Genomic DNA, 53300 nt, shown 5'->3' with positions numbered 1-53300 from the left:
CTATCGCTAATCAATATCGCGCAAGTTCCTTGCGGCCGGTAAACCTCAGCCCGCGTCCCCCTCCAGCGGGAAAGCCATTTCCACCACGATGCCCTGATCGCCAAAGCTTCGGGTAATCGTGCCGTTCAACTGGCGCTCGGACGAACGGATCAGTGCCGAGCCAAAGCCTTCGCGCCCAACTTCTGGCTTTGCGCCGCCAGCGGCCGTGCCAATTTCTTCCCACAACACGCGCGCCCGGCCATCTGTGCATTCCCAACTCACGCGCAACAACCCGCCCGGTTGTGACCATGCGCCATATTTGACGGCGTTCGTCACCAGTTCGTGCAGAACAAGCCCCAGCGGCACCGCATGACGCCCAGGCAGCACCAATGCCCCGCCCGACAATTCACAGCGTTCGCTGCTGGACTGGTAGGGCGCGATAACTTTGGCGATCAAGTCCGCAAAATCGACCGTTTGGTCCTGTCCAGTGCCCTGCGTCACTTCATGCGCGGTCACCAAAGCGTGAATGCGTTTGGCGATCCGATCAACCGCAGGCGCCGCCGCCGCGTCCCCCCGGGCCGACATCTTGACGATGGCCAAAATCACCGCGAACAGGTTTTTAACGCGGTGATTCAATTCCTTGGCCAGCAAATCTGCGCGGTCCCTAGCTTCGGCAATCGCAGCGGCACCTTCCGCCATGGCTTCCGCCTCGGCCTTGCGCACCGCTTGCCACAAGCCCAGCGCCAACGCGCAGACTATGACCACGAACAGCGCCGCAAGCGATGGCACAATGCGCGCCTCTGCGGTAGCCGCAGCAAGCGCCGCGCGGTCCAACCTGACCTGTTCGATGCTTTCCAACTGCGCCACCGACCGGCGCAGGCCCTGCATTGCCAATTGGCCTTCATCAGACAGCATGCGCGCGTGGGCATCAGGAATGCGGCGCTCTTTGACCAATCCCACCACGTCCGACATTTCGACCCACTTGGCGTCGCCCAACCGTGAAATTCCGGCTAACAATTGCGCCTGGTCGGGCGGCAGATCATCGCCCATCTGTTCGCGCAACCGTGCCATTCCAGCAGCATATTGCGCCTGCCCCTCAAGATAGGGCGCAAGATAGCGCGTATCGCTGGTGATGAAATAGCCGCGCTGCCCGGTTTCCCCACTCATCGTTGCGCGCACGATGACATCAAGCGTCGCGATTATGCCGCTCGTCCGCACAGCCTGTTCGCGCTGAATGCGTTCGGCGTTCACCGTGGCGAGAATCAGCGCGAAAGTGCCAAGAAGTGCCAGCGCAACAACGCCAAACAGCGCCAATGTGGGGATGCGCGGCGCGCGCTGGTACCAGCGCAGTTGGGGGAGGGACTGCCCGGATTCGCTCCTGATGTTCATATCGCGGTCCGTAAACCTTCCAAGGCATTGCCGCAACGCGTTGAACTGATTGATCCTTCTGTCACAGGGTTGACGCCTTGCGGGGCTTCGCCTATCGGCCACAGCCTGATTCCGGCACGTCGCACTTGCGGCGATGTTCGCCTGTTCACCGATTTTAATGAGAAGAGCAAACAGATGAAGCGCACTTTCCAGCCAAGCAACCTCGTGCGTGCCCGCCGTCACGGCTTCCGCACCCGTTCGGCTACCCCGGGTGGCCGCAAGATTCTTGCAGCCCGCCGTTCGCGCGGCCGCAAGAAACTGTCGGCCTGATCGCAGCCGAAAACCTTCCGGACAGTGCGGTCCCGGGGATGACCCGAATCGCCACTATTCGGAAACGGGCGGACTTTGTTGCCGCCAATCGCGGAATCCGGGTCGCAAGGCCCGGATTCGTGCTGTTGGTAAACCGTGATACGGTGCCCGCTGCCGAAGCCGATCTGCGCTTTGGCGTAACCGTCACGAAAAAGATTGGCAACGCGGTTGTTCGCAACCGCATGAAACGCCGTTTTCGTGCGCTTTTGCGAGAAGCCTTGCCAGACGCTGGCATTCACGGCGCTGACCATGTGCTGATTGGCCGCGAAGGCGGGCTCGAGCGCGATTTTGCCGCTTTGCGCAGCGAGTTGGCCATTGCGCTTTCGCGTGCAGCAGATGGCAAAGGTGATGCTCCGCGCAAACGCCCACATTCTGGCAAGCCGCGCAAGTGAAGCGCCTGCTCATCCTGATTGCGCGGGGCTGGCAACTTGGCCCATCACGGATTCTACCGCCATCGTGTCGCTACAGCCCATCATGTTCGCAATATGCGATTGAGGCGGTTGAAAAGCATGGCGCGATTAAGGGTGGCTGGCTGGCGACGAAGCGGCTATTGCGCTGCCATCCGTGGGGTGGGCACGGCTACGATCCGGTTCCGTAAGGCCCGAGCCGTAAGCCTGTCCTGCGAACATAATTACGGGCTGCGCTTGCGCGGCATTTGACTGACAGGACGCGAACACGGTGCAGAATCAGCGCAATATCATTCTGGCTGTGGTGCTTACCGGCCTGCTGTTGCTGGGGTGGGAATCGGCAATGAGCTGGTTCTATCCGCAAGCAGCCAAGCGCCCCGTGGCCGCAGCTTCGGCACCGGCCGCAGCCGCCAAGCCCGGGCGCGAAGGTGGCTTGCTGAACGCTGCCGACGTTGCGCTTGAAAAGAAAGACTTGCGCGCCGAACTCGCCGCTGGTCACCGCGTCATTATTGATGCGCCGGGCCTCAAAGGTTCGATCAACCTGATGGGCGCGCTTGTCGATGACGTTTCGATGGCCCGTCATCGTGAAACGGTCGATAAATCCAGCGCGCCGGTGCGCCTGTTTTCGCCCGCCGGAACCCCCGCGCAACACTTTGCCCAGATCGGCTGGGTGGGTGAAGGCGTCGCTGCCCCTGACGCCAAAACGATGTGGACCGCCGAAGGCACAAAGCTGACACCGCAAACGCCGGTCACGCTTCGCTGGAGCAATACGACCGGTCAGACCTACACGATTCGCTATGCCATCGATGCGGATTACATGATCACTGCAACCCAAAGTGTTGCTAACACCGGCCCTGCGGCCGTGGTCGTGCGCCCCTTCGCGCTGGTCAATCGCACGGAAAAAACGTCGAGCATTGACACCTGGCAGCTCCATTCAGGCCCTATCGGCGCGTTTGATGGCTCGGTGAATTTTGACAATAACTATTCGACCGTGGCCGAAGCGCCGGGTGGTGCCATCGCGCTTAAGGGCGTGTCCAACTGGATCGGCTTTACCGACATCTATTGGCTTTCGGCGCTCATCCCCGATGCCGGTGCCAAGGCAGAGGCCGCTTTCCGCGCGCTCGGCAAAGGCATCTATCGCGCTGATCTGATCTATCCCACGGTGTCGGTCGCTCCGGGCAAGGTGCAGTCACAGACTGTCCGCTTGTTCGCCGGTGCAAAGGAAAACTCGGTTCTCGAAAAGTATGAAGCGGCTGGCGTTTCCAACTTCAGTTTCTCGATCGATTGGGGCTGGTTCTCATGGTTTGAAAAGCCGATTTTCTGGCTGCTCGATTCGATCTTCAACAAAGTCGGCAACTTCGGCCTAGCCATCATCCTGCTCACGCTGGTGGTGCGCGGCGTGATGTTCCCGATCGCACAGCGCCAGTTCGCCTCCATGGCCGCCATGCGCGCATTGCAGCCCAAAATGAAGGCACTGCAAGAACGCTACAAGGATGACAAGCAGACGCAGCAGCAGAAGATCATGGAACTGTACAAGGAAGAAAAGGTCAATCCGCTTGCGGGTTGCCTGCCAATCTTCCTGCAAATTCCGGTGTTCTTCGCGCTTTATAAAGTGCTGACGCTGACCATAGAAATGCGCCATCAGCCGTTCGTTTTGTGGATCAAGGATTTGTCCGCGCCCGATCCTGCGCACATCCTCAATCTGTTCGGCCTGCTGCCGTTTGATCCCCCCAGCTTCCTCGCCATCGGCGTTCTGGCAATCCTGCTTGGCATCACCATGTGGCTGCAATTCAAGCTTCAGCCCGCGGCGATGGACCCCGCACAGCAGCAGATCTTTTCGATCATGCCGTGGATCATGATGTTCGTCATGGCACCATTTGCCGCAGGGCTTTTGCTTTACTGGATCACCTCGAACCTGTTGACCATCGCCCAGCAAAAGTACCTTTACAGCAAGCACCCGCAGTTAAAGGCGCAAGCTGACAAGGACCAGACGGACGTCAATCGCGCCGTCACCCGCGAACAGAAGGCTGCTTCCACACGGAAGCCGAAAACACCTTGAACCCAGAAGATATCCAACCCGACGCCCGCGAACTGGCAGCCAACGCTGCGGTCAAGGCAGAGTTGATCGAACGGGCGCGCCTGTTGTTTGCAGGCCGCATCGAATTCCTTAAATCTGCGCCCGCGTTGCACTTCCTGCCCGATCCCGATGTGCCCGAAATTGCCTTTGCGGGCCGGTCGAACGTCGGGAAATCGTCGCTGCTCAATGCTCTGACGGGTCGCAAATCCATTGCGCGTACCTCGGTTACGCCGGGCCGCACGCAGGAGCTCAACTTCTTCGAAGTGGGCGATCCTACACTCCTGCGTCTGGTCGATATGCCTGGTTACGGCTTTGCCAAGGCTCCGCCTAAGGTAGTGGAGCAATGGCGCAAACTGGTGCGCGATTTTCTGCGTGGCCGCGTTGTTCTCAAACGTGCGCTGCTGTTGATCGATGCCCGCCACGGCATCAAAGACGTCGATACCGAAATGATGAAAATGCTGGACGAGGCCGCAGTCGGCTATCGCGTCGTCCTGACCAAGGCTGACAAGATCAAGGCCAGCGAACTTGATCAGGTCTATACCGAAACGCTTGCCGCCGCGCGCAAACGCACCGCCGCCTATCCCGAAGTGCTGGTCACTTCATCGGAAAAGAAAATGGGCATCGAAGAATTGCGCGCCGCCGTTCTGGCCGACAGCGAGATTTAAGCTTTCGCCCGCAATTGCCGCTCTGGGCAGTGCAAATCTGTTCAGCCTCGACACTGCGAACCTGAACGGCTACGCGGCGTCGAAACGGTACAGGGCAAATGCGATGAAGCTCATCATCGGCAACAAAAACTACTCAAGCTGGTCCTTGCGCGGTTGGCTGGCTGCAAAGCAGTCCGGCCTCGCCTTTGATGAAGCTGTCATCCCGCTCTATGGCAAGGCTTGGGGTGACGCGCGCCGTGATGAAAGCCTCGCCCCGTCATCAGGCAAAGTGCCGATCTTGTGGGACGGCGATGTGGTTGTTTGGGACAGCCTTGCGATCATCGATTACCTTGCCGACAAGGTAGGGCGTGACCGTTTCTGGCCCAAGGACGACGCGGCGCGGGCAATGGCGCGTTCCATGGCCGCCGAAATGCACTCTGGCTATCTGCCGTTGCGCCGCCACCTGCCGATGAACATCCGCAAACGTGTTGAAGGCTTTCCCATTTCGCCTGAAGTGCGCGCCGATATCGTACGCATCCTTGGTCTTTGGGCCGAAGCGCGCGCGCGTTTCGGCGATGGCGGCCCTTTCCTGTTTGGCGCGTTTGGTGCAGCTGACATCATCTACGCGCCGGTCGTTTCACGCTTCATGACCTATGGTGTCAGAGTTCCCGGCTTTGCGCTGGCCTATATGGACGCAGTCTGGACGCACGACTGGATGCAGACGTGGGTCAACGCAGCCGAGGCTGAAGACTGGGTGATCGAACACTTTGAAGAGGCTACCGTTTGATGTTTGATCCTGTCCTTCTTGCCGAACAGTTGATCGATTGCGAGAGCGTTACGCCAGCGACCGGCGCGGTGTTTGATTGCCTTGCCGCCATGCTGGAACCACTTGGCTTTACCATTCACCGGTTCGTTGCCGGTGAGGCGCCGGACGGACCGGTGGAGAACATGTTCGCAATCCGCCAAGGCCCTGAAGGGTCGCGGCACTTCGCTTTTGCAGGACACCTTGATGTCGTGCCTGCGGGCGAGGGCTGGACGTCTGGCCCTTTCAAAGCCGAACGCCGGGGCGAACTGCTTTACGGACGCGGGGCGGTGGACATGAAAGGTTCCATCGCGGCGATGGTAGCGGCGGTGGCTGATGTTCCGGCAGAGGCGGGTACGCTCAGCTTCATAATCACTGGCGATGAAGAAGGCCCCGCGCGCTTTGGCACCGTGCCCTTGATCGAATTGATCCGGGAACTCAAAGCCGAGCCGGACTTTTGTCTAGTGGGTGAGCCTACGTCCGTTCACCGGTTGGGCGATATGGTGAAGATTGGGCGGCGCGGCTCGGTCAATATGTGGATCACGTGCAAGGGCGCGCAAGGCCACGTTGCCTATCCGCACCTTGCCGATAACCCCATCCCGCGCCTGATCGCGCTGCTGGCAGAACTCGACGCGCTGGTGCTTGATGGCGGGACCAAGTGGTTCCAGCCATCGAACCTTGAAGTGACCGATCTTGAAGTGGGCAACATGGCCACGAACGTGATCCCGGCCGAAGCCCGCGCGCGGATTTCTGTCCGCTTCAACGATCAGCATTCGGGGACAACGCTGGTCGCCATGGTTGAAGAAATCGCGCGCCGCCACAAAGGTGAGGTGCGCGCGGTCATTTCGGGCGAAAGCTTCATCACGCTTCCCGGTGCGTTTTCCACGATCATTGCCGATGCCGTAAAAGCCGAAACGGGCCTCAATCCTGAATTGTCGACCAGCGGCGGCACATCAGATGCGCGGTTCTTGCGCGCGGTTTGCCCTGTGGTCGAATTCGGTCTGTGTAACGCAACCATGCACAAAACCGACGAGGCGGTGGCGATGGCGGATTTGCATGTTCTCCAGCGAATCTACACGCGAATCGCTATTAGCGCGCTTTCCTGAGCACGATGTAGACCGCGCCCGCGCCGCCGTGGCGCGGTTGAGCAGGGCGGACAGCGGCAATATTGCGCGCGTGTGGGCTATGCGCCAGCCAGTCGAGCAGCTTTGCGCGGATTACCCCGCGTCGCGATCCGCGCGCGTCATGCTCATCATGCGGGCGGGGCTTGCCCGCGATCAGCAGGATCACGCGTGATCCCATGGCCAGGGCCTGTGCGATGCCTCCGTTCAGCCGGCCGTGCGCTGCATCAAGGTTCATGCCGTGAAGATCAATGGTGACATCGGGCACGATGGATCCGCGCGCCAACTTGCGATCCCACGTTGAATCGAGGCCGTGGTTTTGCAACGGACGGGCAATTGGCGAAGGCGGGGGCGGAGCAGGCAACGGCTGCGGCACGCGGCCTTTGATCGCCTTGGGTTGGGCTGGCGTGTGGATCGCTGCCGGTTCAGCCAGCACGGGCTTTGCCTTGCGCACCGGGTTCAGCGGGACAATGGTTGCCGCAACCCGCTCCCACAGCGCAGCCTCATCGGGCGAGAGGCCGCGTGGCGCGCGCATCAGCGCTGGCCCAGACGCGCCAGCGTGCCCTTTGGCAGGAGGATCAGCGCACGTCCTCGCGCACTCATCCCGCCGGCAATTTCGCGCGCTTGTGCTCCTGCGCCCCAGAAACTGTCAAAACGGTTGGCGCCGCGAATGGCCCCGCCAGTGTCTTGCGCTACCCACAGTCCGCTGGCGTCCTTACGGTCAAGCTGCAGCCAGACCGGTGCACCCAAAGGCACGAAAGCCGGATCAACCGCGACGGTCGAACGTCCCGCAATCGGAACGTTCAGCGCGCCCACCGGTCCAGCGCCGGTCAATTCGCGGAAGAACACATAGCTGCGGTTCATTCGCATCAGTGCGCGGCCCTCGGCAGGAAAGTCGCGCAAATATTGCTGGATGCCCTGCATCGATCCCGAATATTGGCCAGGCGCACTGCCGATCAAGCCGCGTTCGCGCATCACTGAGCCGATGCCAACGTAAGCGTGGCCATTTTGCCCTGCAAAACCAAGGCGGAGTACGCTGCCATCGGGTGCACGCAGGCGTCCAGAGCCCTGGATTTGCAAAAAGAACACTTCGACAGGATCAGCTGCCCAGCCCAATTCAAGGCCATTGCCCGCCAGTTCGCCGCTGTCGATTTGCGCGCGGTCATAGTAGGCTGTGAACACGCCCGCATCGTCATAGCGGCCCAGTGGCATCCGGCCATCGGGAAGCGGTTGGGCATCCCCGGGTTTGGCGCGGACAAGGTCTGGCGGCAGCTTGTATATGGGTACGTCAAAGCCGGGCTGGCGCTGGCGGACGCCTGAAATTTCAGGTTCGAAGTATCCGGTGACGAACGCGTTGCCATCACCCACTTCAGCGGTTTCGAAATAGGTCGAGAAAAAGCGCGAAGCATCGCCTGCGGGCCATGCCGTTGCGGCGGCGCAGGCCGGTGCCCAATCTTCAGGACGGGTCAGGCCCGATGTGTCAGCGCGTTTCGTAAGCCTGCTGCATGATTGCACAAACGTGCCGAGCGCTGCGGCGGTATTGTCTGTTTTGAAGCCAAGGCCCGAGGTAAGCGGCCCTGTTGTCACTCCAGCCAGCGCGGCCGTAGCGCCTGTCACAGCAGGCTTCGGCAGGACGGGCGCTGGCCCTGCGCCCTCAGGTACGAGCCGAACACAACTGCCCAGAAGCGTAAACGCGATCAGGAAGGATAGACGCAGCATCCTACGGTTATGCCGAGAATTCCCGGCTACGTCTTCCCCCCGCATCGCCTTGGTTCAGGCTTCGTCAGTTTCGTCCAGCAACCAGTCGGGATCGCTTGAGGTAAGATCGCGGCGGAATGTCCACACGTCACGCGTTTCAACCGCATCGTCGAGCGTTCCGGCAATAACCTGGCCTTCCGAATCACGCGTGATCGAAGCGATGTCTGCCAGAAAGCGAACAGTGATTCGCGCAACCATACCTTCAAGTGAGGCGGCGATGATGCGGGCTTCTTCGATGCGGATCAGACGGGCTTCGACCGTTTCACCAGCAGCAATGCGCGCATCGATGGCCGAGGCAAAACCTTCATACACATCGGCGTCACAAAGTTGGTTTAGCTCTTCCTTATCAGCGCGCCAAAACGCATCGAGAATCATGCCGTAAGCGCCCTTTGAACCGGCAAGGAACTGGGCAAGATCGAAGCGGCGGTCTGCTGCGATGATCGCACGAACGCCGATTTCGGCGCGATTATCAAGCGTGCTGGGTTCCGGAGCCACGTTTTCCCGCGCACGGTTGCCATTCGCGCCACCTTCGACAAGGCGCGGCGTCACGGGCTGTTGGGCAACAGTGCGGTTCTGCGATGAAGGGTCGGGCTGTTCGATTCGGCGGCGCACAGGCTCTTCATCACGCTCGGGCCGACGGCCGAGTACGGAGTAGAGACGCAGGCCCAGAAAGGCTGCAATCATCGCCAGGATAACAATCTGAACAATCACGCGCATTAATCCCGAACTGGCCAAATTTGCCCAAAGCACGTTTGGCATCGTTTCAACTTGCCTTAAATAGGTACGGATTACAAATGAACAACGCGTGCATGACCCATAGGGCGAACCGAAACGGGCAAGATTTCGGACCGCCCGTTGCAACTGCCCTTTAAACAAGGCGCATTGCCGCGTGATTGCTGTGGTGCTAGGCGCGCGGCCAAGGATAAATCACCAGGAAAGCTGTCCTCATGGCCGACGAAGGCAACATCATTTCGAATCTCAACCTTGACGAGCAGGGCCACGGCGGACCCGTTCCCAATGGCGAAGACACATCACCGGCCATCGGGCTGATCTCACAATATGTGAAAGATCTTTCGGTTGAAAATCCGAATGCGCCAGAAAGCTATCAGTGGACTGAAGTCCCTGAAATGGCCGTGGACTTCAACATTTCGGCGCGCGTCATCCAGCCTGAAATTCACGAGATCGAATTGAAGATCAACGTGACGTCAAAGGGATCGCAAGGCACCGCGTTCATCGTTGAACTGGCCTATTGCGGCCTGATCGGCATGCGCAATGTTCCTGAAGATCAGGCGCATCCATTCCTGTTTGCCGAAGGTCCGCGCATCCTGTTCCCTTTCGCCCGCCGCATCATTGCTGATGCCGTGCGCGATGCAGGCTACCCGCCGATGATGCTGGAGCCGATTGATTTCAACGGCTTGTACATGCAGCAACTGGCGCAGGCCCAAGCAACTGCCGAAGCTGTTCCGGCCGGTAATGCCTGATTCCCGGATCGCTCGAAAACCCGCTCTACCAAGGTATGAGCGGGCTTTGAGTGAAGGGGGCAAGCCATGAACCTTCTCAAGGCAACCGGCACGATTGGCGGGCTGACATTGCTCAGCCGCGTGCTGGGCCTTGTGCGCGACAGCCTGTTTGCGCGCTACGTGGGCGCAGGTTTTGCCTCGGACGCATTTCTTGTCGCGTTTCGCCTGCCCAATATGTTCCGCGCGCTCTTTGCCGAGGGCGCGTTTTCATCGGCCTTCATTCCGATGTTTAACCAGAAAGTCGCCGACCCTGAAGGCAAAGGGTTGCGCGATGGTCTGGACTTTGCCGAAGCGGCGCTGGCGGTGTTACTGCCGGTGCTGATTGTGATGACGGTGCTGCTGGAAGTGTTCGCCTGGCCGGTCACTTTCGTACTATCGGGCAAATTCAACGGGGTAAGTGCCGATCAGTTTGCCTATGCGGTGCAGCTTTCGCGGCTGACGATCCCCTATCTGATGCTGATCAGCGTGGTGTCGCTGTTTGGCGGCATCCTCAATTCGATGAACAAATTCTGGGTCAACGCTGCGGCACCGATCCTGTTGAACGTGACGCTGATCGTGGCCCTGTTGGGCTTTCATTCCGACGATCCGCTGATTACCGCGCGCAATCAGGCGATTGGTGTTTCTGTTTCGGGTGCGTTGCAACTGGCGTGGCTGGCGTGGGCCTGCCGCAAAAACGGTGTCCGGCTGCGGTTGCGCCGCCCGTGCTTGTCGCCAGAGATCAAGCGGCTGATGAAGCTGATCCTGCCTGCTGCTGCGGGCGCAGGCGCGGTGCAGATCAATCTGGTGGTTTCGACCGCGTTGGCAGCGTCGTTGCTGGCCAATGGTTCGGTGACGTATATCTATATGGCAGACCGGTTGAACCAGTTGCCTTTGGGGCTGATTGGCATCGGTCTTGGCACGGTTTTGCTTCCGACGATTTCGCGGCAACTGGGCGGGGGCGAGGAAGCTGCTGCGATGGACACGCAAAACCGGGGCATGGAATTGGCGCTGCTGCTGACCCTGCCTGCTACCATGGCGTTGATGCTGTGTGGCGAGCCGATTACGGCGGCGCTGTTCGGCTATGGCAAGTTCGATGCGCAAGACACGCATTATACGGCGCAAGCACTGGCAGCCTTTTCCATCGGATTACCAAGCTACATTCTGGTCAAAGTGCTGACGCCGGGTTTCTATGCGCGGCAGGATACCAGAACGCCGGTACGCTTTGCCACCATCTCGATGGGGGTGAACCTTGTCGGCAACCTGATCCTGATCTTGCCGCTGCAGCACATGGGACCACCGCTGGCCACTGCGATTGCTTCAACCGTCAATGTGTGGATGCTGTATCGCACGTTGGTAAAGCGCGGGCACTTTGTGGCCGATGCGCGACTGAAGCGGCGGGTTTGGCGTTTGGCGCTGGCTGCGCTGGCCATGGGCGGCGTGTTATGGCTGGGTCAGGGGCTGGTCATGCCCTATGTCGCCGGCACCTGGATGATCCGCCTTGCCGCAATGGCTGCACTGGTCACGTCCGGAGTGGTGGTCTATGGGCTCGCCACGGTCATTCTGGGGGCGTTCTCCAAGGATGATCTCAAACTTCTCCTGCGGCGTCGCCGTACCAATTGAAGGCCAATTTGATGCGCATCGTTTCCGGTATCCAGCCCACGGGCAATCTCCACCTCGGCAATTACCTGGGTGCGATCCGGAACTGGGTGCGCATGCAGGATGAATATTCGGCCAAGGGTGCTGAATGCCTCTACTTCCTCGCTGATTTGCATGCGATTTCGATGCCGCACAGCCCTGCTGAGCTTGCGTCGAACACGCGCGAAATGGTGGCCGCACTGGTTTCATGCGGGATTGATCCGGACAAGTCGATCCTGTTCAATCAGGCGCAAGTGCCCGCTCATGCCGAACTGCAATGGCTGCTGAATGGTACGGCACGAATGGGCTGGTTGAACCGGATGACGCAGTGGAAGGACAAAGCAGGAAAGAACCGTGAGGGTGCCAGCGTTGCGCTGTTCACATATCCCGTACTGCAGGCTGCAGACATCCTGCTGTATCAGGGAACACACGTTCCCGTGGGCGATGACCAGAAGCAGCATCTGGAACTAGCCCGCGACTTGGCGCAAAAGTTCAACAACGATTTTTGCCCTGAAGATGCGCCGTTGTTCACCTTGCCGGAACCGATCATTCCGCCAGAAGCGGCGCGCATCATGTCTTTGCGTGATGGCACCGCCAAGATGAGCAAGTCTGATCCTTCGGACATGAGCCGCATCAACCTGACCGATGATGCCGATGCGATCATGCAGAAGGTCAAGAAAGCTAAGACCGATCCGGAGCCATTGCCAGCCACGGTTGAAGGATTGGCGGGGCGGCCCGAGGCGAACAATCTGGTTGGCATTTATGCCGCGATGGTAGGCCTTGCGCCTGCTGCGGTACTGGCTGAATTTGAAGGCAAGGGCTTTGGCCAGTTCAAGCCTGCGCTGGGCGAACTGCTGGTCGAAAAGCTCTCGCCAATGGCGGCGCGCTATCGCGAATTGCGCGAGGATCGCGAGGCGCTGGATGCGATTTTGTGCAAGGGTGCGCTGAATGCACGCGATCTTGCCGCACCTACATTGACCCGCGCCTATGAAGCACTGGGCCTCGTAAGGGGTTAGTGGACAACCTGAATTGTTGCGGAACATGGCCCGCCTGCAACATATGTTGCAGGGGCCATTCAACGTGCATTCAGCACCTCCCGTCCAAAAAGACGGCATGCTAAGTGGTCTTGCGTCCGATAAGGATGTGGTAGGCTGCACGTAAGGAGTCGCAACGATGAAAACCCTATTGCAAAGCAGGCTCTTGGCGACGGGCAGGCGGCGGCTTGCCGGCGCGATTGCCGTGCCTCTGCTGCTGGCCGCTCTGGGCGGCTGTGCCACACCATTCAAGGCGGATGTTCAGCGCTTTCAAGGCCAACTTCCAGCTCCGCAAGGCCAGACTTTTGCGATTGTTGCCGATGATCCCAAGGACGCAGGCGGCCTGGAATTCTCGCAGTACGCGTCGCTGGTTGGCGCTCAGATGCAAAAGCTTGGCTATATGCCAGCCAGTGCTGAAACAGCCGACATGATTGTAAGGTTCGACTATGGCGTTGATCAGGGCCGTGATCGCATTCGCCAGACCGGTTTCAACGATCCCTACTGGGGTGGTTGGGGCGGCTGGGGTGGCTGGGGCCCGGGTTGGGGTCCGGGCTATCGCAGAGGCTTTGGTCGCGGCGGCTTTGGTGGCTATGGTGGCGGCTGGGGCTGGGGTTGGAACGATCCGTTCTTCTTCGGTGGTGGCTTCGGCGGCGGCGGTGTTGATGTAGTCACGGTTTACACCAGCGGTATCGACCTGAAGATTGACCGCCGGACCGACGGGCAGCGCCTGTTTGAAGGCAAGGCTGAAGCAGCTTCGCAATCGAACCGCTTGTCCTATGTCGTGCCGAATCTGGTGGAAGCCATGTTCACCGGCTTCCCGGGCAACAACGGCGAAACACTACGCATTTCCATCGCGCCTGAGAAAAAGACGGTGAAGAAGGTCAAGTAACCTTTCGTTGCCGGATTAAAAAAGGCCTCGCAGTTATGCGGGGCCTTTTTGGTTGGTGGCGCACGACAAGGACAGATTTCGTAAAATCACCCCTTCAACGCGGCCAATCCACCGGTTGAACCAAAGCCGCCTTCGCCGCGCGCGGTTTCGTCCAGTTCGCCAACTTCAAGCCATGTGCCGCGCGTAACCGGAGCAACAACGAGTTGGGCCACGCGGTCACCCCGGCGGATGGCGAAAGTTTCAGCGCCAAGGTTAATCATGATGACTTTGAGTTCACCGCGATAATCGCTGTCAATCGTGCCTGGCGTATTGGGCACGGTGACCCCATGTTTCAGCGCAAGGCCGGAGCGGGGGCGGACCTGGATTTCATAGCCATGCGGGATGGCGAGAGCGAGGCCCGTAGCCACCGCGTGGCGCGCGCGAGGGGCAAGGTCAACATCCTCGGCGGCAACCACATCCATGCCTGCGGCACCCGCTGTGGCATAGGCCGGAAGGGGCAGGCCCTCACCGTGGGGCAGGCGCTTTACTAGGACCGGGACTTCAGGCGAGGACATCGGCAATCCTTTGGACGAGGGCGACAGCGGCGGCATCCTTGGACATTTCGCCAAGGCTTTCGATGCCCGTAGCGCTGACGATATGCAGGGCGTTTATTTCGCCGCCCATCTTGTGCGTGGCGACGTCATTGGCGACGATCCAGTCGGCACCTTTGCGCGCCAGCTTGGCCTTAGCGTGAGCCAGAACGTCGTTGGTTTCGGCGGCAAAACCGATGACTAGCGGCGGGCGCCGGGCAGATTTGCACAAACTGGCAAGGATGTCAGGGTTTTCGACCAATTCCAGCGGCGGCACGTGCCCCGAACCATCTTTCTTGATCTTCTGGTTGGCCTCTCCGGCCGAGCGCCAGTCAGCCACGGCGGCCACCATGATCGCGATATCTGCGGGCAGCGCTGCATCGACAGCCGCAGACATCTGGCGCGCGGTTTCAACGTCGATACGCGTGACGCCTGGTGGCGTTGGCAGGTTGACGGGGCCAGCAACAAGCGTGACCTTCGCGCCTGCCTGCGCGGCGGCGGCGGCGATGGCAAAGCCCTGCTTGCCGCTGGACCGGTTGGCAATGTAGCGCACCGGATCAATCGGCTCGTGCGTGGGGCCCGCGGTAATCAGGATGTGTTTGCCGGTGAGCGGCCCTTTTGCACGCTGGCTGTCGAGGTGGCTTGCGATAGCGGCCAGCACTGCATCGGGTTCAGGCAAGCGTCCGGGACCATATTCCCCGCAAGCCATCATGCCATCATCAGGATCAAGCACGGTAACGCCTGAGCTGCGAAGTGTGGCGACATTGCGCATAGTCGCGGCGTGCTGCCACATCCGCACGTTCATGGCAGGCACGGCCATCACGGGCTTGTCTGTGGCCAACAGCAGCGTCGTGGCCAGATCATCGGCAATCCCCGCCGCCATGCGCGCCATGAGGTCTGCCGTGGCAGGGCAAACGACGATAAGATCGGCCTGTCGCGATAATTGGATATGGCCCATTTCAACCTCGTTCTTGAGGTCCCACAAGGTCGTATGGACGGGGTTTTCACTCAGCGCGGCCAAGGTCATCGCGGTGACGAAGTGCGCGCCGCCATCGGTCAGCACACATGTCACCTCTGCGCCTTGTTTACGGATAAGCCGGACCAGTTCGCAGGCTTTGTAAGCCGCGATGCCGCCGCCGATGATGAGGAGAATGCGTTTGCCATTCATTGCATCGCGCTTGTGCAATGGCAAAGACTTGTGCGCAATCCTTTTGCGTGTGCGCCCCAGATCAGGCACACTTGGGACCAATCAACTAAGGATGCGGGAATGCGCTTAATTCTAACGGCCTTGGTATTTCTGGCGGGCCTGTTTGATCTGTTTCTGGCCATCGGGTTTTTGACCGGGCCTGAGCAGGCGGCTACCGGGTTTGGCATTGCAGCCACCGGCATTGGCGGAATCTCGACGATCCGGGCCGATTTCACATCATTCTTCGGCGTTGCAGCGTTTTGCATGATGTGGGGCGCTTGGCGGCGCAATGCCGACTTGTTGCTGGTGCCTGCGCTGCTTTTTGGGGTGTCGTTCGTGGGACGCGCGATCAATCTGGGTGTGTCGGGTGCTTATCCCGGCTGGCCTATGCCGATGATTATCGAAGCGGGCCATGTGTTGCTGATGCTGGCGGCATGGCGGATGCTGCCACACCACAAGCTGGCCGACATTGCGGCTTAGGCATTCTTCGTTTTCCACCGTGCGGCCAAAGCGAACACCGCTTTTTGTGCAGGGCGTTCGAACCTGGCGTGGCTGATGAAGCCTGCGGTGATCGCGGCGGCGACGAACGAAAGCATGAACCACGGTTGACGGGCGATGTCGCGGGGCACGCCGATGGCGTCGATGATCAGCACAACCGTCAACTGGATCGGGATATGCCAAAGATAGATGCCGTAGGAGGCATCGCCCAGCTTTTGGCCGAAGCCGAGACGGCCCTTGGCGTCTGACATGTCCGCAGCGAGGGTAAGGAAAACCACGCCGAATGTGCCCGCTATCGTGGCGGCATCACCGCTGCGGTAAGTCGATTTAAGCCAGAATGCCGCTACGATAAGCGCCGCGCCAAAGGGCAGAAGATTGGCCGGACGCAGCCAGCCCTTCAGCGTGGCAGCATAGACTGCGCAGCCAAGGAAAAAGTAGCCGACGCACGATAGCACGTCTTTGTTCGGCCCGCCTTCGAGCATGTACCAAAGCAAACCGGCGCCCAGCACAAATGCGAGAGCAAGCGGCAAACGGCGAAGGGCCGGCAACGAAAGCCAAAAGACAAGATACGCCAGAATCTCTGTCGAAAGCGACCACGACGGGCCGTTGAACGACTGGTTATCCTGCCAGCCCCAATATTGCATCAGCGGAAGCGAGAGTAGGAAGTGTTTGATATCGTTGGTGTGATAGATGAATTCCGTGCCGGTGCGCGCGAAGTATATGCCCTGAAGCAGCGCCATCAGGCCCAGCGTCAGCAGATGCAGCGGCCACAGCCGTGCGAACCGGGCGAGCCAGAACCGGCCTTGCGCGCGCGGGTCTGAAAGATAGACGTGGGCGAAGACGAAACCCGATACCGCCCAGAAATACTGCACAGCCGTATGGCCGTGATTATACAGCCAGCTTAGCGTGTCGTACCAGGGCTGGATCGCCCGGTCGACGTGGACGTGATAGGGCACAGGTGGCACGAAGATGTGCTGATAATGCCAGAACAGTACCATGATTGCCGCCAGCAGCCGTGACAAATCCAGCGCGTGGAAGTGGCGCTGCGGCAGGCGCAAGTGCGAAAGGGCGTGGTTAAGCAAAGGCGGTCTTCTTCAGCCCCAGACGCCAAGCGCGTGGGCAATGGTCATAACCGCACCGCCCGCAACAAACGGCACGATCTGGCCCGGCCAGTTGCGGCGGCGGCGGTTGGGGCCAACGATGAGATCGATTTCCGGCAGCGGCGGAGCTTCGGGCGCGCCGCCTTTGGGCGGGTACTTTTCTTCGATCCGGCGGACCAGATCGGGCAGGCCGAACAGGGTCTTCACGCCTTCGCGCACACGGTCAGCGATAGCCGCTTCGGGGCCGAGTTCATCGCGGATCCAGTTGCGCACGAAAGGCGCTGCAGTGTCCCACATGTTGATTTCAGGATCAAGCTGGGTGGCGATACCTTCGACCATGACCATCGTTTTTTGCAGCAACAACAAGTGCGGCTGGGTCTGCATGTCGAAATCGCGGGTGATCGCAAACAGGCCGTCCAGCATCTGCCCGACCGACAATTCGCTGACCGGACGCCCGCGCATGGGTTCACCCACCGCGCGCAGGGCCGTGGCGAATTCATCGACCGAATGGTAGCTTGGCACATATTGCGCTTCGAAGTGGATTTCGGCAACGCGGCGGTAATTGCCCGTGGTCAGGCCGTAAAGAATTTCTGCCAGCCATTGACGGGCGCGGCGATCAATCCTGCCCATGATGCCAAAATCAATCGCGGTGATCGTGCTGTCGGCTTCAACGAACAGGTTGCCCTGATGCATGTCGGCGTGGAAATACCCGCCGCTGATCGCCTGGGTAAGGAACGCGATGACGAGGCGCGCGGACAAATCCTTGCGATCAATGCCCGCTGCATCAAGCGCACGAGTATCGCTGATCTTGATGCCGTCGATCCAGTCGAGCGTCATCACTTTGCCGTTTGTGCGGTCCCAATCGATGCTTGGCACGCGATAGCCCGCATGCGCGCGCATCAGATCGGCCAGTTCCGATGCTGAAGCCGCTTCACGCCGCAAATCAAGTTCGCGCACCGTCCAGCGTTTGAAATTGGCGATGACCATGCGCGGGCGCAACCGGCTCGCCTCGCCGCCCAAAGCTTCAAGGTGGGCGGCGGCCCATTCATAGGTATCAATGTCGCGCGCCATCTTTTCACGCACACCGGGGCGCAGGATCTTGACCGCAACCTTGCGGCCTTCGGTGGTGACGGCGCGGTGAACCTGCGCGACGGATGCAGCGCCAACGGGTTCGGGATCGAATTGCGAATACAGCGACTCAAGCGGCTTTTCGAACGTGCGCTCGATCTCTGCCCGGATGACCGCGAAATCAACCGGCGGCAATTTGTCTTGCAGCGCCAGCAAGTTGTGTGCGGCTTCCTCGCCTACCAGATCGGGGCGGGTGGCAAGCGTCTGGCCCAGTTTGATGGCCGCAGGGCCGATGGCGCGGAAAGCGCCTGCATAATCGGGCGTCTTGGGCTGGCGCGTGCCAAACCGCGCGACCCGGCATAACGTACGAACGGGCGCTGGCGTATTGGGATCAGCCTCGATCCCGCGCAAAGCGCCGTGGCGCGCAAGCGTCCGGCCCCAGCCAAGCAACCGGCGCAAATGTGTGGCGGGGTGAGTCAAAAGCTCAGACCTTCCAGCCTGAATGGATCGCCACCAGGCCGCCAAGGATCGGCTCAACCTTGGTATGGCGGAAGCCTGCTGCGCGGATCATGCCTTCAAATTCGGGCATGGTCGGAAAGCGGCGGATCGATTCGATCAGGTAGCGGTAGGATTCCTCGTCGCCCGCGATCATCTGGCCCAGCTTCGGCACCAATTTGTGCGAATAGGCGTCGTAAATTTCCGAGAAGCCCGGCCATTGCGTGGTCGAAAATTCAAGGCAGAAGAACCGCCCGCCGAATTTCAACACGCGGTGCGCTTCGGCCAGTGCCTTGTCGATGTGAGTTACGTTGCGGATGCCGAACGCGATGGTGTAGGCATCGAAGAAGCGGTCGCCAAAGCTAAGTTCTTCGGCATTCTGGCAGGACCAGACAAGGCCATCGATGCCGCGCTTCATCGCGCGTTCGATGCCGACATCCAGCATGTCCTGATTGATATCTGACACCGTGATCTGCGCGCCCGAAGGAGCCATGCGGAATGCGATGTCGCCGGTGCCGCCAGCCATATCAAGGATCGTCTCGCCATCCTTCGGGCGGACGCGGCGCACGAACTTGTCTTTCCACAAACGGTGCATGCCAACCGACATGGCATCGTTCATCACGTCATATTTGGCGGCAACGTTTGAAAAGATCGCGCCAACGCGGCCTTCCTTTTCATCAGCGGGGATATCTTCATAGCCAAACGAGGCGGTTTCTTGTGCGGTCATACCTTGCGCCTTTAGTGGGGAATTGCCCGGACGGCAAAGGGTGTTAGGTGGGGGTGTTAGGGGTGATGGCGTTATGCCCGAATTACCAGAAGTAGAAACCACTGTCCGTGGACTTGCAACCGTGCTTGACGGGCAGGTTATCACCCGCGTTGCGGTTAATCGCGCCGATTTGCGGCGTCCGTTCCCTGTGGACTTGGCCCAAGCGTTGACAGGAGCGCGGGTAACCGGCCTTTCGCGGCGCGCAAAATATGGCCTGATCCACACCGACCGCGACCGCACAATGGTGTTCCACCTCGGCATGTCGGGCCGCTGGCGAATCGATCCAGATGATATCGGCAAACATGACCATCTGGTGCTGGAAACCGGGGATGGCCGGGTTCTGGCGTTGAATGATGCCCGCCGCTTCGGGTCGGTTGATCTGGTCGATACTCCCACGCTCGAAGTCTGGCCGCAATTTGCTGCGCTGGGTCCGGAACCTTTGGGCGACGGGCTGTCTGTGGCGCACCTTAAAGCCGCGTTCAAGGACCGGATTTCGGCAGTGAAGCTCCTGCTGCTCGATCAGCGGATCGTCGCCGGTTTGGGCAATATCTATGTCTGCGAGGCGCTGGGCCGTGCGGGCATTCACCCCGAGCGCGCGGGCGGCAAAGTTTCCGCCAAGGCGCTCACCCAGTTGGTCCCCGCCATCCGCGATGTCCTTAACGAATCCATCGCAGCAGGCGGATCAACCTTGCGTGATTACGCCCGCCCCAGCGGCGAGTTGGGCTATTTTGCGAGGGATTGGCGCGTTTACGGGCGCGAGGGTGAAGCCTGTACCTGCGGCGGCACGGTAGAACGCGTGGTGCAAGGCGGGCGTTCGACGTTCTTTTGCGCAAAGTGCCAGAAATGATGAATGAGCGGTGGGGTGTTTAGCGCCGCTTCAACGTTGGCGCTTTTCCGCTTCGGCAATTGCAGCCTTTGCGATGGGTTCCATCACGGCATAGCCTTTGGCGTTGGGGTGGATGCCGTCGGGGGCAAGGTCGGGGTTGATACCGCCTTCGGCGTTGACCAGCGCTTTGTGGTAATCGGCGAAAACAGCGCCGCGGGTCTTTGCGAAATCTTTGAGCCAGGCGTTTAGGGTGACGACCTGCGATGCAGGCGCAATGTTTGGCCGCCACGGGAACTTCGCGGCGGGCAGGATGCTGCCGATCACTACCGCAATGCCGTTGGCGCGGGCCAGATCGACCATGGCGGCGATGTGATTGGTGTACATCTCGGGGCTGGACGGGCCGGTATTGCCCGCCACATCGTTCGTGCCGATCATGATGTGCACGACTTTAGGCCGGAGCCGCACTACGTCCTGATAGAATCGCACAAGCACCTGCGGGCTGGTTTGTCCGCTGATCCCGCGCCCGATTGCGCCGCTGACGAAAAGCGATGGCGCAAGGCCAACCCAGCCTTCGGTGATCGAATCGCCAATGAATACGACGCGTGGTGCTTGGGCGAGTTGCTTGTCAGCTTCGGCATAGCGGCACAGCCACGCCCAATCGTTCTGGCGCACATAAGGGTGGCCCGCGTGGAAACCCTGCGTCTGCACGGAGCAGGGCTTATCGCTCATCCCTTCGGCAACGGCGGCTGGCGCTGCCGGACGGTTTTGTGCCCAGACTGGCGTTGCAACCAGCGCCAGCGCCAGCCATGCTTTGCGCATCAGATGATCCCGACAGCCTTGCCGGCGCGTTCGAACATGCCGATGATGGTCTGCACCTGATCGGCGGTATGTTCGGCGCATAGTGAGCAGCGCAGCAGGGTCATGCCCGCAGGCGTTGCCGGCGGGCGGGCAAGGTTGACGTACAGTCCTTCATGCAGGAGCGCCTCCCACATGGCGGCGCCGCGTTCCAGATCGGGCATGATGACCGCGATGATCGCGCTCTGCGCTTCGGGCGTGCCAAGCTGGAAGCCCAGATCGCGCAGGCCCTTGTGCAGGACACGCGAGCTTTCCCACAACTTGTCGCGCTTGGCCTTGCCATGCATCAGTTTGCGGATGGACGTGGCGGCGGTGTGGACAACGCTGGGTGGCAATGAGGCGGTGAACACATAAGGGCGGCAGACAAGGCGCAGGATTTCAAACTTGGGGTGGTTCGAAACGCAGAAGCCGCCAACCGTGCCGACCGACTTCGAGAATGTGCCGATCACGAAATCGACGTCTTCAAGGCAGCCCTGGTCTTCGGCCACGCCGCGCCCGTTGGGGCCGATGAAGCCCATCGAGTGTGCTTCATCAACCAGCACCATCGCGCCGTTTTCCTTGGCGACGCGGATCATTTCCTTGAGCGGGGCAATATCGCCCAGCATCGAATAGACGCCTTCAAGAATGACCAGCTTGCCCGCGCCTTCGGGAATGCGCTTGAGGCGCTTTTCCATGGCCACGATGTCGTTGTGCTTGAACGGCACGACTTCGGCATCGCCCATCTTGCAGCCGTCCCAGATGGAGGCGTGGCTGTCGATGTCGAGCACGATGTAATCGCCTTTGCCCGCAATCGTGCTGATGATGCCAAGGTTGGCCTGATAGCCGGTGGAGAAGACCATGGCATGATCCATGCCGTAGAATTCCTTGAGCGCTTCTTCACAGGCGCGGTGCCCGGCATATGTGCCGTTCAGCACGCGGCTGCCGGTGGTGCCAGCGCCGAAATCATCAAGCGCCTGCTTGCCTGCCGCAATTACATCGGGGTCAAAGGTCATGCCCATGTAATTGTAAGTGCCGAGCAGGATCGTCTCGCGCCCGTTGCACACTGCGACAGTGGGCGAGATCACGCGTTCCATCACCAGATTGAACGGATCTTCAACCCCGCCTGCCAGCAGCGCGCGGCGCTGTTCGATCAGGGGATCAAACTTCGAAAAAAGGTCGGTCATGCGCTTGTGTTATCCTCTGCCACCGGCAACCGGGGGGTTAACCCTGAAGTTTTGTCACCGCGTCGATCAGTTGGCCATATGTCTCAATTTCAGCTTGCTGGTTCATGCTGATGATGATGTCAAAATCGTCTTCGATGGCGGCAACGAAGTCCATCACGGTCAGGCTGTCCCATTCCAGATCGCCGGCAAACGTGGTCGCTTCGGTAACTGCGACGCCCTTTTTGTTAAAAGGTTCAATCAGTTCGGCGATCTTTTCGGCAGTTGCGGCGCGATCCATGTGTTTCTTCTCCAACGGGCAGCCTTTGGGCGATTAGCCCCTGCCAGACGATTAAGGCGGAAAAGCGGCGATTGCCCCTGCTTGTCAAGCGCAGCCGGTGTATGCCATCCCCGATTAACTGAAGATTATGGGCAAAACCCGAAGGGAAGACCATGCCAGAAATGAGGGGGCAGCCCGCCAGCTTTTCCAACCAGGCCATCCATCTTGTCCGCACCACCCAGCAAATCAACGTCACGCTAAGCCAGATGGCCGATACCAAGGCATCGATTTTGATGGGCGCGACGTTTGTGGTGTTCACGATTGCGGTGGGGCAGGCCCGAAACGGCGCGATGCCTTGGTCGCTGGGCGTTTTGGCCAGCTTTGCCTTCATATCGGCGTTGTGCGCGGTGTTCGCCGTTTTGCCTTCGGTCAGCGGGCCTAATACGGCCAAGGTTGGTGAAGGCGCGCCGAACAAGCTGTTCTTCGGCTATTTCACGCACATGGACGAGGCCGCGTGGACAGACGAGGTGCTGGCCGAACTGCATTCGGACGAGACCGTCTTCCGCATGATGCTCCACGATGTCTATCAGAACGGGCAAGTTCTGCAGCGCAAGAAGTATCGCTACCTTGCTTATGCCTACAAAAGCTTCATGGCCGGGCTGTGCCTGACGGTAATCACCTTCATGATCGAACACGCCACAGCTTTGACGCAGTGATGTGTCAGACCAGCTTGTTCACCGCCACCATGAACGGGCCAATCGACACGGGTTTGGCCAAATAACCTTCGGCGCCTGCATCGCGGATCGATTCTTCATCGCCTTTGCCGGCATAAGCGGTGACCGCCAGAATCGGGATGGCTTTCAATTCGTCGTCGGCCTTGATTGCGGTGATCAGATCCATGCCGGAAACTTCGGGCAACTGGATATCCATGATCACCAGATCGGGCATGAACATGCGCGTTTTCGCAATTGCCTCGCGCCCATCGGCCACAGGCTCAACCTCGAACCCGTTGGCGCGCAACAGGTCGCAGAACAGTTTGCGGTTGAGGTCGTTGTCCTCGACAACCAGAATTCTTTTTGCCACTGACAATCGTGTTCCTGAACGGCATCCAGTTGCCGCCTTCGGTCGCACCCATATTGCCCGAGAAAGGCCCTGACAATCATTCGCGAGCCCGCTTCCACGCCTGATTCATCCGCATTGGCCCTTCAGGCCCTCGGCTGGGTGCTGTCCGATGGCCCACGGGCCGAGCGTTTCCTCGGCCTGACCGGACTGACGCCCGAGGAACTGCGCGCCGGTCTGGCAGAGCCTGCGATTTTGGGCGCAGTTCTTGATTTTCTGGCGAATCACGAGGCAGACCTTGTCAATGCGGCAGCGGCACTCGACATTTCGCCTGCGGCCATCATCGCCGCCCGAAAGGATTTAGCATGAGCCGCCCCTTGATCATCAGCGACTGTGACGAGGTGCTGCTGCACATGGTCGCCCCGTTCCGCGATTGGTTGGCTGAAAAGGAAGGCGTGACCTTCCTGATGGAAAACGCCGACTTCGCCAAGGCGCTGCGCTACGCCAAAGATGGAACAGCGGTGCCGACAGAGGAAATCTGGACCCTGCTGAACCGCTTTTTCGATACCGAAATGTACCGCCAGCAAGCGATTGCGGGTGCAGTGGCGGGCATCAACACGATTGCCGAAAACGCAGATGTCGTAATTTTGACGAACCTGAATGACCATCGCCGGGAAACACGCGCACAGCAATTGGCCGATGTTGGCATCAATGCCCGCGTGTTCACCAATCAGGGGCCAAAGGGACCAGCGCTCAAGGCCATTCTGGATGAATATAACCCGACACGGGCGCTGTTCATTGATGACCTGCCGCAGCACCATGATTCCGTCTCGCAATTGACGCCGGACGTGATCCGGCTGCACTTGTGCGGTGAACCGCTGATTGCGCCGCACATCGATTGCGCGCATCAGGCAGGCCATGCCCATGCGCGGATTGACCAGTGGGATGCGGCGCTGCCGTGGATACTCGAACAAATGCATGGAGAAGACGCGTGACCGATACTGTTGAAGCCCGGCTGACGGAATTGGGCTTGGCGTTGCCCCAGGCAGCGGCGCCTGTGGCGGCCTATGTGCCCACGGTTGAAGCGGGTGGTCTGCTGCACGTTTCGGGTCAATTGCCGTTCATCGATGGCAAGCTGGTGACCGGGCGCTTGGGCAAAGACGTCAGCACGGAAAAGGGTAACGCCGCTGCACAGGCTTGCGGGCTGATGATCCTGGCACAAGTCAAAGCGGCGCTTGGGTCGCTCGATCGGGTAGAGCGCGTGGTAAAGCTGGGCGCTTTCATCAGTTCGGCCAAGGATTTCACCGACCAGCCCAAAGTCGCTAATGGCGCTTCGGAATTGATGGTGGCGGCGTTTGGCGATGCGGGCAAACACGCGCGCAGCGCAGTAGGTGTTCCGGTTTTGCCTTTGGGGGCGGCTGTAGAAGTCGACGCGATCTTTGCTATTCGCTCTGCTTGACAGTTTCTTTGTCACGCCGCCCGATCAGGCGCGCGTAGGCTGGCTGCGCGGCGTGACTTATGCCCATCGCGGGCTTCACGGTGCTGGCTCCAGCGGCGGCGTGCCAGAAAATTCGCCTACCGGCTTTGCACTTGCGATTGAACGGGGGCTGGGCATCGAATGCGATGTGCAGCGCACTGCCGATGGGCAGGCCGTCGTGTTCCATGACTGGGAACTTGAGCGATTGACCGGACAGACCGGCGCCGTCCTTGATCTCCGCATGGACCAGTTGACCAAGATTGGTTTGAGCGGCAGCGATGATTGCATCCCCACGCTGCGCGAATTCCTGACGCAAGTTGCGGGGCGGGTGTCTGTGTTGATCGAGCTTAAGTCCAAGCGCGAATTGCGTGCGGCACCGCTGTGCCTGGCTGTGCGGCGGGCGCTTGAGGGGTATCGCGGGCCGGTGGCGGTGATGAGCTTTGATCCGCGTGTCTCACGCTGGTTCGCCCGCTATTCGCCGCATATCGTGCACGGGTTGGTGGTGACCGAGAACGGCAGCCGAACGCTGCCCGCGCGGATCAAGCGGCGTCTGGCGTTCTGGCAGGCCAAGCCGCAATTTCTGGCCTGGGACATCCGCGATTTGCCCAGCAAGTTTGCGGCCACGCAGCGCAAGCGTGGTTTCCCGTTGCTGACGTGGACCGTGCGGTCGGCGGAACTGGCTGCGCGGGCGACCGACTGTGCCGATGGACCTATTGCCGAGGGTGCAGGGCTGGGGGCATAAGCGCGCCTGTGACTTACACCGCGCGCATCTACAAATCCGTTTCGGAAATTGCCCCCGAGGATTGGGACCGGCTGGCAGGCAGTGGCAATCCGTTTGTTTCGCACACGTTCCTGAAGCTGCTGGAAGATTCGCGGTCAGTCGGCGCGCGCAGTGGCTGGTCGCCTCTGCCGATTGTGATCGAAGGCGAAGATGGCAGGCCAGCGGCGGCTTTGCCCGCCTATCTGAAAAGCCACAGCCAGGGTGAATATGTGTTCGACCATTCATGGGCGGATGCGTGGCAACGTGCGGGCGGGGACTATTATCCCAAGTTGCAGATAGCGGCGCCTTTTACGCCAGCCACCGGGCCACGGTTGCTGGTGGGGGATCAACCGGAACTGGCTCTGCCGCTGCTGCGCGCCGCCGAACAATTGTGTGAAAACAACGGGCTGTCTTCAGCGCATGCAACGTTCATCATGCCCGAGCAATTGCCGCTGTTTGAAGAAGCCGGATGGATGCTGCGAAGCGACATCCAGTTCCACTGGGACAATCGCGGCTATGCCAGTTTTGACGATTTTCTGGCGGTCCTATCATCTGACAAGCGCAAGAACCTGCGCAAGGAACGCGCCAAGGCTCAAGATGGCGTCGAGATCCGCGCGCTGACGGGCGACGGGATCAAGCCCGAGCATTGGGACGCGTTCTGGATTTTTTATCAGGATACCGGCGCGCGCAAATGGGGGCGGCCCTATCTGACGCGTGAGGCGTTTGATCTGATTGGCGAGCGCATGGCCGACAAGGTGCTGCTGGTGCTGGCTTTTCTGGATGGTCAGGCAGTGGCGGGCGCGATCAATTTCATCGGGGCAGATGCGCTTTACGGACGCTATTGGGGGGCGCTGATCGACAAGCCGTTCCTGCATTTCGAACTGTGTTATTATCAGGCGATTGATGCGGCGATTGCCTTGGGCTTGAACCGCGTTGAAGCAGGCGCGCAGGGTGGCCACAAGCTGGCGCGGGGGTATGCTCCGGTGCAAACATGGTCAGCGCACTATATCGTTGATCCCGGTTTCCGCCGCGCGGTCGCCGATTTCCTTAAACAGGAACGCGCAGGTATTGCGCAGGACCAGTTGCTGTTGGGTGAGCGGACGCCGTTCAAGAAGGGGTGATACGGCAGAGATTGTCGGCTAGGCCATCGTTCAAGTTTTTACAGAGATTGGGAATTTCATCTTGGATACGATGATCGAATTGCCGGAAGACGCTGCTGAACCGGCTATGGCCGGGCTGATAAGCCGCACGGCGGCATCCTTGCGGGACATGGCGGATCAACTTGATCAAGGGACTCTGCTGGCGCAGTTTGAATGGGTCATTCCAATGTCGGACATCGGCAGCGCACGAATGGATGAGCATTGCAATGCCATCGCCGAGCGTCTGGGCAAAAAACAAATGGCAGTTTATGCGATCTGCTTCGATGATGCCGTTCCGCTCGACCGTGTTTACGATGTTGTTGATGGCAACAAGGCGCGGAATAAAGCGTTGCCGGCGGCGGAACGCCGCGCATTTGCACGGGTCAACAAGCGCAAGCGCAATATCGGCAGTCGCTGCCTCTATATCGGAAAATCTGAAAAGGCGGCTGAACGTATCCGCCAGCATTTGACCGAGGCGCACCCGGCCACTTTCGCAATCCATCTCAATTACTGGCCGAACGACATCCCGGGAAATCTGAATGTCCAGGTGATTGGCGTGTCGGACGTGCAAAGCGCGCTGGTGCCGTTTATCGAAGATCAATTGGCCAGCGAGATGTCACCCATACTGGGTCGGCGCGGGTCTGTTTGATTGAGCGGCAGAAATCCGGCTTAAGCAGCGGCCCGTCCTGCGCGTAGCCATTCGCGGGCGCGGCGTTGGGCTTCGGCGATTTCACGGGCAGTCATTTCATCGGCAATGTCTGAACGGCACAAGGCGGCTTCTTCGTGGCCACCCACTGCGGCAAGGTTGAACCACTTGTGCGCTTCGATCAGGTCACAGGTCACGCCATGGCTGCCTGTGGAAAAGGCAACGCCAAGATCGAACAAGGCATTGCCATCGCCGTTGGTGGCAGCAGCAAGGCACGATGCGATCAGCAAGTCGGCAGTCTTGGCCGAATCGGCAATGGCTATCGGGTTGCTTTCATCGGCAACCAACTTGATCCAGGACTGTGTCATTTCCCATTACCCCCGTGATGGAGCACAATCCACCTGCTGCTCCGATGGGGCCAAAGTCTCGAAACTTGGTCAATAAATGGTTAACGCTGCCAATGATCTGTTTTCAGGTGCCGCATATTCGACATTTTCCGGTGCCATAGGGTGCGCTTCAGGCATCCTTAATGCGGGGAATGCGCCAAATAGCTTGTGCCCTTTTCGGGCGGTGCCTATAGGCCCGCAAGTAAGAAGCCTGCTCACCCGTAAGGGGAAAGAAGCGGGCCGGGAGGGGTGAGCAGCTTGTTATGCGGAGGGCCGAATGGCTGGGGTTTTGAGTGACGAAATCGATGTCCTGGCAAAGGCGCGCCGCGCCATGCCGGGTGATTATGTGCCCACTGACGACGAACCCTATATGAACGAAGCGCAGCAGGATTATTTCCGCAAGCTGCTGCTCGAATGGAAGAAGTCTATCCTGTCAGCTTCGGCTGGAACGCTTTCTGCGTTGCAGGACGGACCAATCCGTGAACCTGACCTCAACGATCGCGCGTCCAGCGAAACCGATTGGGGCATCGAGTTGCGCACACGTGACCGGCAGCGCAAGCTGATCGCCAAAATTGACTCGGCCATGCGCCGGATTGATGAGGGCGAATATGGTTACTGCGAGGTAACCGGTGAGCCAATTGGTCTGGGCCGCCTTGTTGCGCGTCCAATCGCAACGATGACGGTCGAAGCGCAAGAAGCGCATGAGCGTCGCGAGAAAATTTCCAGAGATATGTAACGGGTCGACCGTCTTCGGACGGCTGTCCAGTTTGCCATGTTTGGTTAAATTTGCGCGGAAACTAACGCGACTTTAACTTTAATCCTTAGGTGTTCGCGAACGAATTTCTGGGAATAGTACAGACGAAGGCGCATGCGGCGCTTCACTGCTGTAACGGAAACTCTGATAGTGGCGGGACTTCTGGTGGCTGACATCGACCATAGGCAATTGGCGCGTGACAGCTTGTTCCTGATGGCAGAAGTTCGTCTGGTCGGATCAGAAGCCCAATACCGCGTGAAAGTGCGCAATCTGTCTGCCGGTGGCATGATGGCCGAAGGGCCGATGACCGTGCAGCGCGGGAGCCAGATTGAAGTCAACTTGCGCAACATCGGCTGGGTCCAGGGTGTAGTTGCGTGGATTCAGGACAATCGTTTCGGCATTGCCTTGATAAACGAAATTGACCCCAAACTGGCGCGTGCGCCGTTGGTCGCGGGTGAGGGTACGCCCCGGTTTGTAAAGCCGCCGATTTCGTTTCACGGAACCGGGCCGTTGCGCAAAGTCTGAATGTGCGGCTGCGCAATTGCGCAGCCAGTCACACAAGACCTGACCTTGGCGCGGCGTTCTGCTAAGTCTGCATCCATGCTCGGTCGTTTTTCTGCAATCCTCATAGTGGCGCTGGCGCTTGGCGCTTGTGGCAAAAGCCAGGACGGTGCGCTTGGGGTGGCCGTGATGGGTGATTCGTCCGCTTTGAAAGAGCGCGGTGTGCGGCTTTCTCCGCAGGCCCAACTGGTCCGCGCCGCAACGACCGAAGGATTGGTCGGCTTTGATGAACAAGGCCGCGTGGTTGCTGCGCTGGCTGACCGCTGGATCGTAACGGACAACGGGCAAAGCTACATCTTCCGCTTGCGCGATGGCACATGGCCGGACGGTAAACGAATCAGTGCCGATGCGGCCGCCACAGCGCTGCGCAAGGCCATTGCCGCATTAAAGGGCACGGCGCTCGGGCTTGATCTGGCCGCGATTGATGAAGTGCGCGTGATGGCAGACCGGGTGATCGAGATTGATCTGGTGGCTCCGGTTCCCGAATTGCTGACTTTGCTGGCGCAGCCTGAACTTGGCCTGCACTATGGTGGACGGGGCGTCGGGCCGATGGCGTTCATGGCAGGAGAGGAAGGCGCGCAGGACTTTGCGCTGATTCCCCCTGAAAAGCGCGGGTTGCCCAAACAAGCCAATTTTGCCGCGCGCGCACGGGTGCTTGCCGTAACTTTTGCACCCCCGGCCAAGGCAGTCGCGTTGTTCAATGATGGCTATGTTGATGTGCTGCTGGGCGGCAAAGTGGACACTGTGCCCTTGGCCGGGCGCATCGGCTTGACGCGCGGCAACGTCCGGCTTGATCCGGTCACCGGCATGTTCGGCCTTATGGTGGACCGCAGCGACGGCTTCCTTGCCGATGCGGCCAACCGCGAGGCGCTGGCCATGGCGATTGACCGTGATGCGCTGCTGGGGAGCTTTAATATCGGTGGCTGGCAGCCGACCACGCGGATCGTCTCGCCCGACGTCGAGGATGATTTGGGCACGATTGGCGAACGCTGGCAGGGCATGAGCCTTGACGAGCGTCATGCCCAGGGCGCAGCGCGGGTTGCGGCGTGGAAAGATGCCGGGCGGGCCTTGCCGACGCTTAATATCGCCATGTCGGACGGTGCAGGGTCCAGCCTTGTGTTCGGGGCGGTGCGTGACGGTTTTGCCAAGATCGGCATTACGGTGCGCCGTGTGCCGGAAAGGGACCGTGCCGATTTGCGCCTGATTGACGTTACCGCGCGTTATGGCCGTGCCACGTGGTTCCTCAACCAGCTCTCGTGCACCGTCCAAAAGGCGGTCTGCAGCCCTATTGGCGATGAACGTGTTGCCGAAGCCCGCCGCGCTACCGATCCGCAAGCGCGATCGGCGCTTCTGGCTGAAGCCGAAGCCGAAATAACGGCGGCAAACGGCTTTATCCCCATCGCGCGGCCTTTGCGCTGGTCGATGGTGCGCAGTGGCACAAACGGCTTTGCGCAGAACCCGTGGGGCTGGCATCCCTTGCCACCTTTGGCATGGCTTCCCAAATAAGGGCAATGGACAAGCCTTTCATCCCGCATTCGCCCACCACCGCTCGCCGTCTTGAGCGGTTGCGGCCAGAACTGCCCGGTCTGGGCAATGATCCGGCATCGGTGCGCCAGCGCGTTGAAATGCTGGAGCGTTTGCTGGAGCGAAGCTTCAAAATTCCCGTGATCCGCCGCGATGTGGGGCTGGATGCCATTGCGGGCATGGTTCCTGTGCTGGGCGACGTCGTGACCGCAGCGATGGGCGCTTATGTCGTGTGGGAAGCCCGCAATCTGGGCCTGTCCAAATGGCAGTTGTGGCGCATGAGCGCAAATGTGGCGTTTGATACCGCGATTGGCGCGGTGCCGCTGGTGGGCGATGCGTTCGACTTTTTCTTCCGGTCAAACACCAAGAACCTGAAGATCCTGCGCAAACACCTTGATAAGCATCACCCCGCGTCTGGTGTGATTGAGGGATAACCCCTTAGAAATCAATCGCGATTCCGTTCTTTTCCCAATCGCCGAACCGCGTGGGATCAATGCCGTCCGGATCGTTGCGCTGTTCTGCCGCTTTGGGTTCCGGCGCAGGATCAGTGGTCCAGTGTTCGGGACGGGCAAAGTTTGCCGGGCGGGTGGTGGCGCGAGGAGTCTGGTTGCTCATAGGTGCTAAATGGGCGTTTGGCGTTCGAAGCGCAATTGCCATTTGGGGCAGCAGGGGCGATAGGCCGGTCGTATGGCCCGAAACAACAACCCTGATGAAGTCCCCGGCGTCCCCGCCCGCCTTGCCGCGCTGCGCTTGCTCGATGCCGTTTTGCGGCGTGGCGAACCGCTGGACCAGGCCGCGCCGCCTATCCTTCGCGCGATTGAGCGCGGCGATGACCGTGCCCTGGCCACTGCGATTGCGCAAGAAGCGCTGCGCTGGATGGCGGACCTTGATGCGCTGATCGATCAGGCAACACGGACTGTGCTGCCCGAGGATGCCAAGGCGCGCAATGTGTTGCGGATCATGCTGGCGCAGGCGCTGCGGTTGGGCCTTCCGGGACATGCCGTAGTTGCCACCGGCCTGCCGCTGTTGATGGGCGGGCCGCGCCGGCTGGCGCATGGTGTGTTTTCGGCTGTCACCAAGGCCAATCCGAAATTGCCCGAAGCCCCCAGTCTGCCCGATGCGGTGGCAAACCGGTGGGACGTGGCCTGGCCGGGGCGGGTAGAGGTCATTGCGCGCGGGCTGGCCGAACCGCCGCCGCTTGACCTTTCCTTGCGCGACGCAAGCCAGACGGCGCAGTGGGCCGAGGCGCTGGGCGGGCAATCGCTGGCACCGGGCCATGTGCGCCTTGCGCGCGGCGGATCGGTGGAAGCGCTGCCGGGCTTTGCCGAAGGTGCGTGGTGGGTGCAGGATCTGGCCGCCAGTGTGCCGGTGCGGTTGCTGGGTGAAGGCGCGGGCCGCCGTGCGCTGGATCTATGCGCGGCTCCCGGGGGCAAGACGTTGCAACTGGCGGCGGCGGGCTGGAAAGTCACCGCGCTCGACAAGTCCGCGCGCCGGGTAGAGCGGCTGCAGGACAATCTGAAGCGCAGCGGGCTTGAGGCCGAGGTCGTGGTGGCCGATGCGCTGACGTGGACGCCTGAAGAACTGTTCGACGCCATCTTGCTGGATGCGCCATGCAGCGCCACCGGCACCTGCCGTCGCCATCCCGATGTGCTGCACCGCATGGCCAACATGGCTGAACTTGGCGATTTGCAACGCGCCATGCTGGAACGCGCGGCGGGTTGGCTCAAGCCCGGCGGACAGCTTGTTTACGCGGTGTGCTCGCTTGAGCCGGAAGAGGGTGAGGCGCAGGCCGATGCCTTTGGCCTGTTAACGCCAAAGCCGGTGACGGATGAAGAACTGCCCGCCGGTATTGCCGCCAGCAACGGCTATTTCCGCGCCGACCCCGGAATGCTGGCCGAAGTGGGCGGGATTGACGGGTTCTTTGCCGCGCGTTGGGTAAAGGGTTAGGGCTTCAGGCCCACCCCCGGCCCCTCCCGTAAACGGGAGGGGGGAAGAAGGCCATTTTTATGCCTTGACCCTGTCAGCAAAACTTTTGCGTAGTTTCATCAGTTTGGGCGGGATGACGGCGAGGCAATAGGGATTGCGCTTGCCTTCGCCTTCCCAATATTCCTGATGGTAATCTTCTGCCGGATACCATTTGGCCGGATCTTCGATGGTCGTCACAACCGGCGCGGCTCTGCCTGCCTGATCACGGGCAATGGCTTCCTTCGCCTCTATCAGTTGCACATCGTCCAGCGGGAACAGCGCCGAACGGTACTGTGTGCCCACGTCATTGCCCTGCCGGTTCAACTGCGTAGGGTCATGCGTGGCAAAGTGAATGTCCAGGATATCGCCATAGCTGACCATGGTTGGATCAAACGTCACGCGAATCGCCTCGGCATGGCCGGTGTTGCCCGAACAGACCTGCTTGTACGTCGGGTTATCAACATGGCCGCCGATGTAGCCGCTTTCCACGTTGCTGACCCCGATCACGTCGCGGAACACCGCTTCGGTGCACCAGAAGCATCCACCGGCGATAATGGCCGTTGCTTGTTCGCTCATGCGTCTTATTCTCCTTATATGGAACCAAGATAGGCAGGCGCACCCCGCTTGTCATCGGCCCGAAGGAGAATCCCCCCATGCGCAAAGCCAGCCTTGCCACTTTTGCCCTGATTGCATCACTAGGCTTGTCGGTGCCCGCCGTTGCCCAGCATGAAGGCCATGCGATGGCCAAAGCCGCGGTTGATCCCGCGTTGGCAGCAGCGGTTGCCGATAAATCGCGTGCAGCCGATAGCCAGCGCGACAAGTATCGCCGTCCTGACGAAACGCTTTCGTTCTTCCAGGTGGCCCCCACGATGAAAGTGGGCGAATACGCGCCGGGTGGTGGCTGGTATTCGCGCCTGCTCGGCCTCTACCTCGGCCCCAAGGGCAAGCTGGTGGGCCTGTTTGCCGATGCCACCAAAGGCACAGAGCAAATGCAAACCAACGTGGCCAAAAACGTTGCAAAGTTTCCCGAAGAGGTTGCCGGATGGGCGAGCATGCCCGCCGACAAGTTCAGCGCGTTGACGCTTGGCGCCATTCCCGATGCGGAAAAGGGCACGTTCGACCGCATTCTGGTGATGCGCGCGCTGCACAACATGATGCGCTCCAACGTGGCTGACAGCGAAATTCGCAAAATGCGCGAATTGCTGAAAACAGATGGCATGATCGGCATCGAGCAGCACCGTGCCAAGGCTGATGCGCCATTCGCCTTCACCGATGGTTCGAAAGGTTACATGCTGGAGTCCGACATCATCAAGCTGATGGAAATCCACGGCTTTACCTTTGTCGGCAAAAGCGAGGCGAACGCCAACCCGAAGGACCCTGCCAATTGGCCGGGCGGCGTGTGGACGCTGCCGCCTTCGCTTGATGGCGCAAAGGACGAGGCCGAAAAGGCACGGCTGACCGCGATTGGCGAAAGCGACCGCATGACGCTGCTGTTCCGCAAGCGTCCATGACAACGCGCCACGAAGGTTGAATTGATGCGGGCGGCGGCTTAGGTCAGGCCCATGAGCCAGATCACCGTCGCCGCCCTGCAACTTGCCCTCAACGCGGGCGAGACTGAAAATATAGCCGCCGTTTCTGCCTTGGTGGAGGGCGCTGCCAAAGCGGGCGCGCAAATTGTGCTGCCGCCCGAATTGTTTGCGGGCCCGTATTTTTGCAAGGTCGAAGATGAGGCGTTGTTCGCGCTAGCCTATCCGCTGGAACAGGACCCGTCTGTTCGGGAAATGCGCAAGCTGGCCAAGGCGCTGGGCATTGCCATCCCGACCAGCTTCTTTGAGCGGGACGGCCACCATTATTACAATACGCTGGCTATGATCGGCCCTGACGGCGAAGTTATGGGCATTTATCGCAAAAGCCACATTCCCGATGGTCCGGGTTATGAAGAAAAATACTATTTCCGCCCCGGCAACACCGGTTTCAAAGTGTGGGACGTGTTCGGCACGCGTATTGGCGTCGGGGTGTGTTGGGACCAGTGGTATCCCGAATGCGCGCGCGCCATGGCGTTGATGGGGGCAGAATTGTTGTTCTATCCCACCGCCATCGGCACTGAACCTTACGACGCCGATCTTGACACCAGCCGCATGTGGCGGCGCGCGATGCTGGGCCATGCGGTTTCAAACTGCATGCCGGTAATCGCGGCCAACAGGATTGGCAGTGAAGACGGCCAGCGGTTCTATGGCCACAGCTTCATCAGCGACGAATGGGGCGATTTTCTGGCCGAATTCGGCGCAGGTGAAACAGGCGTGTTGAGCGCCACCATCGATCTGCCGCGCGCTGCCACGCATCGCGCAGGCATGGGCTTTTTCCGTGACCGCCGCCCGCAGCTTTACACGCGCCTGTCAGAGGACGTGTGAATCGCTATCTGATCGCGCTGGGATCAAACCAGCGCCATGTGCGCTTTGGCAGTCCGGTAGCGATTCTGCGCGCGGCTTTGGCTGAATTGGGCGCGCAAGGCCTGCTGTTAGGGGCTGCCAGTCCGGTTATGCGCAGCCGTCCGGTGGGGCCATCTCAGCGCGAATATGCCAATGGCGCGGCAGTGGTGCAAACCGATCTTGAGCCGCCCGAACTGCTCGACCTGCTGCAAGACATCGAGAATGCGTTTGGCAGACGCCGTCAGGGCCAGCGCTGGCGGTCACGCACGCTGGACCTTGATATTGTGATGTGGACCGGCGGCGGTTGGGCCGATGACCGGTTGACCATACCCCATGCAGAGTTCCGCAAACGCGACTTTGTTTTGCGCCCTGCGGCGCAAATTGCGCCGGGCTGGCGCGACCCTTTGACCGTGTTGACGGTGAAACATCTGTTCAGCCGCTTGACCCGCCGCGCATCGGCCCCTAGGTGACGCGCCTTGCTTCGGTTCATACGTGAATCGGGGCGGTGTGGACCCGTAGCTCAGTTGGTAGAGCAACGGACTTTTAATCTGTAGGTCTCGGGTTCGAGTCCCGACGGGTCCACCACCTTTCTCCTCGCACCCTGTCGCAATACGCTCGGCGTTCCTCGCCTTGGGCCTCCTTTTGCGCATGTCTGCTCCCGATCTCCAGAAAACAACTGACTGAAGACATCGGAACGCGCTCCGATTCAATAATCCACCTGACATTCGTTTTCAAAAGTGGTATCAAGTGAAACGAAATAGAGGAGCGCTGCCGATGGATATCTCGCCGGTTACCGGCCTGCCCAACCCGCTGGGCCTTGATGGTTTTGAATTCATCGAATTTACCGCGCCCGAAAAGGGCCTGCTCGAGCCGGTGTTTGCGGCGATGGGCTTTACGCATGTCGCTGATCATCGGACCAAGGCCGTGCATCTGTGGCGACAAGGCGGGATCAATCTGATCGCCAATTATGAACCGCGCAGTCCGGCGGCCTATTTCGCGGCGGAACATGGCGCGTCTGCGTGCGGCATGGGGTGGCGGGTGAAAGACGCCGCCAAGGCTTATGCTGTGGCGATAGAGCGCGGGGCCGAGCCGGTCCATGTGGAAACAGGGCCAATGCAATTGCGCTTGCCTGCGATCCGCGGGATTGGCGGTGCAATCATTTATCTGGTGGACCGTTACGACGAAGACATCTCGATCTACGACATCGATTTCCGGTATTTGCCCGGGGTTGACCGCAATCCGGCAGGGGCCGGTTTCCACACGATCGATCACCTGACGCACAATGTCTATGGCGGGCGGATGGCGCACTGGGCGGCGTTTTATGAACGCATTTTCGGCTTCAAGGAAATCCGCTTTTTTGACATCAAGGGCGAATATACCGGCCTTACCAGCCGCGCGATGACCGCCCCCGATGGCCTGATCCGCATTCCGTTGAACGAAGAAGGCGCAAGTTCCGGCAAAGGGGCAGGTGGTGGCCAGATCGATGAATTTCTGCGCGCTTACAATGGCGAGGGCATCCAGCATATCGCCTTTGCGTGTGACGATCTTCCGGCCTGCTTGGACCGGTTGAAGGCGCTGGGGACACCGTTCATGTCACCGCCGCCTGACACCTATTACGAAATGCTGGAGGAGCGGTTGCCGGGGCATGGCGAACCGGTGGCAGAGTTGCAGCGGCGCGGGATTTTGCTGGATGGATCGACCGAGGATGGCGATCCGCGCTTGCTGTTGCAGATCTTCTCCGAAGCGATGGTCGGGCCGGTGTTTTTCGAATTCATCCAGAGGAAGCGCGATGAAGGCTTTGGCAACGGAAACTTCACCGCCCTGTTCAAATCAATGGAGCGCGACCAGATGCGGCGCGGCGTCTTGCAGGTTGAGGACGCGCAATGACCACAGCCCCCAAACTGTCGCGCATTCATCATGTGGCCTATCGCTGCCGGGATGCTGCGCAGACGGTCGAATGGTACGCGCGCGTGCTCGGCATGGAATATGTCACCGCCTTTGCCGAGGACAAGGTGCCGTCGACCGGTGAAGACGATCCTTACATGCACGTGTTTCTGGATGCGGGCGGCGGTAACGTACTGGCGTTCTTCGAATTGCCGAACCAGCCCGAAATGGGCCGCGACCCCGCAACGCCCGCGTGGGTGCAACATCTGGCGTTTGAAGTGGCGGATGAAGCGGCGCTGCTGGCAGCCAAGGCACATATCGAGGCACAAGGCATCGACGTGCTGGGGCCGACGTACCACGGCATTTTCCGCTCGATCTATTTCTTCGATCCGAACGGACACCGGCTGGAACTGGCGTGCAACATCGGCACGCCTGCACAATATGCCGAGCTAAAGGCGCTGGCCCCGCAGATGCTGGAGGAATGGAGCAGAACCCGCCGCGCTCCGCGTCAGGCCGCATGGCTGCATAGCGAGCCAAAGCTCTAAAATGCCAAAGCCTTAGAACGGAAGCGTAGACCCGTCCCATGACTTCAGCGTGCCGGTATCGGCAGGAGATAGGCCATCAATCACGCCTAGCAAATAGGTGGCGGATTGTTCGGGGGTGAACAGCTTTTCTGTGGGGACATTGCGCTGGAACGGGCGTGATAGCGGGGTATCGACCGTACCGGGGTGCAGGGTAACGGCGATGGCCGCAGGGTTTGACCGGCCCAGTTCGATTGCGAAATTGCGCACCATCATGTTCAGCGCCGCTTTGGATGCGCGATAGGAATGCCAGCCGCCCAGACGATTGTCGGCAATCGAGCCGACCTTGGCCGAGATTGCGGCAAACACCGATTTTCCGCCCTTCCGCAACAGCGGAGCGCAGTGTTTTCCAATGAGTGCAGGGCCAATTGCATTGATCGCAAACATTTCGGCCATCGCATCGGCGTTGAGCGCGCGCCACGATTTTTCCGGGCCTTCGCCATTGTCGCGGATCAGACGCCCTGTGGCCACGATCACCAGATCAAGCGGGCCGCCAATGGTGGCACATGCGGTAGCAATTGTGGATTCATCTGCCAGATCGAAGGTATGTGTGCGGACTTTTGCGCCAGTTTGCAGCGGCTTTCGGGCAAGAGCGTGAACTTCTGCCACGTCGCTATGGGCCGCAAGCTGGCTGACCAATGCAGCGCCGATGCCGCCACTTGCCCCGAATACTGCGCATCGCAATCCGTTTTCCATGACGCAGCCTGTGGAACGGGGTAAGCTGTCTGTCGATATGGCCGTTCGCGCATTGCTGTATTGCAGCTATAATACAGCTTGCACGGCGGGCGTTGAAATCCCATGTTGATGACTGACTATTTTTCGAAAGCACGATTGCGATGGCCACACCTTCGACCGAGACCGCGACGATCAGCCCGTTGACGCTTACCCCGCCCGATCCCGTGCCGGTAGTCGCGCCGGTGCAGGCTGCGGGCTTGGTGCCAGTTTCCGATGAAAACCGTTCAAAGCTGGAGGCCAAGGTTGATGCCTTTGTGGCCGACCTTATCGCGCAAGACACGCAGAGCCCGGAGTTCGGCAAGAAGGTTGACCAGTTGACCAACATGGGCCGCAAGGAAATTGCCCAGGCAGCGGGCATGGCCAACCGGTTTCTGGACCGGCCTATCCGCGCGATGGACAAGGACAGCGGCGTGGGGTCTGATCTGGCCGCACTGCGCCGCACGGTGGAAGAGCTTGACCCCGGCAAGCAGGGCAAGCTGTCATCGGGCCGCAAGTTCCTTGGCATCATCCCGTTCGGCAACAGCCTGAAGAAGTATTTCGATGGCTATGTTTCGGCACAGAGCCACATTAAGGCGATCCTTGACCGGTTGGCATCGGGCAAGGACGAATTGCTGATGGACAATGCCGCGATCGATGTTGAACGCACGAAGTTGTGGGAGGCGATGGGCAATCTGGAACAGATGATCCACATTTCCAAAACACTGGACGCCAAGCTTGAAGGCGCTGCGGAAGACCTTGACCATACTGATCCTGCCAAGGCCAAGGCTATCCGCGAATCTGCGCTGTTCTATACCCGCCAGCGCACGCAGGATTTGCTGACTCAAATGGCTGTGACGGTGCAGGGCTATCTCGCGCTTGATCTGGTCAAGAAGAACAACGTGGAACTGGTGAAGGGCGTTGACCGCGCCAGCACGACGACCGTTGCGGCATTGCGTACGGCGGTTACCGTGGCGCAGGCGATGACCAACCAGCGGCTGGTGCTGCAACAGATCACCGCGCTGAACACCACCACCGCGAACATGATCGATTCCACCGGGAAGCTGCTGCGCGAACAGACCGGCAAGATCCACGAACTGGCCGCCGCCAGCACGATCCCGCTGGAAACGCTGCAACGCGCATTCCAGAACATCTACGACACGATGGACACGATCGACACGTTCAAGCTGAAGGCGCTTGATTCCATGAAGCAGACCGTGACTACGCTGTCTGGCGAGGTGGAGAAATCGAAGGGCTATATCGCGCGGGCAGAAGGCGCGGCGCAATCAAAGCTGGCGGGGCCGGACAGCTCGCCCTTGTTGAGCCTGGAAGTTTGAGGCGCTGATGGCCAATAGTCCTGCGCAAGACAGCCAGCGCATTCTTGCCGAAGCCAAATCCACGCTTGTCCGTCAGCAAGCAGGCGGGCGGCGCAGCATCGGTCAGCGTTCGGCCGATATAAAGCGCCAGCATCGCGGCAAGAAGCTGGCGCGCATGGCGATGGCCGTCAGCGTGGTGCTGGTGGCGGCGATGGCGGCGGGGCTGGTGCTGGACGGCATCGGCATTACCGGCGTCATGGTGCTGGCGCTTGCGATTATCGGAACGCTTTGGTTCTTCGCGACGTTTCCCAAGCTGAAAGTGCCCGATCTGGCGGCGCTCAATTCAGGCGATGTGCGCACGATGGTGGGGCGGACCGAATTGTGGCTTGAGGCGCAACGCCCCGCATTGCCCGCGCCTGCGGTGCAGCTGGTGGACCAGATCGGCGTGCAATTAGATGGGCTTGGCTTGCAGCTTGAAGGCATTGATGCTGCTGAACCGGCGGTGGGCGAAGTGCGCCGTCTGGTGGGTGAACACTTGCCCGGCATGGTTGAAAGCTGGCGCAAGATTCCGCCGCATTTGCGCAAAGAAGAGCGCGGCGGGCGCAATGCCGATCAGCAATTGAGCGAGGGCCTTGGCAAAATCTCCAAGGAGATTGACGAGATTACGCGCCAATTGGCGGCGGGCGATCTTGATGCGCTGGCGGTGCGCGGACGCTATCTGGACTATCGCTATGGCGAAGGGCTAGACGACGCTCCCCAGCTTGCCGCACCAAAGGAAGCCTGATGCGCGTTGCCATTCCCCACACCCTGACCCGCGATGAAGCGCGCCGCCGTCTGCGCGACAAAGCGGAACGTGCGATGGAAAAGGCCGAAAGCATGGCCACGATCACCACGTCATTCGTCGATGATGATCACATGGCGATGTCAGTCACCGCAATGGGCTACACCGTTGATTGCGCGGTGGAACTGACGGATACCGAACTGGTGGTCGACGTCGACCTTCCCGCCACCCTCGGCTTTGCCAAACGCATGATCGAAGGCATGATCCGCGAGAAAACGGGCAAGCTGCTGACTTAGCTGGTATGGCAGCTCCCCGATGTTTTTTGCCTAAAGCTGCCGCTCGGGACGCGACGCCATTGCGGACGTTTACGCTGCGCCTGTATGCTGTTTCGATGAACTTACTCCGTCGAATACGTTGGGTCGTTGATCGCTCGCTGATCCGTGATGGCTTTTCGGGCAGACTGACCTTGTTTCAGAGACTTCTTGCGTGTGTCCCGACGGTAATCTCGATGGCCTTAATCTGGTTGATTGGCCTAAATCAAACTCAATGGCACGGTTACGCCCTGCTCGCCGTTGGAATGGGAGCAACAGTATTTTTTACACTGTGGATTTCATGTAGGTCTATGGCTGCCTCGGCAAAGACGAGAAGATCTGAAAGAATAGCGCGAGACGAGATGTGCCATCGGCGTCTGGATAGGCCCTAAAATCGGTCATTTGTCAGCTTCCCACCCACATCCCGTCATCCAGCGCATAAATCCCGAGCCCCAAAAACTGCCGTTCCTCTTATCGTCGCCCCGGGCTTGACCCGGGGTTAGGCTTTTTTTCGTGCGAAAAAGAAGCGGGACCCCGGATCAAGTCCGGGCTGACGGGGGCAGGTGAGGGATCGGTCAAATATCTTTGCGTTCAAGCTCCAGCAGTTCTTGCGGCAGACGCAGGGAGTTGGCGGCGATGCGGGTTTCGAGCAGGAGGTAGACCAGCGCGATCATCAGCAGGCCGATTGCTGCGGAGAAGGTGATGCCGGTCAGGTTGCCAAGGTTGCCGCCAAACATTTCGCCCAGAAAAAGCGATCCGACCGTGACGCCAATCGCAAGGCCAGACAGCACCAGCAGCAGCAGCGCGCGTCCGATCAGGTGTATTCGCCGGTCAACATAGCGGATTTCAACCACGACCACATCATGGTCTGCCCCCACGGTTTCGCCATGCAATTTCTGCAATGTGCGTGACCGGTCGACAATCCGCCCGAGCCGTGTCGTCAGAATGTTCATGATGTTGCCGATGGCGACAAGCACGAATACGGGGGCCAATGCCAGTTGGATCGTCTGGGCAATAACGCCGGTATGGGCAGCATTCATGTTGGGCCTCGCGGAATGGACCATACCCCTGCCACGCGCGCGCAACCAAGGGCAAGCAGGATACGTCTGCGCTGTGAATGCCGGTTGCTTAAAACCAAGTCCGGATGCCGATGACGGCGCTGAAGGAGGAAGCGCTTTCACCATCGGCCCGCGCCAGACGTGCCGTTTCGCCCAGCTTGCGCTCCCAATGCACGCCGACATAGGGGGCAAATTCGCGCACGAATTCATACCGCAGCCGAGTGCCAAGTTCGATCTTTTCAAAGCCTGCGCCAATGCCCAGTTCCGGCACATCCTGCGCAGCGGCATCAATTTCGACTGATGGTTGCAGGATCAGGCGCTGCGTCAGACGCATGTCGTGTTCGGCCTCAAGCCGGAAATGCACATCGCCTTTGTTTGAGACGAAGGCGTGCGCGCCGACTTCGAACCAGTACGGCGCAAGGCCTTCTATGCCGATGACTCCATAGGTGCGGTCCGGTCCAAGCCCGAAGTCCTGCCGCGCGCCCAGTTCGAAATTCCACCACGGATCAAGCGCGTGGCGCCAGGCTGCGCGCACTTCGCCGGTTTCAAGCGCCTCGCCGAATGCTCCTTCGCCTTCGGTTTCAACGGCCAGCCGGTCAATATCGCCGCCGACCCAGCCCATGACTTGCCAAGCATAGCCATCGCGGCCGTTTGTGGCGCGATATTCAAGGCGGTCACCGATCAGCGCGTTGCCGTAAAAGCGGCCTTCCTGCGACAAGGCAGCGCGCGCTTTGGCCATGCGCGATGCATCCCAGAATGCATCGGCGGGATGGTCGGTCGGCACGGGTGGAGGCGGGGCGGTGCCAACCTCTTCAGGGCCTGCCTTCATCTGGCCCATGTCATGGCCCGCATGCGGGTCTTGCGCAAAGGCCGGAAACGACGCCAAAGCTGCGCATGCAAGCAAAATTGTGCGAATTGCGCTCATGCCGCTGGGCCTTTGTCGGCGCGGACAGTGACGACGCGCATCATTCCGGCATGCATGTGCAGCAGCATATGGCAGTGGAATGCCCAATCGCCCTCGGCATCGGCGGTAAGGTCAAAGCTGGCCTTGCCGCCGGGTAGCACGTTGACGGTGTGCTTGCGCGGACGATTGCCTGCCTCGCCCGTGACCAGTTCAAAGAAGTGGCCGTGCAAGTGGATCGGGTGGGGCATCATGGTATGATTGATCAGGTTAACCCGCACACGCTCGCCTGTACGGAACGGGATGGGCTGCGCGCCTTCAGACATCGTTTCACCGTCAATAGACCACATGTAGCGCTCCATGTTGGCGGTGAGGTTTACATCGATCTGGCGCGTTGGCGTGCGCGGGTCGGGGTTGGCCTCGCGTGATCGCAATTCGGCATAAGTCAGCACGCGATGGTCTTCGTTTTCCAGCCCGGTGCCGCGATCTGCCAAGCGGTCTGCGGGCATGGGCGAGATGGTGGCGACACCCGGCCCCGGCTTCACCCCGGGGGCCAGCGACAAGTCGCGCATCTTCATCGAATGGCCGTCCATGCTTTCATTGGCAGGTTTTGAAAGGTCGATTTCGCCGCCCGATCCCATGTCCATGCCTGACATGTCCATGCCCATATCGCGCATGTTCAAAACCGGCCGGGTGCGCAGTTTGGGCACAGCGCCCACCATGCCGGGTTGTGGCGCCAGCGTGGCGCGGACAAGGCCCGACCGGTCGATGGCCTCGGCGATGATGCCGAATGCCGCAGCCTCGGCCGGCTGCACGATCACGTCGTATGCCTCGGCAATCGCGATCTGGATTTCGTCAATTTCGACAGGCTGCACGTTGCACCCGTCGGCAGCGACAACTGTCATCGGCAGGCCGGGAATACGGAAATTGAAGTTGGTCATGGATGAGGCATTGATGATCCGCAGCTTTATCCGTTCACCCGGAGCAAACAGTGCGGTCCAGTTCGCCAGTGAATCGTGGCCGTTGATCAGGAAGCTGTACGTTGCGCCGGTCACGTCCGAAATGTCAGTCGCATCCATGCGCATCTTTGCCCATTCCAGCCGCTCCTTCAGGCTTTGATCTCGCCGCTTGAGCAATCCGCCCACGGTCTGGCGCTGCCAGTTGTAATAGCCGCCCATTGTTTTGAGTTTGCGCAACTGGGTGTGCGGATCGATCGGGCTCCAATCGGCCAGCATCAGCACGTATTCGCGGTCAAACGTCACCGGATCGGGGGTGGCCGGATCAATCACGATGGGGCCGTAAAGCCCGACGGCCTCCTGCATGCCCGAATGCGAATGATACCAGAACGTGCCCGGATGCAAGATCGGGAATTCATAGGTGAACGTTTCACCCGGATCGATGCCGGGGAACGACACGCCGGGCACCCCGTCCATCTGGAAGGGCACCAGCAGCCCGTGCCAATGGATCGAGGTCTGTTCCTGCAGGGTGTTGGTAACCGCAATCCGCACGTTCTGGCCTTCGCGCAGGCGGATCAGCGGTGCCGGGATCGTGCCATTTACCGCGATGGCCGAAGCGGCACGGTTGCCAACCGCATAGCGCGCCTCGCCAATGCTGAGTGCAATGCTTTCACCAGAGAGCGTGCCGCCGGTATTGTGCCCGGCCAGCGCGCCTTTGCCGGAGCGGTGGCCGCTGCGATGACCGCCGTGGCCAGATTGCGCCCAAGTAGGGAAGAGCGGAGCCAAGCCCAGTACGCCAGCACCCAGCAGCATACGACGACGATCAAGCAGCACGTTATTTTCCATCACAGCGCAATACGCGCGAGACTGCATTATCCCTCAAAAATATTTTTGAAATTTCCGTCGCGCGCGATAATCACGACAATGCCGACCACCACAGGAACCCGCAAGAATAAATTTTGAGGGATCAGCGCAAGCCTTGCGTATTGTAATGGAAAAGTGGTCTTCAGTATCCCGGTTCCGAAAGGTTTCCCAATGCGCCGCCTCGCCTTTTTGCTTGCTCCCGCACTTACCATGATCGCGCTGCCCGGCGCTTCTCTTGCCCATACCAAGCTGCTGTCATCCTTTCCTGCTGCAAGCACCACCGTCGCCAAGCCGACCAAGCTGACGCTGACTTTTTCAGAGGCGCTTGTCGGGCAGCTTTCAGGGATTGAACTGGTGATGACCAGCATGCCAGGCATGGCCAATCACGCGCCCATGCCAATCAAAGGCTTTAAAACCGCTGCCGATGGCAAAGTCCTCACCGTCACCCTGCCGCGCGCCCTGCCTGCGGGAACGTACGATCTTCAATGGCATGCTGTGGCCAGCGATCAGCATCGCGTTGAAGGCAAGTTTACCTTTACCGTCCGCTAAAATCGCATGAGGGGGCAGCCTGTTCTTGGCGCGCTTTGCTGCTGGCACTGCGCGCTTGCCCCTGATCGGCAACAAAGTTTCCCCGCAACAGCGCTTGACCTGAATCGGGTTTGCCTAGCACATGGCAAAGCGCAACCTATCACGGAGGGAATGTCCCATGTTTAGCCATGTCATGGTCGGCAGCGACGATATCGCTGCTTCAAAGAAGTTCTACGATGCCACGTTTAAGGCGTTTGGCGGTCCGGAAGCGATGACCGATCCTAAGGGCCGCCTAATTTATCAGCACAATGGCGGCTTGTTCATCGTTACGCAGCCCATCAATGGTGAGCCGGCCTGCGGCGCAAACGGCGGCACCATCGGCTTCAAGATGACCCCGGAACAAGCCAACGCTTGGCATGAAGCAGGCTTGGCCAATGGCGGTACGGCATGTGAAGATCCCCCGGGGCCGCGCGAAGGTTCGCCCTACTATCTTGCCTATTTGCGTGATCCTGCTGGCAACAAGCTGTGCGCGCTGGATATCATCGCCTGATGGGCATCGAGACCGTTTCGACAACAAAGGCGCACGGCGGCACGCTGGGTGTCTACAAGCACGATTCGGCCTCGACGGGGACAGGAATGACCTTTTCGGTCTTCCTGCCTCCCCAGGCTGAGGCGGGCGCAAAGCTGCCGGTGCTGGTTTATCTTTCGGGCCTTACCTGCACCCATGCCAATGTGACCGACAAAGGCGAATATCGCCGTATCTGTGCCGAACTTGGCATAGTGTTCGTCGCGCCGGACACATCACCGCGCGGCGAAGGCGTGGCTGATGATCCTGCCGGTGCCTATGATTTCGGCCTTGGTGCAGGCTTCTATGTCAACGCCACGCAAGCGCCCTTTGCCGCGCATTATCGCATGTGGGATTACATCGCACATGAACTGCCCGCGTTGATTGGCGCAAACTTTCCGGTGGACCTTGATCGTATGGGGATCACCGGCCATTCGATGGGCGGCCATGGCGCATTGACGCTTGGCCTGACTTACCCCGAAAAGTTCAAGTCGCTCTCCGCCTTCGCGCCGATTGTTGCGCCGGGCCAGGTACCGTGGGGCCACAAGGCCTTGGGCGGCTATCTGGGCGATGATCGGGCAGTATGGCGCGCCCATGATGCTGTGGCGCTGATCGAAGGTGGCAACCGCCCTGCCGGTGACATTCTTGTTGATCAGGGCGATGCCGACAATTTCCTTGCCGAACAATTGCGGCCCGAACTGCTGGCTGATGCCTGCAAGGCGGCAGGCGTTGATCTGACGCTGCGTTTGCAACCGGGTTATGATCACAGCTACAACTTCATTTCCACGTTCATGGAAGACCACGTGCGCTGGCATGCGGAACGGTTGTAGGCAGGGCCTCGCCGAATGAAGCCTTAGCCCGGATCAAGTCCGGGCCGACGTTAACCGGTGTGTAAAATCGTCGGCCCGCACTTGATCCGGGCTGAGGCTATAGTTTCGAACTCAGCGAACCTGCTTCGCCACCGCATCCAGCAGGCCGTTGACGAACTTTGCCTCGCGTTCATCAAAGAACGCATGGGCGACATCAACATATTCGCTGATCACGGTGCCGATTGCCACGTCATTGCGCGCCAGCAACTCGTAAGTGCCTGCACGCAAGATTTGCAGCATGGTCTTGTCAAGGCGGGGGATGGCCCAGCCGCTGGCGAGTTTGGACGTCAGCAAAGCGTCAATTTCGTCCCGCCGCGCTTCAACGCCGCGCACGATATCGTCGAAGAAGTTGATGTCTGCCTTGGCATATTCAACGTCTTCGATTTCCGCGCCAAGACGGTGCTGGTGGAACTCGTCGAGCAGCAGGTGCAACTCGGTCCGCTCCATATCGATCTGATACAGCGCCTGTACGGCGGCAAGGCGCGAATTGGCGCGGGCCTGTCCTGAAATGCGGCTCATATGCCAAGCCTCAGTTCGATGGATCGGGCGTGAGCGGCAAGACCCTCGGCGTCGGCAAGGGCGATGGCGGCAGGGCCGACGGCGGCAAGCGCAGCGTCAGAGGCGGCGATAAAGCTGGTGCGTTTCATGAAATCCAGAACGGAAAGGCCCGAGGAAAAGCGCGCGCGGCGCCCCGTGGGCAGGACGTGATTGGGACCGGCGACATAATCGCCGACTGCTTCGGGGGTCATCCGGCCAAGGAAGACCGAACCCGCGTGGCGTATCTGGTTGAACAGGGCTTCGGGATCATCCGTAGCGATTTCGACGTGTTCGGCGGCCAGCGCATTGGCGAGCGCGGGCGCTTCATCAAGCGAATCGACCACAATGATCACACCGAACGCATCCCAACTGGCCTTGGCGACTTTGGCCGTGGGCAGCATCGCAATTTCAACGCCGATCATATCGGCTACCTGATCGGCAAACCCGGCGTCATCGGTGATCAGGATCGATTGCGCGACAGGATCATGTTCGGCTTGGCTGAGCAGGTCGGCGGCGATCCACTGCGGATCATTGTTGCCATCGGCGATCACAAGGATTTCCGAAGGCCCTGCCACCATGTCGATGCCGACAATGCCGAACAACTGGCGCTTGGCTTCGGCCACCCAGGCATTGCCAGGGCCGGTAATCACATCGACCGGTTTGATGCGGTCGGTGCCATAAGCCAGTGCGGCCACGGCCTGCGCCCCGCCGATGCGCCACACTTCGTCAGCTCCGGCCAGGTGCGCAGCGGCCAGTACCAGCGGATTGGCTTCACCCTTCGGCGTGGGCGTGACAACAACCAGCCGTTCAACGCCTGCAACCTTTGCCGGAATGGCGTTCATCAGCAGCGATGACGGATAGGCCGCGCGTCCGCCCGGAACGTACAGCCCTGCGCCATCAACCGCGCTCCATCGTGCGCCAAGCCGCATGCCGGTGGCATCGGTATAATCACGGTCTTCGGGCAATTGCGCTTCGTGATAGGCGCGGATGCGTTGCGCGGCGAGTTCCAGCGCGGCGCGAAGATCGGGCTTCAGTGCATCGAATGCCTCGCGGCAGGCTTCGGCCGGAATGCGCCAGTCATCGTCAGCTGGGAGGTGGCCGTCGAACTTGGCGGTGTATTCGGCCAGTGCTTCATCGCCGCGCAGGCGCACGTCGGCAACGATGGTCTGCACATCGCGCGCCACGTTCTCATCACTTTCCCGCCGGTCCTTGACCAGCCGGGCGAAGGCGCGGGGAAAATCGGGATCGCTGGATTTCAAACGCTGCATCACGCGGCATCCTTTTGCGCGACCAGCCCGCGGAACGCATCAATCAACGCGCCCATGCGCGCGCTATCGGTTTTCAGCGAAGCACGGTTGACGATGAGGCGGGCCGATACCGGCAGGATCTGGCTGGTTTCAACCAAGCCGTTGTCCTTAAGCGTACGCCCGGTGGAAACCAGATCGACGATGCGGCTGGCAAGGCCCAATGAAGGCGCCAGTTCCATCGCGCCATTGAGCTTTACGATTTCGGCCTGAACGCCCAGCTTTTCAAAATGGCGACGCGTCAGGTTGGGGTATTTTGTCGCAACCCGAGCGTGGCTTTCGCGCGCGTTGGCGCCGCTTTCCACCGCACCAACGGGTTCAGCCACCGACAGGCGGCAGTGCCCGATGTTCAGATCAACCGGTGCGTAGAGGTCGGCATAATCGAATTCGTCGATCACGTCAGAGCCGACAATCCCGGCATGAGCCGCGCCATGTGCCACGAATGTTGCCACATCAAAAGCGCGCACGCGAATGATCTTCACGTCTGCACGGTTGGTGGCAAAAGAGAGCGCACGCGACGACTTGTTGAAAAAGTCGGCATCAGGCACGATCCCGGCTTTCTCCAGCAGGGGCAGCGCCTCATCAAGGATGCGGCCCTTGGGGATGGCGAAAACGAGGGGTTTGGGCGTAGACATAGCCCGCTGCCCATATGGCACAGACACGCAAAGGGCAACCGAATGAACCCGATCACAAAGATCGGGTTCTTCGAAATTGATCAGCCCAGAAAGGCATCCAGCGCGGTGTTGACCTTGTCCGGTGCTTCCCATGGCACAAAATGGCCGCAATCATGGACCGGTTCCAGCGTCAGGTTGGTCACCAGTTTGTCCATGCCTTCAAGGTTGCAGGGCGGCAGTGCGAGATCGTCCAAGGCCCAAATGACGAGCGTCGGAATCGCCAGCGGGGGCAGGGGCGCGTCCTTGTAACCTTCGGGCAGGGCGAAGGGTGCATCCATCGGCGGCACGTTGATTGAACTGGCACGATACCAGTTGATCATGGCGATGGCGGTGTCAGGGTTTGACCAGTCCTGAAGCATGGCGTCGCGCTCGGCATCTTCCAAAGCAGCCGAGCGGTTCCATTTGAGCGCTTTCATCAGCAGTGCGCCAAGGCCATGTTCGCGCACCAGCGCATCGTTAGCCGTATCGCGGAAGGCGCGCATATATTGGCTGGCTTCGCGCTGTTGCGGATCGGTCCACAGCAGGCGCGGGAAGATTACCGGATGCGGCGCGTTGGCGATAACGGCGCGGGTTACGCGCGTGCCTTGGCCCATCAGCGCCACGCCCCATGCAATCGCGCCGCCCCAATCATGGCCAAGGATGGTGAATTGCCCGACACCCAAGGTATCGGCCAGTTGGAATACATCACCGATTAGCTTGTCCGGCGTATAATTTTCAACGCCTTCAGGCCGCGATGATCCGCGATAGCCGCGCTGGTCGGGCGCGATGCAGCGGAAGCGGCCTGACAGGTGCGCAATCTGGTGCCGCCACGTGCGGTGGCTTTCGGGAAAGCCGTGCAGGAAAATCAGCACCGGCGCATCGCGCGGGCCGGTGTCAACCACGTCCAGTTCAATCCCGCTGGCCAGCGTTACGCGTGTCATGTTCATGCGGTCTCTCCTATTGAGTCCAGCGCGACCAGATCGAGGATCGTGTCCGGAAAGATCGGCTCGTGCCACTCGCGCACTTCGGCAAAAGTGAACCAGCGCGGCTGCATCTGCATTCTGCGTTCCAGTTCGGTCTGCCCCCTCGTATCAACATCGAAGGCAGCTACCCGTACCCTGTAAAACCGTTCGTCCGAGGTGATCGGTTCGCCCTCCAGCGTCACGTAATCATCGGCGCGGCGGGCAATTTCGGGGCCGGGGTCGGTGTCCAGCCCGGTTTCTTCGAACAGTTCGCGCCGTGCGGCGGCGGCAAAATCCTCGCCCGTATCACATTCGCCACCCGGCGCGCACCAGAAGGGCGGGCGATTTTGTGGTGCATAGCGGAACAGCAGCAGGCGGTCCCGGTCATCGGTCAGCAAGATGCGGGCTGACCGGCGGATACGGCGGGCCACCGCCCGATCACTCACCGCCGTATTATTCAGCGCCTTATCGTTCATCAGGCGCACGGGCCTTGATCGCCATGGCATGGACCCTCTCACCCGGCAGGTCGCCTAGCGCCTTGTTGACCATGCGCTGCCGGTTCAGCCGCGATTCGCCTGCAAAGGCCGCGCTCTCGATCTCGATCGTGAAGTGCGATTCGCCCGATCCATCATGGCCTGAATGGCCCGCATGGCTGGCGCTGTCGTTAATGACCGCAAGGTGCGTGGGGGCAAAGGTCTGTGTCAGCAGACGTTCGATTTCTTGTGCGATTGGTCCTGTCATGGCTTCCCTTCTAGCCGCTCTGTCGCCATGTGGAAGGGGCATGCGCAATGACAAGTTCCACGGCCGCGTTCAAAGTGACGGACGCATCTGCTATGCTCCGGGGTGTGATGATCCCGGCGAGTTCCGTGCGCCCGGCGTTCGCGCATCGGGCTTTGATGGTCCGGGCGATTATCGCTGGTTCTGCCTGGAACATGTGCGGCAATTCAACGCAGGCTATGATTTCTTTGCAGGCATGAGCGCCGATGAAATCCTTGCCGCGCAATCGCCATTGGCCGGATGGGAGCGCGAAACGCGGGCTTTCCGTCCTGATGCCGGGATTGATGCTGCCCCACTCTGGGCCGATTTCACCGATCCGCTGGATGCCATCTCCTCACGTGCCAGAGCGCGGCGGACAGACCACGAAAAAGCTGCCGAAGCGGCACGGCGCGGCATAAGCCCTGACGAACGCAAAGCCTACGACGTGCTCGGTCTCGGCTTTGATGCCGACCGGCGCGCATTGCGTGGCCGTTATTCCGAACTGGTGCGCAAATTCCACCCTGATCGCAACGGTGGTGATCGTGGGTTTGAAGGCCAACTTCAAGCCGTTGTCGAAGCGTATAGCCTGCTTAAAGCCAGCGCTGCGTTAAAGTAATATGGCTGCCTACTTGCTTTGTGTCCTCCCACGCTTAAGAATTCAGTTCAAGCAAGTTCGGGAAGATGTGGAAGACGGGCAGTAAACGTGCGGTACGGCACATTCGGCGCCTCTCTGCATCGGTACTGCCTTGTGGATCAGCGGAGTCAGCGGTGGCGACCGACGAATGCGATACTTATCTGCGGATTGAGGCAGGCGGCACCGTTCGCGAAATAGCTTTGCTACGGCTGGGACTGTGCGGTTTTGGCCGGGTGCCATCAAACACGATTGTCTTGGATGATAGTCTGGTATCGCGCGAACACGCAATGGTCCGCCGTAATGCCAGTGGCATGTGCATTTTGAATGACCTTGGCAGCACGAACGGCACGTGGCTTAACAGTCGGCAAGTGCTGGGTCCAACGCAGCTCAAGTCTGGTGATCGCATTCAAATTGGCCGCCAGATCATCGAATTCGTGCAAAATGCCGCTCCGACGGAGCTGCCCGAGCAAACCGATGGCCGGACGCAGTTTTACATGGACCAACAACTGGTCAGCGCGATGGTGATCGACATGCGCGGCTTCACGCAACTTGCCGCTGCGATGGGGGAAAAGGCGATTGCCGCGATGATGGCTGACATCAACCGGGAAGCTGGAGAATTGCTCACCGCGTCGGGGGCGTGGTCGGTCAAATTTATTGGCGATGCGATTTTGGCGATCTGGCTTCATCCGACAAACGCTCTGATGCGCCGTGATGTGGTGACAGTGCTGGACGTGGTCAGCGGCTATCAAGAGATTTTTCGGCTGGCAGAAAAACGCCACAAACCTCCCGCCGGGCTGCGCTTCGGCTGTGGTTACAATGCAGGAACAGCGTCTGTCGGCAATATCGGTAGCGGCGCAGCAGCGGACTTCACAGCTATGGGAGAAGCGGTGAATATTGCTTTCCTGCTGGAATCCGCGACCAAACAGTACGGCTGTAACATCTTGATTTCAGGGTCGGTGTTCAGCGCTTTGGGTGATGTGCGGTTTCGCCCGGCGCAGATGATCAATGCCGACATAAAAGGGTATGACCATTCGGTGCCGGCATTGGCCCTGAACTTTGACGAGGTTGCGCACTTTCTTCAGGCGTTCCTGCCTGTGTGATCGGCACTCTTTTGTTCATTGCCGAAAATCCCAAACGAAAAGAGGCCCCGCAAAGGGGCCTCTTGACGTTCACATCATCAATCTAAAGATCAGGCTGACACTGGAGCCGCATCGCGGACCGACTGGTCAACATGTTCGGCAAACTGCTGGAAGTTGTCCACGAACTTGCGGACCAGTTCCTGCGCGGTCTTGTCGTATTCCTCGCCATCGGCCCATGCGCCGCGCGGATCAAGCAGGCGGGTTTCCACGCCGGGCACTTCGACAGGAACTTCGAAGCCGAAGTTCGGGTCTTTCTTGAAGGTGGCGTTGTTAAGTGTGCCGTCGAGTGCTGCGTTGAGCAGTGCGCGGGTGGCCTTGATCGGCATGCGCTTGATGCCTTCCTGCGTGGCCTTGCCACCGGACCAGCCGGTGTTGACCAACCAGCACTTCACGCCGCCCTTGGCGATGCGTTCTTTCAGCAGGTTGCCATAGACCGACGGGTGGCGCGGCATGAACGGTGCACCAAAGCAGGTGCTGAACGTGGCTTCGGGTTCGGTCACACCAATTTCGGTTCCGGCCACGCGCGCGGTGTAGCCCGAAAGGAAGTGGTACATCGCCTGATCGGCGGTCAAACGCGCGATCGGAGGCAGCACGCCATAAGCATCCGCCGTCAGGAAGATCAGGTTGGCAGGGACCGGGCCGAGGTTCTTTTCCGAGCAGTTCGGAATGAAATCGATGGGATAAGACCCACGGCTGTTTTCAGCGAGGCTGTTGTCGTCAAGATCGATCTCGCGGGTAACCGGATCAATCACCACGTTCTCAAGGATCGTGCCGAAACGCTTGGTCGTGGCGAAGATTTCAGGTTCCGCTTCGCCCGACAGACGGATCATCTTGGCGTAGCAGCCGCCTTCGAAGTTGAACACGGCGGTGTCCGACCAGCCATGTTCATCATCGCCAATCAACGTGCGCGAAGCATCGGCGGAAAG

66 protein-coding genes and 1 tRNA gene (2 of these 67 cut by a window edge) are annotated in these 53300 nt (G+C 59.9%); 40 read left to right on the top strand and 27 right to left on the bottom strand.

Going from position 1 to position 53300, the window contains the following annotated elements; all coding sequences use genetic code 11:
• Window positions 1-10 carry the end of a monofunctional biosynthetic peptidoglycan transglycosylase gene (gene mtgA, locus B7Y89_RS09075; RefSeq protein ID WP_292937782.1) on the top strand. 713 nt of this gene lie to the left of the window's left edge, so only the last 10 of its 723 coding nucleotides appear in the window; the start codon falls outside the window, past its left edge; it ends in the stop codon at window positions 8-10.
• A 35-nt stretch (window positions 11-45) separates the two neighbouring features.
• Here the strand turns inward: mtgA and B7Y89_RS09070 are convergent, their stop codons facing one another.
• Window positions 46-1368, bottom strand: coding sequence for a CHASE3 domain-containing protein (locus tag B7Y89_RS09070; RefSeq protein ID WP_292937780.1), 1323 nt, complete (start codon window positions 1366-1368; stop codon window positions 46-48).
• Window positions 1369-1542: 174 nt separating this feature from the next.
• Between B7Y89_RS09070 and rpmH the strand changes: the two genes are divergently transcribed.
• The 7 genes from rpmH (at window position 1543) to dapE (ending at window position 6752) form a co-directional block, all read left to right on the top strand.
• Window positions 1543-1677, top strand: coding sequence for a 50S ribosomal protein L34 (rpmH, locus tag B7Y89_RS09065; protein WP_054107782.1), 135 nt, complete (start codon window positions 1543-1545; stop codon window positions 1675-1677).
• 38 nt (window positions 1678-1715) lie between these two features.
• Entirely contained in the window at window positions 1716-2108 is a 393-nt protein-coding gene (rnpA, locus tag B7Y89_RS09060) for a ribonuclease P protein component (protein ID WP_292937778.1), read from the top strand.
• Complete coding sequence (gene yidD / locus B7Y89_RS09055) at window positions 2105-2314, top strand: membrane protein insertion efficiency factor YidD (RefSeq protein ID WP_292937776.1); 210 nt, start codon at window positions 2105-2107, stop codon at window positions 2312-2314. Before rnpA ends, yidD begins: the two co-directional genes overlap by 4 nt.
• An 80-nt stretch (window positions 2315-2394) precedes the next feature.
• Entirely contained in the window at window positions 2395-4182 is a 1788-nt protein-coding gene (gene yidC, locus B7Y89_RS09050; RefSeq protein ID WP_292937774.1) for a membrane protein insertase YidC, read from the top strand.
• 32 nt (window positions 4183-4214) lie between these two features.
• Window positions 4215-4865 (top strand): ribosome biogenesis GTP-binding protein YihA/YsxC, encoded by a 651-nt coding sequence (yihA, locus tag B7Y89_RS09045; RefSeq protein WP_292937788.1) that lies wholly within the window; start codon window positions 4215-4217, stop codon window positions 4863-4865.
• A 103-nt stretch (window positions 4866-4968) separates the two neighbouring features.
• Window positions 4969-5631 carry a glutathione S-transferase family protein gene (locus tag B7Y89_RS09040; RefSeq protein ID WP_292937772.1) on the top strand — a complete coding sequence of 221 codons (663 nt, stop codon included), beginning with the start codon at window positions 4969-4971 and terminating at the stop codon, window positions 5629-5631.
• Window positions 5631-6752, top strand: a complete 1122-nt coding sequence (dapE, locus tag B7Y89_RS09035) for a succinyl-diaminopimelate desuccinylase (RefSeq protein ID WP_292937770.1) — start codon at window positions 5631-5633, stop codon at window positions 6750-6752. Before B7Y89_RS09040 ends, dapE begins: the two co-directional genes overlap by 1 nt.
• Here the strand turns inward: dapE and B7Y89_RS09030 are convergent.
• Genes B7Y89_RS09030 through B7Y89_RS09020 form a run of 3 tightly spaced genes read right to left on the bottom strand, consistent with a single transcriptional unit; the run spans window position 6736 to window position 9242 of the window.
• Complete coding sequence (locus B7Y89_RS09030; protein ID WP_292937768.1) at window positions 6736-7302, bottom strand: Smr/MutS family protein; 567 nt, start codon at window positions 7300-7302, stop codon at window positions 6736-6738. The two genes, dapE and B7Y89_RS09030, sit on opposite strands and share 17 nt — an antisense overlap.
• Window positions 7302-8486, bottom strand: coding sequence for an MltA domain-containing protein (locus B7Y89_RS09025; RefSeq protein WP_292937766.1), 1185 nt, complete (start codon window positions 8484-8486; stop codon window positions 7302-7304). The genes B7Y89_RS09030 and B7Y89_RS09025 overlap by 1 nt, the downstream gene beginning before the upstream one ends.
• A 54-nt stretch (window positions 8487-8540) precedes the next feature.
• Window positions 8541-9242: a Tim44/TimA family putative adaptor protein gene (locus B7Y89_RS09020; protein WP_366415931.1), complete on the bottom strand. Its 702-nt coding sequence runs from the start codon at window positions 9240-9242 to the stop codon at window positions 8541-8543.
• Window positions 9243-9472: 230 nt separating this feature from the next.
• Here B7Y89_RS09020 and secB point away from each other — a divergent pair, with 230 nt between their 5' ends.
• The 4 genes from secB (at window position 9473) to B7Y89_RS09000 (ending at window position 13582) form a co-directional block, all read left to right on the top strand.
• Window positions 9473-10006 (top strand): protein-export chaperone SecB, encoded by a 534-nt coding sequence (secB, locus tag B7Y89_RS09015; RefSeq protein ID WP_292937762.1) that lies wholly within the window; start codon window positions 9473-9475, stop codon window positions 10004-10006.
• 66 nt (window positions 10007-10072) lie between these two features.
• Window positions 10073-11644, top strand: a complete 1572-nt coding sequence (gene murJ / locus B7Y89_RS09010) for a murein biosynthesis integral membrane protein MurJ (protein ID WP_292937760.1) — start codon at window positions 10073-10075, stop codon at window positions 11642-11644.
• Between the two features lie 11 nt (window positions 11645-11655).
• Window positions 11656-12675, top strand: a complete 1020-nt coding sequence (gene trpS, locus B7Y89_RS09005) for a tryptophan--tRNA ligase (protein ID WP_292937758.1) — start codon at window positions 11656-11658, stop codon at window positions 12673-12675.
• A 157-nt stretch (window positions 12676-12832) separates the two neighbouring features.
• A complete protein-coding gene (locus tag B7Y89_RS09000) occupies window positions 12833-13582 on the top strand; it encodes a DUF4136 domain-containing protein (protein ID WP_292937756.1) in 750 nt (249 codons plus the stop codon).
• An 86-nt stretch (window positions 13583-13668) separates the two neighbouring features.
• On the opposite strand, the gene dut is transcribed toward B7Y89_RS09000, so the two are convergent.
• Complete coding sequence (gene dut / locus B7Y89_RS08995) at window positions 13669-14136, bottom strand: dUTP diphosphatase (protein ID WP_292937754.1); 468 nt, start codon at window positions 14134-14136, stop codon at window positions 13669-13671.
• Complete coding sequence (gene coaBC, locus B7Y89_RS08990) at window positions 14123-15319, bottom strand: bifunctional phosphopantothenoylcysteine decarboxylase/phosphopantothenate--cysteine ligase CoaBC (protein WP_292937753.1); 1197 nt, start codon at window positions 15317-15319, stop codon at window positions 14123-14125. Before coaBC ends, dut begins: the two co-directional genes overlap by 14 nt.
• Window positions 15320-15418: 99 nt before the next feature.
• On the opposite strand from coaBC, the gene B7Y89_RS08985 reads away from it, so the two are divergent.
• Complete coding sequence (locus B7Y89_RS08985) at window positions 15419-15817, top strand: hypothetical protein (protein ID WP_292937751.1); 399 nt, start codon at window positions 15419-15421, stop codon at window positions 15815-15817.
• Here B7Y89_RS08985 and B7Y89_RS08980 read toward each other — a convergent pair.
• Genes B7Y89_RS08980 through B7Y89_RS08970 form a run of 3 tightly spaced genes read right to left on the bottom strand, consistent with a single transcriptional unit; the run spans window position 15814 to window position 19225 of the window.
• Complete coding sequence (locus B7Y89_RS08980) at window positions 15814-16917, bottom strand: acyltransferase (RefSeq protein ID WP_292937749.1); 1104 nt, start codon at window positions 16915-16917, stop codon at window positions 15814-15816. The genes B7Y89_RS08985 and B7Y89_RS08980 overlap by 4 nt on opposite strands.
• A 12-nt stretch (window positions 16918-16929) precedes the next feature.
• Entirely contained in the window at window positions 16930-18483 is a 1554-nt protein-coding gene (ubiB, locus tag B7Y89_RS08975; protein ID WP_292937747.1) for a 2-polyprenylphenol 6-hydroxylase, read from the bottom strand.
• A 4-nt stretch (window positions 18484-18487) separates the two neighbouring features.
• Window positions 18488-19225, bottom strand: coding sequence for a class I SAM-dependent methyltransferase (locus B7Y89_RS08970; protein WP_292937745.1), 738 nt, complete (start codon window positions 19223-19225; stop codon window positions 18488-18490).
• Between the two features lie 73 nt (window positions 19226-19298).
• On the opposite strand from B7Y89_RS08970, the gene mutM reads away from it, so the two are divergent.
• The gene (gene mutM, locus B7Y89_RS08965; protein WP_292937744.1) at window positions 19299-20111 is read left to right on the top strand and encodes a bifunctional DNA-formamidopyrimidine glycosylase/DNA-(apurinic or apyrimidinic site) lyase; all 813 of its coding nucleotides are present in this window, start codon (window positions 19299-19301) and stop codon (window positions 20109-20111) included.
• Between the two features lie 30 nt (window positions 20112-20141).
• Here mutM and B7Y89_RS08960 read toward each other — a convergent pair whose 3' ends face one another.
• The 3 genes from B7Y89_RS08960 to B7Y89_RS08950 are packed head-to-tail and all read right to left on the bottom strand — an operon-like array spanning window position 20142 to window position 22385.
• A complete protein-coding gene (locus B7Y89_RS08960; protein ID WP_292937742.1) occupies window positions 20142-20909 on the bottom strand; it encodes an SGNH/GDSL hydrolase family protein in 768 nt (255 codons plus the stop codon).
• A complete protein-coding gene (locus tag B7Y89_RS08955) occupies window positions 20909-22108 on the bottom strand; it encodes an aminotransferase class I/II-fold pyridoxal phosphate-dependent enzyme (protein ID WP_292937740.1) in 1200 nt (399 codons plus the stop codon). The genes B7Y89_RS08960 and B7Y89_RS08955 overlap by 1 nt, the downstream gene beginning before the upstream one ends.
• A 37-nt stretch (window positions 22109-22145) precedes the next feature.
• Entirely contained in the window at window positions 22146-22385 is a 240-nt protein-coding gene (locus B7Y89_RS08950) for an acyl carrier protein (RefSeq protein ID WP_054106682.1), read from the bottom strand.
• A 152-nt stretch (window positions 22386-22537) separates the two neighbouring features.
• On the opposite strand from B7Y89_RS08950, the gene B7Y89_RS08945 reads away from it, so the two are divergent.
• A complete protein-coding gene (locus B7Y89_RS08945) occupies window positions 22538-23080 on the top strand; it encodes a Pycsar system effector family protein (protein WP_292937736.1) in 543 nt (180 codons plus the stop codon).
• Between the two features lie 4 nt (window positions 23081-23084).
• Here B7Y89_RS08945 and B7Y89_RS08940 read toward each other — a convergent pair whose 3' ends face one another.
• Window positions 23085-23447 carry a response regulator gene (locus tag B7Y89_RS08940; protein ID WP_292937734.1) on the bottom strand — a complete coding sequence of 121 codons (363 nt, stop codon included), beginning with the start codon at window positions 23445-23447 and terminating at the stop codon, window positions 23085-23087.
• A gap of 114 nt (window positions 23448-23561) precedes the next feature.
• Between B7Y89_RS08940 and B7Y89_RS08935 the strand changes: the two genes are divergently transcribed.
• From B7Y89_RS08935 to B7Y89_RS08910, 6 genes are all read left to right on the top strand, one after another.
• Entirely contained in the window at window positions 23562-23792 is a 231-nt protein-coding gene (locus B7Y89_RS08935) for a DUF3572 family protein (RefSeq protein WP_292937732.1), read from the top strand.
• Entirely contained in the window at window positions 23789-24418 is a 630-nt protein-coding gene (locus B7Y89_RS08930; protein ID WP_292937730.1) for an HAD family hydrolase, read from the top strand. The genes B7Y89_RS08935 and B7Y89_RS08930 overlap by 4 nt, the downstream gene beginning before the upstream one ends.
• Entirely contained in the window at window positions 24415-24882 is a 468-nt protein-coding gene (locus B7Y89_RS08925) for a RidA family protein (RefSeq protein WP_292937728.1), read from the top strand. Before B7Y89_RS08930 ends, B7Y89_RS08925 begins: the two co-directional genes overlap by 4 nt.
• Window positions 24863-25642 carry a glycerophosphodiester phosphodiesterase family protein gene (locus B7Y89_RS08920; protein ID WP_292937727.1) on the top strand — a complete coding sequence of 260 codons (780 nt, stop codon included), beginning with the start codon at window positions 24863-24865 and terminating at the stop codon, window positions 25640-25642. The genes B7Y89_RS08925 and B7Y89_RS08920 overlap by 20 nt, the downstream gene beginning before the upstream one ends.
• An 8-nt stretch (window positions 25643-25650) precedes the next feature.
• Window positions 25651-26781: a GNAT family N-acetyltransferase gene (locus tag B7Y89_RS08915; RefSeq protein WP_292937726.1), complete on the top strand. Its 1131-nt coding sequence runs from the start codon at window positions 25651-25653 to the stop codon at window positions 26779-26781.
• A gap of 61 nt (window positions 26782-26842) precedes the next feature.
• Window positions 26843-27448 (top strand): hypothetical protein, encoded by a 606-nt coding sequence (locus B7Y89_RS08910; RefSeq protein WP_292937724.1) that lies wholly within the window; start codon window positions 26843-26845, stop codon window positions 27446-27448.
• Window positions 27449-27468: 20 nt separating this feature from the next.
• Here B7Y89_RS08910 and B7Y89_RS08905 read toward each other — a convergent pair whose 3' ends face one another.
• Window positions 27469-27813: a hypothetical protein gene (locus B7Y89_RS08905; protein WP_292937722.1), complete on the bottom strand. Its 345-nt coding sequence runs from the start codon at window positions 27811-27813 to the stop codon at window positions 27469-27471.
• A gap of 295 nt (window positions 27814-28108) precedes the next feature.
• Here B7Y89_RS08905 and dksA point away from each other — a divergent pair, with 295 nt between their 5' ends.
• From dksA to B7Y89_RS08885, 4 genes are all read left to right on the top strand, one after another.
• Complete coding sequence (gene dksA, locus B7Y89_RS08900) at window positions 28109-28567, top strand: RNA polymerase-binding protein DksA (protein WP_292937720.1); 459 nt, start codon at window positions 28109-28111, stop codon at window positions 28565-28567.
• A 132-nt stretch (window positions 28568-28699) separates the two neighbouring features.
• Window positions 28700-29110: a PilZ domain-containing protein gene (locus B7Y89_RS08895; RefSeq protein WP_292937718.1), complete on the top strand. Its 411-nt coding sequence runs from the start codon at window positions 28700-28702 to the stop codon at window positions 29108-29110.
• 75 nt (window positions 29111-29185) lie between these two features.
• Window positions 29186-30652, top strand: a complete 1467-nt coding sequence (locus B7Y89_RS08890) for an ABC transporter substrate-binding protein (RefSeq protein ID WP_292937716.1) — start codon at window positions 29186-29188, stop codon at window positions 30650-30652.
• A 5-nt stretch (window positions 30653-30657) separates the two neighbouring features.
• Window positions 30658-31104 carry a DUF4112 domain-containing protein gene (locus B7Y89_RS08885; protein WP_292937714.1) on the top strand — a complete coding sequence of 149 codons (447 nt, stop codon included), beginning with the start codon at window positions 30658-30660 and terminating at the stop codon, window positions 31102-31104.
• Between the two features lie 4 nt (window positions 31105-31108).
• Here B7Y89_RS08885 and B7Y89_RS08880 read toward each other — a convergent pair whose 3' ends face one another.
• The gene (locus B7Y89_RS08880; RefSeq protein ID WP_292937712.1) at window positions 31109-31285 is read right to left on the bottom strand and encodes a DUF1674 domain-containing protein; all 177 of its coding nucleotides are present in this window, start codon (window positions 31283-31285) and stop codon (window positions 31109-31111) included.
• Window positions 31286-31357: 72 nt separating this feature from the next.
• Between B7Y89_RS08880 and B7Y89_RS08875 the strand changes: the two genes are divergently transcribed.
• Complete coding sequence (locus B7Y89_RS08875) at window positions 31358-32617, top strand: methyltransferase domain-containing protein (protein ID WP_292937710.1); 1260 nt, start codon at window positions 31358-31360, stop codon at window positions 32615-32617.
• Window positions 32618-32674: 57 nt separating this feature from the next.
• On the opposite strand, the gene msrA is transcribed toward B7Y89_RS08875, so the two are convergent.
• A complete protein-coding gene (msrA, locus tag B7Y89_RS08870) occupies window positions 32675-33211 on the bottom strand; it encodes a peptide-methionine (S)-S-oxide reductase MsrA (protein ID WP_292937708.1) in 537 nt (178 codons plus the stop codon).
• A 77-nt stretch (window positions 33212-33288) separates the two neighbouring features.
• On the opposite strand from msrA, the gene B7Y89_RS08865 reads away from it, so the two are divergent.
• The 6 genes from B7Y89_RS08865 to B7Y89_RS08840 all read left to right on the top strand — a co-directional run bounded on the left by B7Y89_RS08865 (window position 33289) and on the right by B7Y89_RS08840 (window position 37493).
• The gene (locus B7Y89_RS08865) at window positions 33289-34146 is read left to right on the top strand and encodes a methyltransferase (RefSeq protein ID WP_292937707.1); all 858 of its coding nucleotides are present in this window, start codon (window positions 33289-33291) and stop codon (window positions 34144-34146) included.
• Between the two features lie 51 nt (window positions 34147-34197).
• Complete coding sequence (gene aguB, locus B7Y89_RS08860) at window positions 34198-35046, top strand: N-carbamoylputrescine amidase (RefSeq protein ID WP_292937706.1); 849 nt, start codon at window positions 34198-34200, stop codon at window positions 35044-35046.
• Window positions 35043-35534: a 2-amino-4-hydroxy-6-hydroxymethyldihydropteridine diphosphokinase gene (gene folK / locus B7Y89_RS08855; protein WP_292937704.1), complete on the top strand. Its 492-nt coding sequence runs from the start codon at window positions 35043-35045 to the stop codon at window positions 35532-35534. The genes aguB and folK overlap by 4 nt, the downstream gene beginning before the upstream one ends.
• Window positions 35535-35573: 39 nt before the next feature.
• A tRNA-Lys gene (locus tag B7Y89_RS08850) sits at window positions 35574-35649 on the top strand.
• 189 nt (window positions 35650-35838) lie between these two features.
• Entirely contained in the window at window positions 35839-36951 is a 1113-nt protein-coding gene (gene hppD / locus B7Y89_RS08845) for a 4-hydroxyphenylpyruvate dioxygenase (protein WP_292937702.1), read from the top strand.
• Window positions 36948-37493 (top strand): VOC family protein, encoded by a 546-nt coding sequence (locus B7Y89_RS08840; protein WP_292937701.1) that lies wholly within the window; start codon window positions 36948-36950, stop codon window positions 37491-37493. Before hppD ends, B7Y89_RS08840 begins: the two co-directional genes overlap by 4 nt.
• A 12-nt stretch (window positions 37494-37505) precedes the next feature.
• On the opposite strand, the gene B7Y89_RS08835 is transcribed toward B7Y89_RS08840, so the two are convergent.
• Window positions 37506-38225, bottom strand: a complete 720-nt coding sequence (locus B7Y89_RS08835) for an SDR family NAD(P)-dependent oxidoreductase (RefSeq protein ID WP_292937699.1) — start codon at window positions 38223-38225, stop codon at window positions 37506-37508.
• A 140-nt stretch (window positions 38226-38365) separates the two neighbouring features.
• Here B7Y89_RS08835 and B7Y89_RS08830 point away from each other — a divergent pair, with 140 nt between their 5' ends.
• The 3 genes from B7Y89_RS08830 to B7Y89_RS08820 are packed head-to-tail and all read left to right on the top strand — an operon-like array spanning window position 38366 to window position 40633.
• Window positions 38366-39577 (top strand): toxic anion resistance protein, encoded by a 1212-nt coding sequence (locus tag B7Y89_RS08830; protein ID WP_292937697.1) that lies wholly within the window; start codon window positions 38366-38368, stop codon window positions 39575-39577.
• Window positions 39578-39584: 7 nt separating this feature from the next.
• Window positions 39585-40340, top strand: coding sequence for a hypothetical protein (locus tag B7Y89_RS08825; RefSeq protein ID WP_292937695.1), 756 nt, complete (start codon window positions 39585-39587; stop codon window positions 40338-40340).
• Complete coding sequence (locus B7Y89_RS08820; RefSeq protein WP_292937693.1) at window positions 40340-40633, top strand: polyhydroxyalkanoic acid system family protein; 294 nt, start codon at window positions 40340-40342, stop codon at window positions 40631-40633. Before B7Y89_RS08825 ends, B7Y89_RS08820 begins: the two co-directional genes overlap by 1 nt.
• A gap of 590 nt (window positions 40634-41223) precedes the next feature.
• Here B7Y89_RS08820 and B7Y89_RS08815 read toward each other — a convergent pair.
• The 3 genes from B7Y89_RS08815 to B7Y89_RS08805 form a co-directional block, all read right to left on the bottom strand.
• Window positions 41224-41688, bottom strand: coding sequence for a DUF2721 domain-containing protein (locus B7Y89_RS08815; RefSeq protein ID WP_292937691.1), 465 nt, complete (start codon window positions 41686-41688; stop codon window positions 41224-41226).
• A gap of 88 nt (window positions 41689-41776) precedes the next feature.
• Window positions 41777-42631, bottom strand: coding sequence for a copper resistance protein B (locus B7Y89_RS08810; protein WP_292937689.1), 855 nt, complete (start codon window positions 42629-42631; stop codon window positions 41777-41779).
• On the bottom strand, window positions 42628-44409 hold the full coding sequence (locus B7Y89_RS08805) for a copper resistance system multicopper oxidase (protein WP_292937687.1): 1782 nt from the start codon (window positions 44407-44409) through the stop codon (window positions 42628-42630). Before B7Y89_RS08805 ends, B7Y89_RS08810 begins: the two co-directional genes overlap by 4 nt.
• A 189-nt stretch (window positions 44410-44598) precedes the next feature.
• Here B7Y89_RS08805 and copC point away from each other — a divergent pair, with 189 nt between their 5' ends.
• From copC to fghA, 3 genes are all read left to right on the top strand, one after another.
• Window positions 44599-44976, top strand: coding sequence for a copper homeostasis periplasmic binding protein CopC (copC, locus tag B7Y89_RS08800; RefSeq protein WP_292937685.1), 378 nt, complete (start codon window positions 44599-44601; stop codon window positions 44974-44976).
• 157 nt (window positions 44977-45133) lie between these two features.
• Window positions 45134-45505 (top strand): VOC family protein, encoded by a 372-nt coding sequence (locus tag B7Y89_RS08795; RefSeq protein ID WP_292937683.1) that lies wholly within the window; start codon window positions 45134-45136, stop codon window positions 45503-45505.
• Entirely contained in the window at window positions 45505-46350 is an 846-nt protein-coding gene (gene fghA / locus B7Y89_RS08790; protein ID WP_292937681.1) for an S-formylglutathione hydrolase, read from the top strand. Before B7Y89_RS08795 ends, fghA begins: the two co-directional genes overlap by 1 nt.
• A gap of 111 nt (window positions 46351-46461) precedes the next feature.
• On the opposite strand, the gene nusB is transcribed toward fghA, so the two are convergent.
• The 6 genes from nusB to B7Y89_RS08760 all read right to left on the bottom strand — a co-directional run bounded on the left by nusB (window position 46462) and on the right by B7Y89_RS08760 (window position 50586).
• Window positions 46462-46908: a transcription antitermination factor NusB gene (nusB, locus tag B7Y89_RS08785; RefSeq protein ID WP_292937679.1), complete on the bottom strand. Its 447-nt coding sequence runs from the start codon at window positions 46906-46908 to the stop codon at window positions 46462-46464.
• Entirely contained in the window at window positions 46905-48194 is a 1290-nt protein-coding gene (gene hisD, locus B7Y89_RS08780) for a histidinol dehydrogenase (protein ID WP_292937677.1), read from the bottom strand. Before hisD ends, nusB begins: the two co-directional genes overlap by 4 nt.
• Entirely contained in the window at window positions 48194-48865 is a 672-nt protein-coding gene (hisG, locus tag B7Y89_RS08775; protein WP_292937675.1) for an ATP phosphoribosyltransferase, read from the bottom strand. The genes hisD and hisG overlap by 1 nt, the downstream gene beginning before the upstream one ends.
• Window positions 48866-48945: 80 nt before the next feature.
• Window positions 48946-49830, bottom strand: a complete 885-nt coding sequence (locus tag B7Y89_RS08770; protein ID WP_292937673.1) for an alpha/beta hydrolase — start codon at window positions 49828-49830, stop codon at window positions 48946-48948.
• Complete coding sequence (locus tag B7Y89_RS08765; protein ID WP_292937671.1) at window positions 49827-50321, bottom strand: NUDIX domain-containing protein; 495 nt, start codon at window positions 50319-50321, stop codon at window positions 49827-49829. Before B7Y89_RS08765 ends, B7Y89_RS08770 begins: the two co-directional genes overlap by 4 nt.
• Window positions 50311-50586: a BolA family protein gene (locus tag B7Y89_RS08760; RefSeq protein WP_292937670.1), complete on the bottom strand. Its 276-nt coding sequence runs from the start codon at window positions 50584-50586 to the stop codon at window positions 50311-50313. The genes B7Y89_RS08765 and B7Y89_RS08760 overlap by 11 nt, the downstream gene beginning before the upstream one ends.
• A 40-nt stretch (window positions 50587-50626) precedes the next feature.
• On the opposite strand from B7Y89_RS08760, the gene B7Y89_RS08755 reads away from it, so the two are divergent.
• Both B7Y89_RS08755 and B7Y89_RS08750 read left to right on the top strand, forming a co-directional pair.
• A complete protein-coding gene (locus tag B7Y89_RS08755) occupies window positions 50627-51217 on the top strand; it encodes a J domain-containing protein (protein ID WP_292937669.1) in 591 nt (196 codons plus the stop codon).
• Between the two features lie 152 nt (window positions 51218-51369).
• Window positions 51370-52335 (top strand): adenylate/guanylate cyclase domain-containing protein, encoded by a 966-nt coding sequence (locus B7Y89_RS08750; RefSeq protein ID WP_292937668.1) that lies wholly within the window; start codon window positions 51370-51372, stop codon window positions 52333-52335.
• Window positions 52336-52424: 89 nt separating this feature from the next.
• On the opposite strand, the gene B7Y89_RS08745 is transcribed toward B7Y89_RS08750, so the two are convergent.
• A protein-coding gene (locus B7Y89_RS08745; RefSeq protein WP_292937667.1) for a phosphoenolpyruvate carboxykinase crosses the window boundary here: on the bottom strand, window positions 52425-53300 show its 3' portion. Its footprint extends 729 nt past the window's final position; the window shows 876 of its 1605 coding nt (coding positions 730-1605); the start codon falls outside the window, past its right edge; it ends in the stop codon at window positions 52425-52427.

The organism is Novosphingobium sp. 32-60-15 (assembly GCF_002280675.1).
Lineage (GTDB): Bacteria > Pseudomonadota > Alphaproteobacteria > Sphingomonadales > Sphingomonadaceae > Novosphingobium.
The sequence above is the reverse complement of the archived record's forward strand: the minus strand, read 5'-3'. Positions and strand labels throughout refer to the sequence as shown.

What these genes read in the sequence shown, in the direction of transcription:
- B7Y89_RS08755 (WP_292937669.1), top strand. Translation starts at nt 50,627, where the DNA reads ATGCGCAATGACAAGTTCCACGGCCGCGTTCAAAGTGACGGACGCATC.
- B7Y89_RS08830 (WP_292937697.1), top strand. Translation starts at nt 38,366, where the DNA reads ATGGCCACACCTTCGACCGAGACCGCGACGATCAGCCCGTTGACGCTT.
- rpmH (WP_054107782.1), top strand. Translation starts at nt 1,543, where the DNA reads ATGAAGCGCACTTTCCAGCCAAGCAACCTCGTGCGTGCCCGCCGTCAC.
- B7Y89_RS08805 (WP_292937687.1), bottom strand. Translation starts at nt 44,409, where the DNA reads ATGGAAAATAACGTGCTGCTTGATCGTCGTCGTATGCTGCTGGGTGCT.
- B7Y89_RS09000 (WP_292937756.1), top strand. Translation starts at nt 12,833, where the DNA reads ATGAAAACCCTATTGCAAAGCAGGCTCTTGGCGACGGGCAGGCGGCGG.
- secB (WP_292937762.1), top strand. Translation starts at nt 9,473, where the DNA reads ATGGCCGACGAAGGCAACATCATTTCGAATCTCAACCTTGACGAGCAG.
- B7Y89_RS08895 (WP_292937718.1), top strand. Translation starts at nt 28,700, where the DNA reads ATGCGGCGCTTCACTGCTGTAACGGAAACTCTGATAGTGGCGGGACTT.
- B7Y89_RS08770 (WP_292937673.1), bottom strand. Translation starts at nt 49,830, where the DNA reads ATGAACATGACACGCGTAACGCTGGCCAGCGGGATTGAACTGGACGTG.
- mutM (WP_292937744.1), top strand. Translation starts at nt 19,299, where the DNA reads ATGCCCGAATTACCAGAAGTAGAAACCACTGTCCGTGGACTTGCAACC.
- fghA (WP_292937681.1), top strand. Translation starts at nt 45,505, where the DNA reads ATGGGCATCGAGACCGTTTCGACAACAAAGGCGCACGGCGGCACGCTG.
- B7Y89_RS08865 (WP_292937707.1), top strand. Translation starts at nt 33,289, where the DNA reads ATGCGCAAAGCCAGCCTTGCCACTTTTGCCCTGATTGCATCACTAGGC.
- B7Y89_RS08885 (WP_292937714.1), top strand. Translation starts at nt 30,658, where the DNA reads ATGGACAAGCCTTTCATCCCGCATTCGCCCACCACCGCTCGCCGTCTT.
- B7Y89_RS08880 (WP_292937712.1), bottom strand. Translation starts at nt 31,285, where the DNA reads ATGAGCAACCAGACTCCTCGCGCCACCACCCGCCCGGCAAACTTTGCC.
- B7Y89_RS08815 (WP_292937691.1), bottom strand. Translation starts at nt 41,688, where the DNA reads ATGAATGCTGCCCATACCGGCGTTATTGCCCAGACGATCCAACTGGCA.
- B7Y89_RS08820 (WP_292937693.1), top strand. Translation starts at nt 40,340, where the DNA reads ATGCGCGTTGCCATTCCCCACACCCTGACCCGCGATGAAGCGCGCCGC.
- B7Y89_RS09020 (WP_366415931.1), bottom strand. Translation starts at nt 9,242, where the DNA reads ATGCGCGTGATTGTTCAGATTGTTATCCTGGCGATGATTGCAGCCTTT.
- coaBC (WP_292937753.1), bottom strand. Translation starts at nt 15,319, where the DNA reads ATGAATGGCAAACGCATTCTCCTCATCATCGGCGGCGGCATCGCGGCT.
- B7Y89_RS08960 (WP_292937742.1), bottom strand. Translation starts at nt 20,909, where the DNA reads ATGCGCAAAGCATGGCTGGCGCTGGCGCTGGTTGCAACGCCAGTCTGG.
- B7Y89_RS08795 (WP_292937683.1), top strand. Translation starts at nt 45,134, where the DNA reads ATGTTTAGCCATGTCATGGTCGGCAGCGACGATATCGCTGCTTCAAAG.
- rnpA (WP_292937778.1), top strand. Translation starts at nt 1,716, where the DNA reads ATGACCCGAATCGCCACTATTCGGAAACGGGCGGACTTTGTTGCCGCC.
- B7Y89_RS09040 (WP_292937772.1), top strand. Translation starts at nt 4,969, where the DNA reads ATGAAGCTCATCATCGGCAACAAAAACTACTCAAGCTGGTCCTTGCGC.
- trpS (WP_292937758.1), top strand. Translation starts at nt 11,656, where the DNA reads ATGCGCATCGTTTCCGGTATCCAGCCCACGGGCAATCTCCACCTCGGC.
- copC (WP_292937685.1), top strand. Translation starts at nt 44,599, where the DNA reads ATGCGCCGCCTCGCCTTTTTGCTTGCTCCCGCACTTACCATGATCGCG.
- B7Y89_RS09030 (WP_292937768.1), bottom strand. Translation starts at nt 7,302, where the DNA reads ATGCGCGCGCCACGCGGCCTCTCGCCCGATGAGGCTGCGCTGTGGGAG.
- B7Y89_RS08890 (WP_292937716.1), top strand. Translation starts at nt 29,186, where the DNA reads ATGCTCGGTCGTTTTTCTGCAATCCTCATAGTGGCGCTGGCGCTTGGC.
- hisD (WP_292937677.1), bottom strand. Translation starts at nt 48,194, where the DNA reads ATGCAGCGTTTGAAATCCAGCGATCCCGATTTTCCCCGCGCCTTCGCC.
- B7Y89_RS08825 (WP_292937695.1), top strand. Translation starts at nt 39,585, where the DNA reads ATGGCCAATAGTCCTGCGCAAGACAGCCAGCGCATTCTTGCCGAAGCC.
- dapE (WP_292937770.1), top strand. Translation starts at nt 5,631, where the DNA reads ATGTTTGATCCTGTCCTTCTTGCCGAACAGTTGATCGATTGCGAGAGC.
- B7Y89_RS08835 (WP_292937699.1), bottom strand. Translation starts at nt 38,225, where the DNA reads ATGGAAAACGGATTGCGATGCGCAGTATTCGGGGCAAGTGGCGGCATC.
- B7Y89_RS08955 (WP_292937740.1), bottom strand. Translation starts at nt 22,108, where the DNA reads ATGACCGACCTTTTTTCGAAGTTTGATCCCCTGATCGAACAGCGCCGC.
- hppD (WP_292937702.1), top strand. Translation starts at nt 35,839, where the DNA reads ATGGATATCTCGCCGGTTACCGGCCTGCCCAACCCGCTGGGCCTTGAT.
- aguB (WP_292937706.1), top strand. Translation starts at nt 34,198, where the DNA reads ATGAGCCAGATCACCGTCGCCGCCCTGCAACTTGCCCTCAACGCGGGC.
- B7Y89_RS08810 (WP_292937689.1), bottom strand. Translation starts at nt 42,631, where the DNA reads ATGAGCGCAATTCGCACAATTTTGCTTGCATGCGCAGCTTTGGCGTCG.
- nusB (WP_292937679.1), bottom strand. Translation starts at nt 46,908, where the DNA reads ATGAGCCGCATTTCAGGACAGGCCCGCGCCAATTCGCGCCTTGCCGCC.
- hisG (WP_292937675.1), bottom strand. Translation starts at nt 48,865, where the DNA reads ATGTCTACGCCCAAACCCCTCGTTTTCGCCATCCCCAAGGGCCGCATC.
- B7Y89_RS08945 (WP_292937736.1), top strand. Translation starts at nt 22,538, where the DNA reads ATGCCAGAAATGAGGGGGCAGCCCGCCAGCTTTTCCAACCAGGCCATC.
- B7Y89_RS09025 (WP_292937766.1), bottom strand. Translation starts at nt 8,486, where the DNA reads ATGCTGCGTCTATCCTTCCTGATCGCGTTTACGCTTCTGGGCAGTTGT.
- B7Y89_RS08985 (WP_292937751.1), top strand. Translation starts at nt 15,419, where the DNA reads ATGCGCTTAATTCTAACGGCCTTGGTATTTCTGGCGGGCCTGTTTGAT.
- B7Y89_RS08840 (WP_292937701.1), top strand. Translation starts at nt 36,948, where the DNA reads ATGACCACAGCCCCCAAACTGTCGCGCATTCATCATGTGGCCTATCGC.
- B7Y89_RS09070 (WP_292937780.1), bottom strand. Translation starts at nt 1,368, where the DNA reads ATGAACATCAGGAGCGAATCCGGGCAGTCCCTCCCCCAACTGCGCTGG.
- dut (WP_292937754.1), bottom strand. Translation starts at nt 14,136, where the DNA reads ATGTCCTCGCCTGAAGTCCCGGTCCTAGTAAAGCGCCTGCCCCACGGT.
- B7Y89_RS08760 (WP_292937670.1), bottom strand. Translation starts at nt 50,586, where the DNA reads ATGACAGGACCAATCGCACAAGAAATCGAACGTCTGCTGACACAGACC.
- B7Y89_RS08905 (WP_292937722.1), bottom strand. Translation starts at nt 27,813, where the DNA reads ATGACACAGTCCTGGATCAAGTTGGTTGCCGATGAAAGCAACCCGATA.
- murJ (WP_292937760.1), top strand. Translation starts at nt 10,073, where the DNA reads ATGAACCTTCTCAAGGCAACCGGCACGATTGGCGGGCTGACATTGCTC.
- dksA (WP_292937720.1), top strand. Translation starts at nt 28,109, where the DNA reads ATGGCTGGGGTTTTGAGTGACGAAATCGATGTCCTGGCAAAGGCGCGC.
- B7Y89_RS08765 (WP_292937671.1), bottom strand. Translation starts at nt 50,321, where the DNA reads ATGAACGATAAGGCGCTGAATAATACGGCGGTGAGTGATCGGGCGGTG.
- msrA (WP_292937708.1), bottom strand. Translation starts at nt 33,211, where the DNA reads ATGAGCGAACAAGCAACGGCCATTATCGCCGGTGGATGCTTCTGGTGC.
- B7Y89_RS08950 (WP_054106682.1), bottom strand. Translation starts at nt 22,385, where the DNA reads ATGGATCGCGCCGCAACTGCCGAAAAGATCGCCGAACTGATTGAACCT.
- B7Y89_RS08875 (WP_292937710.1), top strand. Translation starts at nt 31,358, where the DNA reads ATGGCCCGAAACAACAACCCTGATGAAGTCCCCGGCGTCCCCGCCCGC.
- B7Y89_RS08970 (WP_292937745.1), bottom strand. Translation starts at nt 19,225, where the DNA reads ATGACCGCACAAGAAACCGCCTCGTTTGGCTATGAAGATATCCCCGCT.
- B7Y89_RS08930 (WP_292937730.1), top strand. Translation starts at nt 23,789, where the DNA reads ATGAGCCGCCCCTTGATCATCAGCGACTGTGACGAGGTGCTGCTGCAC.